This is a genomic window from Sphingomonas sp. Leaf34 (genome assembly GCF_001421805.1).
Lineage (GTDB): Bacteria > Pseudomonadota > Alphaproteobacteria > Sphingomonadales > Sphingomonadaceae > Sphingomonas.
The window spans coordinates 344767-402437 of record NZ_LMLC01000004.1; the positions used below are offsets into that span (position 1 = coordinate 344767).

Here is a 57671-nt window from a genome sequence, read left to right on the forward strand (position 1 = left end):
GACAATGCGACCCCGGTCGCCGGCAATACGCTGGGCGGGCCCGGCGACGTCGTGAGTTATACCGTGAAATTCCCCAAGCGGGTCCTGTTCGGGTTCGTGGGGAGCGCAATCGGCTATGGGGCGGGAGTGATCCCGTTGTCGGCCGCGACGGTGGTCCGCAACGAAGCCGTCGTGACGAGTGCGTCGTGAGGCGCGCGCCGCTGTTGACAGCGCTGCTGCGTACGCTCCTGCGCACGCGGCGCGCCGTCGCGATGCTCGAATTCGCGCTGGCGCTTCCGCTTTTCCTGGGTTTCATGCTGACCGCGATCGAGTTCGGCAACTACATCATGGCCAATAACCGCGTGCAGCGTCTTGCCGCGATGAGCGCGGATCTCGTCGCGCAGAGCGGTACCGGCGATATCGGTATCGGCGAGGCCCAGATCTACGACCTGTTCAGCGCAGTCGACTTGACCGCGCGACCCTATGATCTGCGCAATGACGGGCGGATCGTCATCACCGGGGTACGCGGTACCGACACCGACAAGAACGGCACGACCGAGAACCAGATACTGTGGCAACGCTTCGACGGCGGTTATGTCGTCGCGCCACAGGTGGGCTGCAACAAGACTATCGCCACCGCGTCGCTGCCCGCTGGTCGGCAGTTGCCGCTCGGTGAGATCTTGTTTCACGTTCAGGTCAGCTATCGCTATCGGCCGATCATGACGGATATCCCGTTCCGCATGCTCTCGCTGCCGGTCAATTTTACGCGTATCGCGATGTTCCGCGCGCGCAACAAGGATTTCCAGTCGCCGACGCCCGACGAGCGGTTTCCACCCAAGGACAAATGCACGACCGCAAGCGGGCTTTGAGCGATCGTCCGGCCACTGTGCGTACCGGGCGGGCGGGGAGGCGACCGGCCTAGCCTTCCGAACCGTCATCACGTTTCACCGCTACCCCGGTGCGGCTCGTCGCATCGCGGGTTGCCGTCGGGCGTCGTTCAGCCTCCCCCGCCCACAACGCCGCCACGACCGCGCGCAGGGGATTTTTCGACGATGACGACCGATCGCGGGGCGCTGGCCGCCCTGCTCGCCACCATGACCGTGCTGACGTCGGCGATCCCGGCGATGGCGCAGACCGAAAAGACCGCGCCGGTCCGCGGGCTGGAGGGGCTTGCCAATCCTGCCCCGCAGACCACGACGATCCCGATCCCCGACACGCCCAAGATCGCGCTGCCGACCGAGACGCCGGTACCCCGCCGGGCGGCCCGTCCGCGCGCGAAGGACGAGTCCGCCCCGGAAAAGACCACCGCCGACCGTCCCGCCGCACGCGACGAGCAGCAGACCCGGCAAACCCGTCCCTCGACGACGGCGACCCGCTCGTCGGCTACCGAGCCTGCGCCGGTGACGACGCGTACGCCCGAGACGGTATCGCCGCCGCCAGCACAAGATGTGACGCCAGCCGACACGCAAGCGGTAGCTCCCCAGCCGGTCGCCCCGCAACCGTCCCCGCAACCCGCAGCCGAGCAACCCGCACCGGCTCCGACCCCCGTCACGCCGGCCCAATCGACGGTCTCCGCACCGGAGATGGGCAGGGCGATGCCGCTCTGGCTCTCGCTCGTGGCGATCGTCGTGGTGCTGGGGGCGCTCTGGGCACTTCGCCGCACGCCACGCGGACGCAGGCAGGACCGGATCGAGGCCGAACCCGTCGTCGAGCCGATCGCGCCACCGGCCCCGCAGCCTGTTGCGCCCGCTCCCGTCGTCGCGCCGGTCGAGCCCGTGAGCACTCCGGTCGCTCCCGCCGCTGCGCTGCCTGCCGTCGCGGTCGCAGCACCGCAGTTCCTCGAACCCCGTGCAAAGACGCCGGCGGCTGCACCGCGTGCGCGCCTGACCTGCGATCTCCGCCCCTTGCGTGCGGGTCTCAACATGCTCAGCGCGACCGTCGAGTGCGAGCTCATCGTCACCAACACCGGCACCGTGCCCGCCACCGCGATCCGCACCGGCGTGGCGCTCCTGACCGCGCACGCAGGCCAGGACGCTGATCTTGCCCAGTTCAACGCAAGCCCGGTCAGCCGTCCGGCCGCGCCGCCATTCGCACTGGCGCCGGGCGAGACGCGCAAGATCCGCACGGTCGTCGCGATCGCACGAGAGGCGATCCAGACGATGACCGCCGCCAACCGGCCGATGTTCGTCCCCGTCGTCGCCACCAACATCCTCTACGCCACCGCGGGCGACGACGCGCAGACCGCGCGTGCGTGGGTCATCGGCATCGAACGCGTCGACTCCGCCAAGCTCGCGCCGTTCTGGCTGGATGGTCCCGCCAAGATGCACACGAGCGTCGCGGCACGCCCCCACGCGGCGACCTTTGACCGCTAGGCGTTGGCGGCCGCGCTCTTCGGGGCGCGGCGGAGCGAGGGTACACCGTTAGGCCGCACCAGCATGTAGGTTCAAAGGGTCGGTCGGCGCTCCTGCGGACCCCGCCGGGATCGCCTTACGTGTCAGCCGCCCATTCACGCTGAGAGTACGACACATACGAAAAAGGGCGACCCCATCGCTGGGGCCGCCCTTTTTTTAGCTGCGGCCAGCGGGGGCAAAGCCCCTGCTTCGTCGGTCGGCATGAATGCCGCCGGCCGGCCTTGTGGGGAGTGCGCTTTAGCGTGGCTAAAGCGTCTCTCCCGCTGCGGCTTACTTGACCTCGACGGTCGCGCCAGCTGCTTCGAGCTGTGCCTTGATCTTGGCGGCTTCGTCCTTCGACACGCCTTCCTTGACGGCCTTGGGAGCCGACTCGACCAGCGTCTTGGCTTCGGTCAGGCCGAGCGACGTGATCGCGCGGACTTCCTTGATGACGTTGATCTTCTTGCCACCGTCGCCGGTCAGGATGACGTCGAATTCGGTCTGCTCTTCTGCTGCAGGAGCAGCTGCGCCGCCGCCTGCTGCCGGTGCTGCAACCGCTGCTGCGGCCGAAACGCCCCACTTCTCTTCGAGCAGCTTCGAAAGCTCAGCTGCTTCGAGAACGGTCAGTTCGCTCAGGCTCTCAACGAGTGCGTTCAGGTCTGCCATGATAAATCTCCATCTCGGGGCACATGCCCCATCAGTTCAAAAAGTAACGAAAGAGCCTGCAAGATCAGGCGGCTTCCTTCTCCGCGTAGGCGGAAAGCACGCGCGCGAGCTGCGCTGCCGGAGCCTGCGTGATCGTCGCCAGCTTCGTGGCGGGTGCCACGATGAGGCCAACGATCTTGGCACGCAGTTCGTCCAGCGAGGGCAGCGTTGCGAGCGCCTTCACACCGTCGACGTCGAGGGTCGTCGCGCCCATCGCCCCACCCACGATTTCGAACTTGTCGTTCGTCTTCGCGAATTCCACGACCACCTTGGCGGCCGCGACGGGATCGATGGAGCTGGCCAGACCGACCGGACCCGTGAGCATGTCGCCCAGCGAGCTGTAGTCGGTGCCGTCCATGGCGATCTTGGCAAGCTTGTTCTTCGAGACCTTGTAGGTCGCGCCGGCGTCGCGCATCTTGTTCCGCAGCACAGTAGACTGTGCGACGGTCAGGCCGAGGTTGCGCGTCACAACTACGACGCCGACCTCGGAGAAGGTGCGGTTCAGCTCGGCTACGGCCGCGGTCTTTTGATCACGATCCATGCCATTCTCCACGTTTTCAGGTTCACCATTTGCATGGTGGACCCGGTTACTAACCGGAGGCGCAGACAAGCCCGCGTCTCCGGGTGTCTCGTCGATGGGGCATGGGAGAGGGCAGGCGCACGAGGCACTCCGCAAAATCTCATTCCCCGTCTAGGTGGGAGATTAAGCGCCGGCAAACCCGGTGCACCCACTGTCTCGGACGGAGTTCGACGAGCAAGCCCGCCGAACGAAGCCGCGCCTTAGCGGAATTGGTGGGGGAGTCAAGGCCGCGCGGGGTCTACTCGGCTAGCCGGGCGGGCCCGGATCCGCAGCCCCGGCAGCCCGGATCCTTGGGCAGCCTGATCGTCCGGAACCGCAGCGCCAGCAGATCGATCAGCAGCAGCTTGCCCGCCTGATCGTCGCCGAACCGCGCGATCGCGCGCAGCACTTCGAGCGCGGCAAGGCTGCCGAGCACGCCCGTGACTGGCCCGAGGACGCCATCCTCGGCACAGCTCGTCTCTGCGCGCTCCGGGGCGTCGCCGACGAAACAGCGATAACACGGCTTGTCAGCTTCCCACCCGCGATAGGTGGCGAGCTGCCCTTCGAACTGACCGACCGCGGCGGACACCAGCGGGATGTGCAGCGCATGCGCCGCGTCCGCCACGCAGAACCGGGTCGCGAAATTGTCGCAGCCGTCGAGCACGACATCGGCCCCGGACAATAGTTCGGCGGCATTGGTGGGATCGATCCGGGCGCCGTGAGTCGTGACGGCGACGTGCGGGTTGATCCGCCGCGCGGCATCGGCCGCCGTCGCGACCTTGGCCGCGCCGGTATCGGCGGTCGTGAAGATCGTCTGCCGCTGAAGGTTCGAGGGCTCGACAGTGTCGTCGTCGATCAGGGTCAGCCGACCGATGCCCGCGGCCGCGAGATACTGGATCACGGGGGAGCCGATGCCGCCCGCACCGACCACCGCGACCGTCGCGGCCTTGAGCCGGGTCTGGCCGGTGCCGCCGAATTCCTTCAGGACGATATGGCGGGCATACCGGGTCAGTTCGTCATCGGACAGCGTCATGCCGGTCAATTGCCCGTCCATGCAAAGGTCATGCTGGTGCGGTACCAGGTATCGCCCTGCGGATCGCCGAGGTCGAGCGAATCGCGTGGCGTCCCGACAAGCACGCCGGCGGCATATTGCTCCACGGTCGGGCAATCGATCGCGCGCGGCGTGACCCGGCGCAACCGGCCCTGCGGCGTCGCGAGCACCGCGAGATCCAGCGTCAGCGTCCAGCCGCTTTCAGTCCGGACCGCCTTGTCGCATCGTCCGGCAAGCACCTCGCCGTGGACATAGGTTGACGTATTCGCCTGCGTCGTCGCGGACCGGCGCATGCGCAGGACGGGCAGCCCGCTCCAGTCCTGCGGGGCCAGCGGGACGCCGGTCGACGGGCCGCCAGAGGACGGAAGGCTCGGGACCGTCGTCGGCGCGGGGATGGGCGGTGTCGTCTGGGCGGTCGTCGCGACAACCTGGAGCAGGGCGAGCAGCGTGGCGATCATCGGCCGGTCGATCCGAAGCCGCCTGCGCCGCGGGCCGTGTCCTCGAGCGCGTCGACTTCACCGACCGACGCGCGCAGCACGATCGCGGGGACGAGCTGCGCGATACGGTCGCCGCGCGCGATCGCGAACGGCGCGTCGCCGAGATTGGCGAGGATCACCTTCACTTCGCCGCGATAGTCGCTGTCGATCGTGCCGGGGGTGTTGAGGCAGGTGACGCCGTGCTTGAGCGCGAGGCCGGAGCGGGGACGGACCTGGACTTCGTGACCCGCGGGAATCGCGATCGCAAAGCCGGTCGCGATCGCGGCGCGCGTGCCGGGGGCTAGCGTCAGCGCTTCGGCGGAAACGACGTCCATGCCCGCGGCGCCATCGGTGGCATAGGCAGGCAAAGGCAGGCCTTCGCCATGCGGCAGGCGTTTGAGTTCGATATGAATCATGGCGCGGCTTCTAGCGCATCGGCGATGCGCTCCGCCAGTCGGGTGGCGACCGCGTTCTTGGGCAGCCGCTCCCAGCTTTCGACGCCGGTTTCGGTCACGAGGTTGACACTGTTGTCCGCGCCGCCCATCACGTCGCCCGACACGTCGTTGGCGACGATCCAGTCGGCGGTCTTGCGCACGCGCTTGGCAACCGCGTGTTCGATGACGCGCTGGGTCTCGGCGGCGAAGCCGATCAGCAGGCGGGGACGGTGCGGGCTGCGCGCCAATGTCGCGAGAATATCGGGGTTTTCCGCCAGCGTCAGGATGGGCGTGGCCTCGCCCTTCTTGATCTTCTGCGGCACCGAATCGACGTGCCAGTCCGCGACCGCGGCGACCATGACCGCGGCATCGGCGGGCAGCGCATGGTCCACCGCGTCCGCCATCTCGCGTGCGGTCTCCACGTCGATCCGGTCGACCGCGGGCGGGGTGGGCAGCGTCACGGGGCCCGCAACCAGAGTCACGCGTGCGCCGAGCCGTGCCAGCGCTGCGGCGATCGCGAAGCCCTGTTTGCCCGACGAACGGTTGGCGATGTAGCGAACCGGGTCGATCGGCTCGTGCGTCGGTCCTGCCGTGACGAGGATATGGCGGCCCGCCAGCCGTTTCGGCGCGGCAGGGGCGAGCATCGCCTCGATCGCGGCGACGATCGCGGGCGGCTCGGGCAGGCGACCGGGGCCGTATTCGCCGCAGGCCATCATCCCCTCGTCGGGCAGCATCACCGTCACGCCGTCGGCGCGCAACTGGGCGACGTTGCGGACCGTCGCGGCATGACTCCACATCCGCACGTTCATCGCCGGCGCGACGAGGACGGGCTTGTCCGTCGCGAGCAGCAGCGTCGTCGCAAGGTCGTTGGCGAGCCCGGCCGTCATACGCGCCATCAGGTCCGCGGTCGCGGGTGCGACGACGATCAGATCCGCCTCGCGGCTGAGCTGGATATGCCCCATCTCGGCCTCGTCCTTAAGATCCCACAGCGTCGTATAGACCTTGTCTTCGCTGAGCGCGGCGAGCGTCATCGGCGTGACGAAATGCTGCGCGGAGTCGGTCATCACGCATCGCACCGCATGACCGCGAGTCTTCAGCAGGCGGATCAGCTCGGCGGCCTTATAGGCAGCGATCCCGCCACCGACGATCAGGAGAATGCGCGTCATGATAGCGTCCCTAGCGGATAATCCGCGTCACGGTAATGCGCCGGCTGTCTTGCGCGGCGTGGACCAGATCGCGCAGGCCGTCGGGAACGAAGACTAGCCCGGTCAGCAACAACGGTGTCGCCAGCAGCGCCCAATGCTGGGTATCCTCGCGTGAGAACACAGCGATCAGCAACGCAGTCAGGACAATCGTCGCAAGCGCCCGAGGAGCGAGCGGATCGCGCCACGTCGCCCAGCCGAACAGCGCCATCCCGATGATCGGCGCGGCAAGCCACCCCGGCATCCAGGCAAGCGCAGGTACAGATGTCGCCGCCGACACGAACGCGCCAAGGCCTAGCCATCCGGTCCAATCGAACAGCCTCGCGTCGAGCGGTCTGACGACCTGCGCCACCGCCTGCGCGTGGACCGCAAGCACGATCACGATGACGAACAATACGGCCGCCCAGCCGAGTGCTTCGCGGCGCCGTTGTTCGACCAACGCGAACGCCAGCATGACGATCGGATAGAGCATAGCGACTGCGCAGATCACCGCGGCCGCCAGCCCCAGGGCGACGGTATCGAGCGGGCGATCGTACCGCCTCACCCCGAGTGACAGCGCAATCGCGAGCCCCGCCCCCAGCTCGGGCAATGGTGCGAACGAGGGCCTCAGCAGCGGTGCCAGGCTGACGAACAGCAGCAGCGCAACCATCGCCCGCGCGCCGCGTGCCTTCAGCGCGGGCTGGACCCGCGCATACCACTTAAACGCCACCGCAGCGGTCAGCAGACAGAGTATCGCCATCGCCACGATATCGGGCAGCGCCGCCTGGATCACCACGGGCGTCGGCAACGCGAACGCGGCGAATGGCGCAAGCGGATAGCCTCCTGCACGCAGCGCCTCCGCCGTTACCGCGTAGTAATTGCCGCCGTGACGAACGCCTTCGACGATCGCGGCGTAGAAGGCGGTATCGGCCTGATCGGGCGACGCGGATAGCCCAGCGATCGTGATTGCTACCATCACCGCGAGAAGCAGCGCCAACGCCGCTAGGACGCCACGAGCGGCCGGTTGGGTCATGTTGGCGAACCGCGACGGCGTTGCCAACCAGATCGGGATCAGCGCGCGCCGCATCGGTTCGGCCAACGCAATAGGCAGGCGCGGCGCAGCGTCACGTCAGACCGAACCAAGTTCCCGCGATGCCGACGAGCGCGGCGACCACCGCCACTACCGCATAGCGCCAGCCGCCGCCGATCCGAATTACTTCGATCTCGCGCAACGGTGGAGTGGGCGGGGCACCGCCCGGGGCAGGATAATGCGCCTCGATCCGGCGGACCAGTTCGGGCAGCCGGGTCAGCGTTTGGAGATCGGCGATCAGCCGGTCGGCGATGATCGCCTCGGGGCCGAGTTCGCCGCGAATCCAGTCACGCACGAACGGTTCCGCGGCTTCCCAGAGGTTAATGTCGGGGTTGAGGCTGGTCGCGACGCCCTCGACCATCACCATCGTCTTCTGCAGCAGCAGCAGATGCGGCTGCGTCACCATGTCGAAATCGCGCGTGATCGAGAACAGGCTGTCGAGCATCATGCCGATCGACATGTCCTTGACTGGCAACCCGCGCATCGGCTCACCGACCGCGCGCAGCGCGGTAGCGAATTCGGCGACGTCGTGATGCGCGGGCACATAGCCCGCCTCGAAATGGATTTCGGCGACACGCTTATAATTGCCCGTGATCAGGCCGTAGAGGATCTCCGCGAGCCAGACGCGTGCGCGCCGGTCGATCCGACCCATGATGCCGAAATCGATCGCGGCGATGCGGTTGCCGGGCAGCGCAAACAGGTTTCCCTGATGCATGTCGGCGTGGAAGAAGCCGTCGGCGATCGCCTGGCGCAGGAACGCGCGGACCAGCGTCTGCGCGAGGCCGGGCAGGTCGTAGCCGGCCTCGACGAGCGCCGGGCGGTTCGACAGCTTGATGCCGTCGATCCACTCGATCGTCATGACCTTGGCGGTCGAGCGCGCCCAGTCGATCGCGGGGATGACGAAATCGGGCTCGGCGGTCATGCCCTCGGCGAGCTCGGACGCGGAGGCGGCTTCGCGGCGGAAGTTGAGTTCGCGCAGCGTCCAGCGCTTGAACGTCTCGATCGTCAGCCGGGGGCGCAGCCGCATCGCCTCGGGGCTGAGCGCCTCGAGCTGGGCGGCGGCCCAGCTATAGGTGTCGATCGCGCGCGCGAAATCATCCTCGACGCCGGGGCGGAGGACCTTGACCGCGACCTGGCGTCCGTCGGTGGTAACCGCGCGGTGGACCTGCGCGATCGACGCGGCGCCGACCGGGATCGGTTCGATGCGCGAGAACAAGGTCTCCAGCGGCTTGCCGAAGCTTGCGAGCATCGCCGCCTCGATCGTCGCGTAGGGGACGGGGGAGAGCTGGTCCTGCAGCCGCAGCAGGTCGTGCGCCGCGTCCTCGCCGACGAGATCGGGGCGCGTGGCGAGCGTCTGACCGAGCTTGATCGCAGCGGGGCCGATCGCCTGGAACGCATCGGCATAGCGCGGCACGGCAGGCACGCGCGCGCCGAACCGGGCGATCCGCGCAAGCCGACGGACGGGCGCCGGCGTGTTAGGATCGCGCTCGATCCCGCGCAGCGCGCCGTGGCGAGCGAGGATGCGGCCCCATTTTAGGAGCCGCCAGACGTGGGTGGTCGAGGCGGTCACAGGCTGGGCGCACCCGAACGATAGATTGGTTCACGCGAGGGCGCGAAGCCTGTCCTGAGCTGCGCCGAAGGGGCGCGAAGAGAGGTTAGAATGGGTTCGCGCGGAGGCGCGGAGGCGCGGAGGGGGTGCGCCTCGCCGCGGCTGCTGCTTTTCATCGCCGACGAAGGGTGAGTAATGCGCTGTCGCGCGGACGCCAACCTTGCTCTCCGCGTCTCCGCGTCTCCGCGTGAACCCCTCTTCGCGTCTTCGCGCCTTCGCGTGATCACTAAATCTTCCAGCCCGAGTGGATCGCGACCAGACCGCCCAATAGCGGCTCGACCTTGGTCTGCACGAAGCCCGCATCCGCGATCATGCCCTTGAACTTGGGCATGTCCGGGAAGCGGCGGATCGACTCGATCAGATAGCGATAGCTGTCGGCGTCCTGCGCGAGCAGCTGGCCGAGCTTCGGGACCATCTTGTGCGAATAGGCGTCATAGACCTCGGCAAAACCCGGCCACACCGTCGTCGAGAATTCGAGACAGTAGAATCGCCCACCACGCCGCAGGACGCGGTGCGCCTCACGCAGCGCCTTGGGGATGTCGGTCACGTTCCGGATCCCGAACGCGATCGTGTACGCATCGAAGAACCGGTCGGGGAAGGACAGTGTCTCGGCGTTCGCTTCGGTCCACACCAAGCCGTCGAGACCGCGCTTCTGCGCGCGCTCCATGCCGACTTCGAGCATCTGCGGGTTGATGTCGGCGACCGTGATCGACGCGCCCGACGGCTCCATGCGGAACGCGATGTCGCCCGTGCCGCCCGCCATGTCGAGAATCTGCTCGCCCTCGCGCGGTTTCACGCGGCGCACGAAGCGATCCTTCCACAGCCGGTGCATGCCACCCGACATCGCATCGTTCATAAGGTCGTATTTGCCCGCGACGTTGGAGAAGACACCGCCGACGCGCGCGGTCTTCTCGGTGGCGGGGATGTCTTCGTAGCCGAAGGAGACGGTGTCTGGTGCCGGAGCGATGGGGACGTTCATGCCCTGCGCTCTAGCCGCGCCTTGTGGCGCGAGCAAATGCAACCTAGCTGCAAACCGTGCCAGAGTTACCAGAAGTCGAAACCACCGTGCGCGGGCTGGAGCCTGTACTGATAGGCCAGCGCCTGACCTCAGTCGAACCGCGCCGCGCCGACCTGCGCAAGGCGATCCCGGTCGACCTGCGCCAGCGGATGACCGGGGCGACCGTCACCGCGCTCGGGCGGCGCGCGAAATACGGGCTGATCGACACCGATCGCGGTGATACGCTCATCTTCCACCTCGGCATGTCGGGGCGCTGGCGAGTCGATCCGAGCGAGCTGCTGCCGCACGATCATCTGCTGATCGGCACGGAGGCGGGGCGGGTCGTCGCGCTCAACGATCCGCGGCGATTCGGCTTCCTCGATCTCTGGGCGACCGATGACATCGCCCGGTATCCCCCGTTCCTCATCATGGGACCGGAGCCGCTCGGGCCCGGGCTGACCGGAGCGTATCTGCTCGAAGCGCTCGAAGGGCGCGGCGCGTCGATCAAGGCGATGCTGCTCGACCAGCGAATCGTCGCCGGGCTCGGCAACATTTATGTGTGCGAGGCGCTGCACATGGCAAAGATCGCACCGAGCAGGGCGGCAGGGCGGATCTCGCTGTTTCGACTCGAGCGACTCGTCGAGGCGATTCGCACGGTGCTGACCGCCGCGATCCTGGCTGGCGGCTCGTCGCTGCGCGATTACGTGCGCCCCGACGGCGAACTCGGCTATTTCTCGAAGCAATGGCGCGTCTATGGTCGCGAAGGCGAAGCGTGCGACTGCGGCGCTACGGTCAAGCGGTGCACGGAGGGTGGGCGCTCGACCTTCTGGTGCCCGCGTTGCCAGAAAGGCTGAGCGAAGTCGGTTGACGATTCGGCTCGGAGTGGCTAGGGCCGCGGCTTCGAGAGGGCGTAGGAGCAATCCGGCGCCCCTTTTTATTCATTCGAACATCCAGAGGGCTTCATGGCGAACACGCCGCAGGCGAAAAAGCGTATCCGTCGCAACGACCGTCGCGCGGAAGTGAACGGCAACCGAGTCGGCCGTATCCGTACCTTCATCAAGAAGGTCGAGGCGGCACTCGCGTCGGGCGACAAGGGCGCAGCGACGACCGCACTGGCCGCGGCACAGCCTGAGCTTCAGCGTGGCGTCGCCAAGGGCGTGCTGCACAAGAACACCGCGAGCCGCAAGTTCGCGCGTCTGACCAAGGCCGTCACTGGGCTCGCATAAGCGAGCGTCCAGGGTATAGGCATCGTCGAAGCGGATCACCCGCCGGGCATCCCCGGCGGGTTTTTTGCGTCTGCGAACATAACCCAGGATAAGCTGTCGGAATCCGAGGATTCCCCGCGATTCGAGTGGTGCACAATTCCGTCATGACAAGATCAAATTCGCAAAAAATACGTAAACACAGCGACTTATAAAAATATCGACGCATTTCCGCGGGTTGATCAAGTCAACCCGCTTTATTTCGAAAATGTGACGTATCCAGGCCTTGCTCGGATCGCCGATCGCTTCATAACGGGGGCACAGCGACGGTGGTTTCCACCGCTGCATCATACAAACAGGGCGAAGATGCCGGATGACCCTTGGGGTCGTCGGGGGGACCATTTTCTGTCGGAATTATATCACCAGCGCGATGCGTCGCGCGGGGTCGAGGAAGTGTGCGCGTGACGAAGTGGCAAGGATCTGTGACGCACGCGACCGAGGCCGAGAAGGCCTGGGTCCGCGTTCGGACGTCCTTGCGCGAGTCTGCTGGCACACGGCTGTTCGAGCAGTGGCTCAAGCCGATCGAACTCATCCGGGGTGAGGATCGCGACACGATCCGCCTCGCGCTACCCTCGGCGTTCATGACGAACTGGGTCCGCAATCACTATGCGGACCGACTCGCGCTCGAATTCAAGCAGATCCTGCCGAACGTCCGTACGGTGCAGATCGAGACCCGCGCACCAGGCCGCGCGCCTGTCGTGCTGGCGATCGAAACCATGCCCGTACCGGACCTGACCGTATCGACCCCCGTACCTGCCCCGATACCTGCAGGCGCCGTCGCGGCGCCGGCGGTGGAGCCTGCACCGCCGCCCGTCCAGACATCGATGAAGTTCGGTGTTGACCCATCACTAAAGCCCGCGCCTGCGGTCGTCGCGGCACCCGTGCCGGTTGGTGTACCTGCCGAGCGTCCGCCGCTCGACCCGCGGTATACGTTCGCGCGATTCGTCGTCGATCCATCGAACAAGGTGGCGTTCAACGCGGCCAAGGTGCTCGCCGAGCCCGGCCCGGTGCGGTTTAGCCCGCTATTTCTTCATAGCGGCACGGGGCAGGGCAAGACCCACCTCATGCACGCGATCGGCCATGCGTTCCTCGAGCATAATCCGCACGCAATCGTGCTGTGCATGTCCGCTGAGCGCTTCATGTATGATTTCGTCGCGTCGATGCGCGCGCGCGATACGCATGCGTTCAAGCAGCGGCTGCGCGGCGCCGACCTGCTGCTGATCGACGATCTCCAGTTCATCGCCGGCAAGGACGCGACGCAGGAAGAATTCTTCCACACGGTCAACGAGATCATGGCTGCGGGCAAGCGGCTGGTGATCTCCGCCGATCGCTGCCCGCAGGCGCTCGAGGGCGTCGAGGCGCGGATCGTCAGCCGCATGTCGGTGGGGCTCGTCGCGGACATCAAGGCGCCCGACCTCGTGCTGCGCCGGACGATCCTCGACCGCAAGCTGGTCGACCTGCCCGATATGCGCGTGCCGACCGACGTGCTCGACCTGCTCGCCAGCCGCATCCATGCGAACATCCGCGAACTGGAAGGCGCGCTCAACCGGGTCGTCGCCTATGCGCAGCTGACCGGGGACACGATCGATCTCGACTTTGCGGTCGCCACGCTCGGCGAGGTTTTGCGGGGCGCGCAGAAGCGCGTGACGATCGACGAGATCCAGAAGCTGGTGTCGGCGCATTTCGAGCTGAAGCCGCTCGACCTGATTTCGGCGCGGCGCGCGCGGGCGGTCGCGCGGCCGCGCCAGATCGCGATGTATCTGGCCAAGCGCCTGACGACGCGGTCGCTGCCCGAGATCGGGCGGAAATTCGGCGGGCGCGATCACTCGACGGTGATCCACGCGGTGCGCAAGATCGAGGAACTGCGCGATTCGGATCGCGATATCGACGCTGCCGTGCGCGTGCTGATGCGCGAGCTGGAAGGCTAGGGCGAGCCTTCTCTAGTTCTCCCGCGAAGGCGGGAGCCCAGTCTGGGCCCCCGCCTTCGCGGGGGTCCATGATCGAACGCCGTCAAAAATAGCGACCGTCATCCCAGCGAAAGCTGGGATCTTCTCGTGTGGCGGATGTCGCGTGCAACGAGAAATACCCCAGCTTTCGCTGGGGTGAAGGTCATTTGTCGAAAGGTCGGCTAGAGTTGCCGGGCGAACCCGGCCGGGCCTCAGACTTGCAACCCCATCGCGTCTTGCGTCTGCTTGAGCACCGGCGCCGCGAGCGCGCGCGCCTTCTCGGCGCCGGCCTGCAACACCGCGGTCACCGCGCTGCGATCGTCGAGGAGGCGCACCATCTCGTCACGGATCGGGCCGAGCTTGGCCACCGCCAGATCGGCCAGCGCTGGCTTGAACGCACCGAAGCCCTTGCCGCCATATTCGCCCAGCACGCTCGCCACGTCGGTATCCGCCAGCGCGGCGTAGATCGTCAGCAGGTTGCGCGCCTCGGCGCGGTCGCCGAGTTCGTCCGCGGTCGCGGGCAACAGGTCCGGATCGGTCTTCGCCTTGCGGAACTTGTCGGCGATCGTGTCGTCGCTGTCGATCAGCTTGACCACCGATTGCTCGGAGGGGTTGGACTTCGACATCTTCGCCGACGCATCGCGCAACGACATGATCCGCGGCGCGGCCTTGCTGATCAGCGGGGCGGGGAGCGTGAACAGGTCGACGCCGTAATCGCCATTGAACTTGGTTGCGATGTCGCGCGCGAGTTCGAGATGCTGCTTCTGGTCCTCGCCGACGGGCACGTGCGTCGCGTTGTAGAGCAGAACGTCGGCGGCCATCAGCACGGGGTAATCATACAGCCCGACGCTCGCGCCCTCGCGGTTCTTGCCCGCCTTGTCCTTGAACTGAGTCATGCGGTTCAGCCAGCCGACCCGCGCGACGGTGTTGAGCAGCCATGCCATCTCGCTGTGCGCGGGCACGCGCGCCTGGTTGAAAAGGATCGACTTGGCCGGATCGATGCCCGCCGCAATCATCGTCGCGGCGACCTCGATCGTGTGCGACGACAAGTCGGCCGGGGCGATCCATTCGGTCGGCGCGTGCAAGTCGGCGATGAAGAACATCGACTCCCCGCCCTGCGCCGCGACGTCGTCCTGCAGCGTCACCCACTGCTTCACCGCCCCCAGGTAATTGCCGAGATGGAGATTACCGGTGGGCTTGATGCCGGAGACGACGCGCATAGTGAAACCTATCTAGAACGACGCAGAAGCGTGGAGATGTCGCCCAGCCGGAACGCGCCGGTGAGCAATGTCGCGATCGCATAGACGACGCCGCCGGTCGCGACCAGCACCAGCATCGCCCCCCAGCGCTCGACGCTGCTGCCCGTCACGAACGGCTGGAACAGGTCGTTGAGGAAATACATCACGCCGCCCATGATGAGCGCCGCGACCACCAGCCGCCATGTCCGCCGGACCAGCCGCGCGTCGGGAGTGAAGTGCCCGCGGCGGACGAGCGTGCGATACAGCATCGCGACGTTGACCGTGCTCGCGATCGCAGTGGCGAGCGGCGGGCCCATATGGCCGAGCGGCTTGATGAAGGCGAGGTTGAGGACGAGGTTCACGACCATCGACATCGTTGCGTACCGCACCGGCGTCTTCGTGTCGGAGCGCGCATAATAGCCCGGCGTCAGCACCTTCACGAGAATGTACGACGGCAGCCCGATCGAGAAAGCGGCAAGCGCCTGCGCGGTCAGCACGCTGTCGTCGAGCGCGAACTTGCCGTGCTGGAACAGCGCGCCGACGATCGGCACGCCGCACACGATCAGCGCGACGGTGGCCGGCAGCGTCAGAAACAGCGCGAGCTCCATGCCGCGATTCTGCGTCGCCATCGCCTCCGCCTCCTCGCCGCGGCCGAGCTGGCGCGAGATGGTCGGGAGCAGGACGGTGCCGAGCCCGATCCCGATCAGACCGAGCGGCAACTGGTTCAGCCGGTCGGCGAAATAAATGTACGACACCGAGCCCGCAGGGAGGAGCGCTGCGGCGAGCGCGGTCGAGACGACGAGGTTGATCTGGACCGCGCCCGCGCCGGCGGCGGCGGGCCAGATGAGCGACATCAGTTTCTTCACGTCGGGGTTGAGCTGCGGGCGCTTGAGGCGGAGCGAGACGCCCGACTTACGGCAGGCCCAGATCAACCAGCCGAGTTGCAGCGCGCCCGACACGGTGACCGCGATAGCCTGGTTGCGCGCGGTCAGCAGCGGCTGGTGATCGTGGAACAGCAGCAGAGCGGCGATCAGCGTCGCGTTCAGCAGGATCGGCGCCGCGGCGTTGATCCAGAATTTGTGCAGCGAATTGAGGATGCCCCCGAGCAGCGAGACAAGGCTGATCAGCAGCAGATAGGGCAGGGTGATCCGCGACAGGTGGACGACATAGTCGAACCGCTCTGCGCTCGCGCCGTTGAACCCGAAGGTCAGGAGCCATGTGACGGGCCAGGCCGCAATTTCGAGCAGCACGGTCATGCCGATCAGCACCGGCAGCAGTACCGACAGCGCGTCCTCGGCAAAGGCGATGCCGTCGGGCAGGCCACCGCCATTCTTGTCGCCCACCTTCCGATTGAACATCGGAATGAACGCGGCGGCAAACGCGCCCTCGGCGAAGAGCGCGCGGAACATGTTGGGGAGGCGGAACGCGATCAGGAACGCGTCCGACGCGAACCCGGCACCGACGAACCGCGCAAACAGCGAATCGCGTACCAACCCCAGGACACGGCTGGCGAGCGTCAGCCCGCCGACCGATCCCAGCGCCTTGGTCAGGTTCATTTAAATTGCGCTCCGCCCCCGGTCGATCAGGCCTGGCCGAAATCGCCGACGTTCGGCTGAATGCCCTGCTGTTCGGACTGAGTCAGGTACAACTGGCCGAAATCGATCGGCTCGAGCAGCAGCGGCGGGAAGCCGCCGTCACGCACCGCATCCGACAGCACGCGGCGGGCGAACGGGAACAGCAGGCGCGGGGCCTCGCCCAGCAGGAACGGCTGGACATGCTCGGCGGGGATGTTGCGCAGCCCGAAGAGGCCTGCGTACGACAGGTCGACGATGAACGCGACCTGGCCCTCGGTCTCGGCGCGGACGTCGATCTTCAGCACGACCTCGTGCACCTCGTCGCCGACCTGCGCCGCGCCGATGTTGAACTGCACGTCGATCGCCGGCGGGGTCTGGTTCTGGTAGACCGCAGGTGCGTTCGGGTTCTCGAACGACAGATCCTTGACATATTGCGAGATCAGCCCGGCTGCGGGGATCGTGTCCTCGCCGTTGGCGAACGCCTGGTCGCCCATCTGGCCGGGCGCGGTCACGCCATTGTCCTGATCATCCATTCGTCGTGTCCTTGCGAAGAAGCGTGAAATAGGGACCGAAGCGGCACGCTTGCGCGTTCATATCGGTCAGGCGGCTGCGAGTAGCAGTGCCGACCGGGTGTTTCAACGGGCCCGGGTTTGAATAAGCGCAGCTTTGGCCTATGTTAGTCCGAAGATCGGAGGCACGGTTGTTTTACGTAGTTCTTCTCGCGATGGTTGCAGGCTTCTTGGCGATGCGACTGTATAGCGTGCTCGGCAAGCGGACAGGGCATGAACAGCCCTTGCCGCGCACGGCCGAGGACCGCCCTGCGCTCGCCGCCGTTCCGCGAACGGTCGATGCGACGCCCGAGCCCCGCGAGGTCGTCAGCCGGAATATCGAGCCGCGCGCCGAAGCGGGCCTGCGCGCGATCGTTGCCGCCGAATCCGGGTTCGACGTCAACCAGTTCCTCGAGGGCGCGCAAGGCGCCTATCGGATGGTGCTCGAGGCGTTCTGGAAGGGTGACGAGGACGAACTCGGCTATCTCGCCGAGGACGACGTCCGTACCGCGTTTGCCGAGGCGATTGCGGCGCGTGTTGCCGCAGGCGAAGTGCTCGACAATCGTCTCGTCTCGATCGAACGCGCGGTGATCGCCGATGCGAGTGTATCGGGCCGCGATGCGCGGATCACGGTACGCTTCGACGCGGATATCGCGGCGGTCACGCGCGACGGCGAGGGCAATGTCCTGGCCGGGTCGCTGACCGATGCGGTCGAGACGCACGACGTCTGGACCTTCGCACGGACGCTCAAGAGCAGCGATCCGAACTGGAAGCTCGCCGACACCGACGAGGCGTGATCGTGCAGTTCAGAGGGCGCGCGCTCGGGGGCCTGGGTCTCTCGTTGCTGGTCAGCGCGTGCGTCGGTGGCGTCGAGCCGCCACGATCGGGACCCGCGCCCGTCGATCGCGGCGGTACTACCGACAGCAATTCTCCTCGCGAACCGGTTCGCGTCCATCCCTCCCGCGATACGGGCGCTTCGCCCAATATTCGCGGAATCCAGATGCCGGCGCGGATCGTCGGCGCGGTGCCGATGCTCCCTGTTCCGGTGATCGCGCCGACTGCGCCGGTCAATGCAGCCGCCGCGGGCGTGGTCGCTGGCCCGGCGATCGCGAGCTTGCCGATCGACGAGACGCAGGCGCAGTCGGCGCTGTCCGCCTTCGTGACCAGTTGCCCGTCGCTGGTCCGGCGCTCCGATACGTCGGGTCTCACGCGTGGCGCCGATTGGCAGCCCGCCTGTACCGCGGCGGCTTCGGTCCCCCGCGGCGGCGCGCGCGTCTTTTTCAACCAATGGTTCGAGGCGGCGCAGGTCGGCGACGGCAAGGCGTTCGCGACCGGCTATTACGAACCCGAGATAGCAGGATCGCTCGAGCGGCGTGACGGCTATGCGCCCATCTACGGCCGGCCGAACGACCTGATCGATGTAGATCTCGGCGCGTTCTCGACCAGCTTGAAGGGCAAGAAGGTCCGCGGTCGCGTCGATCGCAGCAATCTGGTGCCCTATTATGATCGTACCGCGATCGAGCAGGGCGCCATCGACGGTCGCGCGCCGATCCTCGCCTGGGCGCGCGATCCGGTCGAGCTGTTCTTCCTCCAGATCCAGGGATCGGGGCGGTTGCGCCTGCCGGACGGCGAGATCCTGCGGATCGGCTATGCGACGCAGAACGGTCGCGATTATACCGGCATCGGCGCGCTGATGAAATCGCGCGGCTTGCTGCAACCTGGGCAGACCTCGATGCAGGGCATCGTCGCGTGGTTGCATGCGCATCCGGCCGAAGGCCAGGCGATCATGCGCGAGAACAAGAGCTTTGTCTTCTTTCGCGAGTTGGAGGGCGCACCGCTGGGCGCGCTCGGCCTGCCCGTGACCGGTCAGGTGAGCGCTGCGGCCGACGTCAAGTTCGTGCCGCTCGGCGCGCCCGTGTTCCTCTCGCTCGATCGCCAGGACGCGAGCGGGATGTGGGTCGCACAGGATACCGGCGGCGCGATCAAGGGCAGCAACCGTTTCGATACGTTCTGGGGCGCGGGCCCCGCCGCGGAGTCGACCGCGGGCGGCATGGCCGGGCGCGGTACCGCGTTCCTGCTGCTGCCGATCGGTACCGTGCAGCGGCTCAACGGCCAGCGGTTCAACGGTCTAGCGAATGGGGCGCAAGATGGCGGGCCGACCGCTCAACCCTGACGAGGCGCAGCTCTGGGCGCGCGTGATGGCGAGCGTCCGGCCGATGCGCGTCGTCGCGGTTCGTATCCCGGACCGCGCGCCGCCGTTGCCGCCACCGCCAAAGCCGCTGATCGGGCCCAACGGGAAGATCATTCCGCCACCGCCCGCGCCGATGGGCCGGGTCAAGCCGATCGTCCGGACCGTCGTCACGCCGTTCGCAAGCCGACCCGGCGCAAGGCCGGCTGTCGCGCCGCGTCCGGTCGCCCGACCCATTACCGCGAACACGCTCGACGGCGGCTGGGACAAGCGGCTGACGCGAGGTGTGGTTAGCCCCGACAGTTCGATCGATCTGCACGGGCATACGCTGGCGTCGGCGCATGCGATGCTCGATGTCGGGCTTGGCCGGGCGATCGCGCGTGGTGATCGCGTGCTGCTGCTGGTGACGGGCAAGCCGCCACGGCCAGAGAGCGAGCGCCCGCATGCCCGCGGTGCGATCCGGTCGGCGGTGACGGACTGGCTGGCGGGCTCGCGTCACGCGGACTCGATCGCTGCCGTCCGCGGCGCGCATCCGCGGCACGGTGGGCAGGGGGCCTTGTACATCGTCCTGCGCCGCGGGCGGGAGTAGCGCGCGGCCAACCGACGCTAACGCAGCGCCCGTTCGATCACGTCTGCATAGATGTCTGCCAGCTTCCGCAGGTCCTCGACCGCGACCGCCTCGTCGACCTTGTGCATGGTCGCGTTGATCAGCCCGAACTCGACCACCGGGCACAGCCGCGACAGGAACCGAGCGTCGGAGGTGCCACCGGTAGTTGACAGCGCCGGCGTGATCCCGGTCGCCGCGAGGATCGCCTCCGACAGCAACGTTGAAAACGCGCCCGGCTCGGTCAGGAACGCCTCGCCCGAGACCTTGCCCGTCACCAGCGCGCCTGGCGCATGACGTTCGGCGATCTCGCGGATCCGCGCAATCAGGTCACCGCCGCCATGACGATCGTTGAACCGAATGCTGAGCCGCGCCGAGGCGTGTGCCGGGATAACGTTGTGCGCGGGGTTGCCGACCGTGATGTCGGTGACCTCGATGTTCGACGGCTGGAACCAGTCGGTCCCCTCGTCGAGCACGACGGTCTCGATCTCGGCAAGGACCGCGATCAGTCGCGGGATCGGGTTATCCGCCAGATGCGGGTAGGCGACATGCCCCTGGCGCCCCGGCACGTCGATCCAGATGTTGACCGAGCCACGTCGCCCGATCTTGACCATGTCGCCAAGCTGCGTGGTCGAGGTCGGCTCGCCGACTAAACACAATTCGGGTACGATCCCGCGCACAGCCATACGCTCCATCAACGCGACGGTACCATAGGTCGCCGGGCCCTCCTCGTCCCCGGTGATGATCAGCGACAGCGTGCCCGTGTCGGCATCGCTCCGGCTGGCGGCGGCGACGAAGGCTGCGACCGCGCCCTTCATGTCGACCGCACCACGTCCGTACAGCAGCCCGCCGCTGACCTCACCGGACCAGGGCGATCCGGTCCAGCCCTCACCGGGCGGCACGACGTCGACATGCCCGGCAAACGCCAGATGCCGCGTGCCGTCACCGCGCGTGGCGAGCAGATTCTCGACCGGGCCGTCCGGTGCCTCTCCGACCACGAACCGGTCGACCGCGAAGCCGATCGGCACGAGCGCCGCTTCCAGCACGTCGAAGACCGTTCCACGCGCGGGGGTGACACTGTCCGCGCGCAACAGCGCCTGGGTCAGGTGAACGGGGTCGATCACGCCGCGGTCGCGATCAGGCGGGTGTCGCGACCGGCTGCTCATATTGCTCGAGCACCCATTCCTCTTCCTGCGCGGACGCGATCCAGTCCTGCATGAAGGGATGTTCGAACATGGCCTGCATATAGCCGGCGGCAAAGCGCGCGATCGGCAGCTGGTAGGTGACGATCCGCGTGACGACCGGCGCGAACATGATGTCTGCGGCACCGAACTGCCCGAACAGGAAATCGCCGCCGCCGCCGAAGCGTGCGCGCGCCTGTGCCCAGATCTCCATGATCCGCTGCAATTCGGCGAGCACGTCGTCATCGGGCGTGCGCGCGGGGAACACCTGCCGCACGTTCATGCTGTGCTTGCGGCGCAGCGCGGCAAAGCTCGAATGCATCTCCGCCGCCATCGATCGCGCCATCGCGCGCGCGGCATTGTCCTCGGGCCAGAACCGCTCGCGCCCGACCTTGTCGGAGAGGTAGTCGACGATCGCTAAGCTGTCCCACACTACCGCGTCGCCGTCCCACAGGATCGGCACCTTGCCCGACGACGGTGCGAACTCGTCGCCCGCGCGGCGCTTTTCCCAATCGGCGTCGTACATCGGCACGACCACCTCCTCGAACGGCAGCCCCGCCTGCTTGCACGCGAGCCAGCCGCGCAGCGACCAAGAGGAATAAGCCTTGTTGCCGATGATCAGTTTCATGTGCGCGGTGCTAGGCCAGGGGGCGACAAGAGGCAATCGCCCCGCTCATATCTCCGCTGCACGGCGTGCACGGGTCAGAACAGCCCCGGCACGTCGCGCTGCGCGGTGCCCGGACGATCCGGGATCAGCAGGTCTTGCCGCGTGGTGGACGTGCGCAGCGAGCGGGCGCTCGCATCGCCCGTGATCGGCGTGCAGCTGCGCCCCGCGAGGAAGTTGAGCGCCTGCCGCGTGGAGGATTCGAGCGGATCGCCCAGCTGGTAGGCGATCTCGTCCGACGCCTGGCACGACGCCTCGACGGTGCTCACCAGCCCGTCATAATAATTGCCGTTGCGTGCCGCATTTTGCGTCGCCAGCGCCACCACGCGCAGGCGATCGTCGCATGCATCCTTGTCGAGCGCGATCTGGCCGACCGGCTTGCCATACGTGTTGGTGCCGATCAGCCCGGCATTGGTGTGCAAATACGGTGTGAACGCGTTGATCACCAGTTCGCTCGCCGATGCCGTGCCGCCGGTGCCGATGAACGCGATCCGTGTCGGCGCGATCGATTCGGCCTGGGGCGCGAAGAACCGGGTGGTGTTGTTCGATGCCTTCTCGGTACGGAACGTCACATAGTCGAAGACCTCTGACGTCGATCGCGCCCCGCCGAGCAGGTCGCCGAGATATTCCGCAGTCTCGATCAGCCCCCCGCCATTGTAGCGCAGATCGATAATCACGCGGGTGACGCCTTTCGCGCGGAAATCGGCGAAGGCGGTCTTCAGCGCTGGTTCGGCGGTCTTGATGAACGTCCGCAGATTGATGTAGCCGACGCTCTGGCCGCCATCCTGAATGATCTTCGCTCCGTAGCGGGTCGATATCGGCAGCAGCGAGAAATCGCTCTTGGTCACGGTGACGGTACGCGTGCCCGCCGCGTCGTTGATCTGCATCACGCGAGCGGTGCCGACCGTATCGGGGCCGAGCGCGGTGGTGAGCCCGGCCGTCCCCTCGGCGGCGATGATCGCGTTGACGGTGCGTAGATTCGCCGACGTCGTACCGATGGCCACAATCTCGGTACCGCGATCGATTCCCGCCGCGAGCCCGGGCGCGCCTTCGAACGCTTCCGCCGCGAACAGCCGGCGGCCGGTCTGGTCCAATGCGAACCGCAGTCCGAAGCCTGCGCTCGAGCCGGACGCGTAATAGGCGTCCTCTTCCTTGATCGAGGTAAGATAGGTGAAGAAGCGGTCCTTGCGCTGCGCCCGCGCGGTGGCGGTGAGTGCGTCGATATAGTCGTCGACCGTCGTGTAGGACGCGGGGCTCAGCGTGGCGGGCAGCGTATCCGGGAATAGGTACCATTCGCGCAACTGCGACGTGGCCCAGTCCTGACGCTCACGCAGAGAACAGCCCGTTGAAGCAGTTGGCGTCGGCGACGGGGTACTGCCGCCCGTCGATACATTGCTGCTGTCGCTTCCCCCGCAGCCCGACAGCATGGCGGCCATGGCCAGAATCGCCCCTGTACGCTTACGCATTTACGCACTCCCCTTTTGCGAGAAGCTACGAAGTTTGACGCACCGTGTCAGGTGCAAAACGCAGGTTGATACGATCAGGTTGCGTTTAGCGTGCGAACCCGCAACCGATGTCGTCCTAGCTAACCGCTTCGACGACGGCCGCGCGCAGTTCGGGGATGCCCATCCCGTATTCGCTCGACGTGACCAGGATGTCGGGATGCGCGGCGGGACGTTTGCGTGCCTCGATCGCGGTGCGTTCGGTCACTTCGACGAGTTCGGACGCCTTGATCTTGTCCGCCTTGGTCAGGACCATGCGATAGCTGACCGCGGCCTTGTCGAGCATCTCGAGGATCTCACGGTCGACGTCCTTGATCCCGTGGCGCGAATCGATCAGCACCAGCGCGCGCTTCAACACGTCACGCCCGCGCAGGAAGTCGTTGATCAGGAAACGCCATTTCTTGACGACATCCTTTGGCGCCTTGGCAAAGCCATAGCCGGGCATGTCAACGAGACGGAAGGCAAGTGGCGCGCCGACGTCGAAGAAGTTCAGCTCCTGCGTGCGCCCCGGCGTGTTCGACGTGCGCGCCATCGAGTTGCGCCCCGTCAGCGCGTTGAGCAGCGACGACTTGCCGACGTTCGACCGCCCTGCAAACGCCACTTCCGGCACGGTCGCGTCGGGCAGGAATTCGAGCGTTGGCGCGGACTTCAGGAAGCCGACATGCCCGGCAAACAGCTTGCGCGCATGTTCGAGCTGTTCTGCTGTGAACGGTGCATCGACCTGCTCCAGATCCGGTCCGAGATTGGGAACGTCGTTCACTTGGTCACCGGATCTTTCAGGCCCGGATGCCGGGCATAGAGCAATTTCTGCTGGAGAATCGTCAGGCAGTTCGACGTGATCCAGTACACCTGGAGACCGACCGCGAACGGCGCCATCACGAACATCAGCACCCATGGCAGCAGCGCGAAGACCTGCTTCTGCGTGTCGTCCATCGGTGTCGGGTTCAGCTTGAACTGGAAGTACATGCTGATGCCTAGGATGATCGGCACGACGCCGATCGCGATGAAGTGCGGCGGCGTGAAGGCGAGGAGGCCGAACAGGTTGAGCGGCGTCAGCGGATCGGGCGCGGACAGATCCTTAATCCACAGCACGAAATGCTGGTGACGCATTTCGATCGTCAGCATTAACACCTTGTACAGCGCGTACATGATCGGAATCTGAAGCAGCGTCGGGGCGCAACCGGCGAGCGGATTGACGCCCTCGGCCTTGTACAGCGCCATCGTCTCCTGCTGCAGGCGGACCTTGTCGTCCTTGTGCTTGGCCTGAAGGGCCTTCGCCTTCGGCTGGACCGCGCGCATCGCTGCCATCGACTTGAACTGGCGCTGCGCGATCGGGAACAGCAGCCCTCGGATCGTCACCGTTAGAAGGATGATCGCGACGCCGAAGTTGCCGATCATCCGGAACAGCCAATCGAGATAATAGAAGATCGGCTTCTCGACGATCCGGAACCAGCCCCAGTCGATCGCATAGTCCAGCTTCGCCACGCCCTGCTGATCGGTATAGCGATCAAGCAGGCGGACTTCCTTGGCGCCCGCGAAGAAGCGCGAGACCTGCGTGATCGCCTGCCCCGGTGCGATCTGCTTGGGCTGCAGCGCGTAGTCTGCCTGGTACGCTTTGTTCGCGCCGGCGCGGAACTGGCCGTCGAACGTCTGGCCCTGGTCGGGGATGATCGCCGTCAGCCAGTATTTGTCGGTGAAGCCGAGCCAGCCGCCGGTCGTCGTGAACTTCTGCGCGGCCTCGTCGATGTCCTTGTAGTTCGGACGGTAGTGCGCGCCGCCATTGTCGACCGACATCGGCCCGACATGGATCGTCATCGACGACGGATCCTTCGAGATGCCGACCCGGTTGACGAGACCATAGGTCGCGACGGGTACGGGGGCGGTGCCGGCGTTCAGGACGGTCTGACGGACCGTGAACATGTAATCCTGATCGACCGCGATCTGGATGCGGAAGCGCTGACCCGTCGCGTTGGTCGCGTCGAGCGTGACCGGCGTCGTCGGCGTCAGCGTGGTGGCGCCCGAGGGCGTCCAGACGGCGTCGGCAGCGGGCGGGGTCAGGCCCTGCGCACGCCAGCCGAAGCTCGCGAAATAGGCATCGGGTGCGCCGGCGGGCGACAGCAGCCGGATTGGCGGCGAGTTCTTCGCGACCGTCTCGTCATAGCCCTTGAGCACGAGATCATCGATCCGCGCGCCCTTGAGGTTGATCGATCCCGACACGCGCGGCGTCTCGATGCGGATGCGCGGCGTCTCGGCGATGACCGCGGCGCGATTGCGCACGGCGGCGGCACCGTCGGCGGCGGGATCGGCGGCAGGGTTCGCGACCGCCTTGGTCTTGCCGCCCTCGATCTTCGTGACCGGCGGATTCGCGGTCGGGAAGAACTTGCCCTGGATCAGCGGCCATCCGAACAGGATCAGCGCCGCGATCACAGCGAACAGCACGAAATTCTGCTTGTCGTCTTTCACAGGGCGGAGTCTTTCAATTTCTCAGGCTTCAGCTCTGGGACTGGGTCGGGTCCATACCCGCCCCACGGATGGCAGCGTGCGATACGCTTCGCCGCCAACCAGCCCCCCTTGAGCGCGCCATAGCGCCCAACGGCCTCGATTGCATAGGCGGAACACGAAGGATCGTAGCGACAGCTCGACGGCAGCACGAGCGAGGGCCCAAGCCGCCAGCCGCGCGCGATCAGAATGAGGAGGCGGGCTAGCATTTCGGCGCGGGCGTTCGTGCCCCCCATTGTGTCCCCGCGGAGGGTGGGGCCCAGCTTGGGCTCCCGCCTTCGCGGAAAAACGAGATGCGGGGCGAGGTCGCGTGTTGTGCACCACGCCATCCATACCCAGGCACCACCCCGGCGGAGGTCGGGGTCCAGTTGGGGCACGGTGCTAAAGGATGGCAGCGCGTTATCACGACCGCCTTTCCACCTGGGCGCCGGTCTTCGCCGGGGTCGTGCCGGAGGTTGGCTGCGGCGTCACCTTACGGAACGCCTTGCCCAGCTCGGTTCGCAACAGCGTGTAATCGCGCTCGATTCCGCCGCTGCGCCCGATCAAGACATGATCGGCCCCCACAACGCCGCGCTCCGCCAACAGCTCACGCGCCAACGCCCGCAACCGCCGTTTCATGCGGTTCCGGACGACGGCGTTGCCGATCTTCTTGGTGACGGTGAAGCCGATTCGCATCGTCTTGTCACCGTCGTCGCGGGGGCGCATGAGCAGGACGAACCCGGGCATCGGTGCGCGCTTCCCCGCATTCGCCGCGAGAAAATCGCGGCGTTTGTCGAGTATGGTTAGGCCGACAGCTTCTTGCGACCGCGCGCGCGGCGTGCATGGATCACTGCCCGGCCGCCGACCGTCGCCATCCGTGCGCGGAAGCCGTGACGGCGTGCGCGTACCAGGTTGCTCGGCTGAAAGGTCCGCTTCATTGGTCATTCCCTAGGTCATCAAATAGAAAACGGCCGCCACGGGGACGGCCTTGATGGGTGGGCGCTTACGGAAACGGGGCGGGTAAGTCAATTCGCACTGGCCTTGGCCGTAGCGCTTTTCGATGACTTCGACCGCTCATGGCGGCGCATCGCGCTTTGTCGCCGCATAATCCGATCGACGAAATGCCCGGCGCGCGGCCAACGTCGCTTTAACCGCGCCCATTTCAGCCGCGCGCCCTTCGAATTGCGCAGCACGAGGACCATCCCGCCCGCGAACAGAAATATCCCGGCAGGCCCGGGCAGCGGCGCGAGAATCGGTGCGCTGAGGATCAGAAGCACGCCCAGCACCAACTGGCCGATGCGTAGGATGGGAGAGCGGACGGCGTTCACGACAGGCATTTATGTCCGGTGTATTAGGCTGGCAAGACGGTGTTTGGCCACTTGTCCTTGCAGACAAGGCAAATCGGGTATGAATAAGGCGTGACGTCATAGTCGCAGGGGAGCGGGCATGGCGGCGATCGTGGCGACGGTGGCGTATCTCGGGCTGGAGGCCCGCGCGGTCGAGGTGCAAGTCCAACTGATTCCAGGACTTCCTGCGTTTAACGTGGTCGGATTGGCGGACAAGGCGGTCGGCGAAAGCCGCGAACGCGTGCGCGGCGCGATCGCCGGGATGGGGTTGTCGCTGCCGCCCAAACGCATCGCAGTGAACCTGTCGCCCGCCGACCTGCCGAAAGAAGGATCGCATTTCGATCTACCGATTGCACTCGCGCTCTTGGCCGCGATGGGCGTGGTCGATGCCGAGGCGCTGGCCGATTATGTGGTCGTCGGCGAACTCGGGCTCGACGCGCGGATCACCGCCTCGCCCGGCGTGCTGCTGGCAGCGCTGCATGCGTCCGAAGTAGGGAAGGGGCTTGTATGCCCTGCTACGCAAGGGTCGGAGGCAGCATGGGCGGGCGAGATCGAGGTCATCGCCGCACCTGACCTGCTGTCGCTACTGAATCACTTCAAGGGCCACGGGCTGCTCAGCCCGCCGACGCCGGGAATCGCGGAGTACGCCGATCAAGGGCCCGATCTTCGCCAGGTTAAAGGGCAGGAGACGGCCAAGCGTGCGCTCGAGATCGCTGCGGCGGGCGCGCACAACCTCTTGATGGTAGGCCCCCCAGGATCGGGCAAGTCGCTGATGGCGTCGTGCCTTCCCGGCATCCTGCCCCCGCTGGATCCCGCCGAGGCGCTTGAAGTGTCGATGGTCCAGTCGGTCGCGGGTACGCTGACCGGCGGGCGCCTGACGCGAACGCGGCCGTTCCGCGCCCCGCACCACTCCGCATCGATGGCCGCGCTCACCGGCGGCGGTGTGAACGTCTTGGGTCTCGTTGCACTAGCTTGAGTGCTGCTGCACAGGGCGGGGCTTCCTTGCACTAGCAGCGAGAGAAAGACATTATGCCCGGGTGCTCATATCACGTCCCTTGAACTCGCTGAGAAGGTTGCCCGGGCAGATCAGTCACTTCTTTGCCCCATTCGTCTAGGCCATGGCCCATACGGGTTGAGCCAGCGTCGGGTGAGGCGCTTTCATCGTGGCTTACTCGCATCGGGAACTTGCACGATGTTAGTTTCGAGCAGCTGGTTCAAGAATACTTCGGATACAGCGGGAGTTGGTCCGAAATTAATTTTACGAGCGATCTAAATCTTTTGCAGAATATCTGCAGATTAAGTCGCGTAGAGTTTAATAAAGTTCGTTCGATGACGTTTGATGGCGTTGTTCCATATGCATTTGGCGATAATGCAGGAGGTTTTGAGGATTACGTTCTAAGTCAGACAGTTTTATTGAAAAGCTGGAACGATCGGCCAAGACTGACACGAAATTCCCTTAAGTGGCGGCCTTGGGGTTTTGGAGATCGAGTTCGGGCCTGTCCTCGATGCGTAGGCGAGGATTGCACTATCGCCCTGCGTTTGGACTGGCTGGTTCCAGTTTCACTATCATGTGCCACGCATCAGTGCTTCCTTCAGGAATGCGTATTTTTACCTGGTCAGTATGTATTGTGGAATCAAACCTTTACAGGCAAGCCGACGCTCGAAATGGTTGAGTTAGATCGTATTTCGGGCAACGCTTTTCGCGAGGGGATAATACCCGATCAATTCATTACACCTACACGATGGTTCAGGACGCTCAGAACGTTAGTCGAAGAGCTAATCGCGCCGGGTTATGTCCATAAAGAAAAACGAAAGTTAATTGCTGAGCTTTGGCACGAATATGGAGACAGAATACTGCGTTTAACGGGAGGATCGTTTGAGCTATTACAGTGGATAGATCAGAGAGAAGTGTTGAAGGTGGCTTCTGTTGGAATAGCTCACCTAATTAATACATCATACCAAGAGGTTTTAGGGGTAGAATGGCCAATTAGATCCGCGGAAGTCAAAAAAGCAGCCCACTACCTAAAAGATGCCTTGGCAACACGAGTATGGAAAAATACTTTAGCAGATGGTGGCTATGACAGGGCGAAACGAGATTCCTCTTACGCTTCGCTACTAGGGAGCATTTTATACTGGCATCGCGACTCGCAAATGGAGCGCGCATGGATGATCGAAATCTATTTGCAATCGAAAGGGGTTTCAAGTTTCTCAGCTAACGATATTAGAATGTATAAAGGATAGATTAAATGTGCCCGTTTAGGGGTCATTTGAAGCCTCCGTTTGGTATTCTTAAAGCATTTTAAAAGAATGTGTCTCATGACAATGGGCTCAAAGCCTTCGCTTTAAGAAGCGTGTGGACCGCAAGTGCTGACGTCTGAAACGCCGGACAGGGTATACCCTAAATGACGCTTCGCTTTTGCGCTGTGCAACCAGGGTCCTTCTCCTGAAAGTACATGTTCATTGGCCCACCCTGGACGTACAAGCACCAAAGGTACGCTGGTAAGCTTCGCCGGCCTGCGGCTTCGTAGGGCAGTGGCTGCGGTAGCCCAAGCGTTTCAAGTGTCCTCGAAAGCACGAACTGAGTTGCGATAGGGAGGGGAGGCGCCGGCGGGGTTGTCTTAGGCGACGTAAAACACCCGTTTGTCGCGCATCTGCGATGGCGACAGGGTTTTCCGTCATCCCTAGTACCTAGCGACGACTTTTGGGACAAAGCCGTCGTAGCAAGTCCAGCCACATCGCGACGATCTACGGGAAAGGCTGTCTGGCGCTCGGCGCCTTTCGCGCGACGGCATGGTGATCGCTCCACCGCCGTCTAGAAAGGGATAGGCTATCGAAAGAGCCTGGGTGACATCGCCCAGCAAAACGATCGATTTCGCTACTGATTTCATCATGGTAGGCCGCTTGCATGACCGCATCCGATCGCGCCGAACAGAATCTGATCCTCCGCTGTCCGGAGCCGCTCAATGCGGAAACGCCCCCGGATAAACTGATCACGTCCTTCCTGACGCCGCAGGCGAACTTCTACATCCGCAGTCACGGACCAACGCCGGAACTGGCCGACGATCATCGTATAGCGCTGGACGGCTTAGTCGACCGCCCGCGCTCCTACACGGTTGCCGAACTTCAAACGGCATTTGCGACCCGGACAGTGACCGCGACCATGCAGTGCGCCGGCAATCGTCGGGCACATCTTCAAGACGTGGAAAAGACTTCGGGCGATCCCTGGGACGTGGGCGCGATTGGCAATGCGGCGTGGACCGGCGTCGCACTGTGCGACGTGCTCGCCGCAGCCGGCATCCAGGACGGCGCGTCGTTCGTCGGCACTACGGGGGCCGACAACGTGGATGTCGATGGTGAGACGGCACCGTTCGGTGCCTCGATCTCGATCGCCAAGGCGCTAGAGCCCGACGTGCTGATCGTCTGGGCCATGAATGGCGAGGCGCTGGCCCCCGAACATGGCGCACCGCTGCGGCTCGTCGTGCCGGGTTATGCGGGCGTTCGTAGCGCCAAGTGGCTGACGCGCATCGAGGTGCGCGATCGCCCGTCCGATGCGCCGATCCAGGCTAAGGACTACAAGCTCTTTCCGGCGTCGGTAGCGAAGGAGGACGCAGACTGGGATCGGGGTCTGACTATCGAGGAGATGCCGCTCAATGCTGCGATCTGCGCGCCGGTGGACGGCGCGCATGTCAGCGCCGGCGCGTGCGAAATCGCGGGTTATGCGGTCGCCTTCGGCCGAGCGGTCACCCGCGTCGAGGTCTCCGTCAATGGCGGCACCGACTGGCTGCAGGCGGAACTGACTGCAAAACCCGATGCGCCTTGGAGCTGGACGCAGTGGCACGTCACGGTCGATCTGTCTCCCGGACTCCACGTCCTGATCGTGCGCGCCGTTGACGGTGCCGGGCAGATGCAGCCCGAACGGCCCGAGCCGATCTGGAACTTCGCCGGCTATCTCTCGACTGCCTGGCATCGCATCGCCGTTACCGCTGGCTGATGGACGCGCCGCACGACGCCGATCGGGCCCATGCGAAGCTGGCGGAGAGCGCGAGCAAGCTGAAGGACAGCGCAGTCCAGCAGGTGGACAGCGCCGACCGTCGCACAGAGCTTGCCGCGGACCGCACAATCCTCGCCGGCGAACGCACCTATGCTGCCTGGGTGCGTACCGGACTGGCGGCGCTCGCTTCCGGTATCGGCGCGCGCGCGCTGCTCAAGGACGTCGTGTTCCCGTGGCTGGCGACGGCGACCGGGACCATGCTGATCTTGTTCAGCGCCTTTTGCTTCGCCGCTGCGGTGTGGCGAGAGATGGGCGCAGGCGCCCCGCCGCCACGACCGGACATCAAGCGCCTGCCAGCGACGTTGCTCCTAGTGATGAACGGGTTTCTCATGCTCGTGTCACTGGCCGCGCTCGTCGGCATCTGGACGGCACGCTCGTAGCAGCCATCCCTAGGTTTGCTGCGAACCGATCAGACCCCGCAGCGCATCCGCGGCTTTCGTGCGGTATCGCCCCCTTGTGACGAAGCCCGAAAACGACGTGGGCCAAAGCCGATCGGTCCCGCATGCAGCGTACCCGGGGTCGGTACATATAACGGGCTCAGATAGACGCTGCCGACTGGCCGGTCCGAGCATTTGCCCGACCAACATGCCCATTGACGGTTGGGGCAAACGTCTAATAGATCGACTTTGGCAATGGATTTCTGCCGGGCAATTTGGCCGAACCGCTCTGATAAGAGCTGATGATTCCTACTTGGCGCCTTCAGGCAGCAAGGAGGAATTGTGCGCGCTACCTTTCGCAATCTCGTCGGCACGCTGAACGTCGCGGCATTCATGCGCGATCGTCACGACCATGCGATCTCTGTCCTGCGCTGGGCGCTGATCTTGCTGCCCATGGCGGCACTCGTCGGGACGCTATGTGCGGCGTTCCTGCTGAGTCTCGATACCGTTACGCGACTGCGGTTTGCATCGCCTTGGCTGCTCTATCTGCTACCGGTGGGCGGGTTCGTTGTCGGATTCCTCTACCATGTCACCGGGCGCACAGTGGAAGGCGGCAACAATCTGATCGTCGAGCAGGTCCACGAGCCTGGCGGCGGGGTGCCTCTGCGGATGGCGCCGCTCATCTTCTTCGGCACAGTGGTGACGCATCTTTTCGGTGGCTCGGCCGGACGTGAGGGCACCGCCGTCCAATTGGGTGGAAGCCTTGCCAGCGGTTTCGGCCGCGCGCTCCGCCTCGATGCGGGCGGCACGCGCATCCTGTTGATGACGGGTATCGCAGCCGGGTTCGGCGCGGTCTTCGGCACGCCGATCGCAGGCGCGGTCTTCGCGCTCGAAGTGCTGGCGATCGGCCGCGTTGAATATTCCGCGCTAGTGCCTTGCCTCGTTGCAGCGCTAGTCGGCGATTGGACGTGCCTCGCCTGGGGTATCCATCACGGTGTCTACCCGATCGGTGCGTTGATACCGGTCGATGCGCTGCTCGTGACGAAGGCGGGTATTGCGGGGATCATATTCGGACTGGTCGGTTTGGCCTTCGCCGAAGCCAACCACGTGGTCGGGGGATGTCTGAAGCGGATCGTCCCCTATGGTCCGCTACGTCCAGTGATCGGCGGGGTCGTCGTTATCGCGCTCGTCTTCCTGTTCGGCACGCGCGACTATCTAGGCCTGGGTGTCCTGGCAGCGAGGCCCGAGAGCCTTACCATCGCCAGCTTCTTCGGACCAGACACGCATCCGTGGAGTTGGGCGATCAAGCTGCTGTTTACTGTCGTCACGCTCGGTGCGGGTTTCAAAGGCGGTGAAGTCACGCCGTTGTTCTTCATCGGCGCGGCGCTCGGTAACGCGCTGGCGCCTTTCTTGGACGTACCGACGGGCCTGTTCGCCGCGATCGGCTTTGTTGCGGTCTTTGCCGGGGCTGCCAATACCCCGCTCGCCTGCACCTTCATGGGGATTGAACTGTTTGGCGCCAGCTATGCGGTGCCGATCGCCGTCGCCTGTTTCGTGGCCTATCTCTGCTCGGGCCACAATGGCATCTACCTGTCGCAGCGCGTTGCGATACCCAAGGTGCCCGCGAACGGCCTCGCGCCCAATGCAACACTGCGCGAGACACGTACACGCCGCACAGCACTTCGCGCGCAGAACCGCGTGTCGTGAGTGATGGGCTTAGCCTGATCCCCCCGATACGTCGGGCGCAGCCTTCGGATCGGGGTCTTGCGCCTTGCCCTTCGCGGCGCCCGGCTGCTTTGCGCTCATGGCGGTCAGATAAGCGACGATCGCCGGCACGTCAGCCTGTGCAACAGGAGCCTTGTAGACCTCGCGCATCTTGGTGACCTCCGCGGTCCACTGATCGGAGGAGAGTGGCGGCTGGTTCAGCGCCATGCTCGCCGAATGACACGAGGTGCAGTTGGCGTTGATGACGTCGGCATGCGGGCCGGCGGGATATTGCCCTTCGTCGGTCGGGAGATCGACCGAGGTGGACGCCAGCGAGAAGCCGCGCGCCGAAACGCTTGGCGGCGGTGGTGCGGTCGGGGCGGCAGGCGGCGGGGCGATGCGGCTGTTCGGGGCACCGATCGCGAGTAGAAGAACGACGGTCGCGCCGACGAACCCGAACGACAGCGTGCCGATGGAAGGCGTTTTCATGGGGGAGCGCTCCTCAGCCGACGACGATGTTGGTGGTTTCGATGTTGCCGCGCATGAACCCGCCCGGGTTCCAGATCGGCGTCATCGGCTGCGCGATGCCGGCGGTGTTCCAGCAGCGCGACATCAGTCTGGTCGGGCCCGCATGGCTGAGCGGCACCTGCGCATCCCAGCGGCGGAAACTGTATTTGCCGTGATCGGGGCCAAGCGTCGTCTTGTACCAGCTCTTGCCGTTGTCGGTCGACACATCGACCTTGGCGACGCCGCAATCGCCGCCCATCGCGATGCCGCCCAGCGGGATTGACCGGTCAAACGCGATCACCTGCCCTTCGTCGAGGCTCGTGACCCAACTGCGCGGGATCATCTTGTTGATCGGGACGGCCGGGAAATCCTTCTGGCCAGGCCGCACGTTCGCGCCTGGAGTGTCAGGGATCTTGTACGCCTTGGCCATCCAGTAACCGTCGTCGGGCGCGGCAAGCACCTCGATGTCGTTCAGCATCTTGACCCAATAGGTCGAATACCAGCCGGGTACGATCAGCCGGACCGGGAAGCCGTTGAGGAGCGGCATCTGTTCACCGTTCATCCCGAAGGCGAGCATCACTTCGCCGTCGCGTGCGTGGTCGATCGACAGCGACTTGGCAAAATCCGGTCCACCCGCGACCACCGGCTGGTCGAGCGCACCGAACCGCACCGCGACCGCGCCCGGCTTCACGCCGGCGATATCGAGCACGTCGCGCAGGCGCACGCCGAGCCATTTGGCGTTGCCCATCGCCCCGTGACGCCACTGCGCACCGGCAACAGGGGGCTGGAACAGCGCACGCGAATTGCCCGAGCATTGGTTGATCGCCGCCAGCTCGACGCGTGGCAACTTCAGCAGTTGCGCGAGCGAGATCGACAGCGGCCGCGTGACCGCGCCGTGCACCTTGATCCGGAACGCCTCGACATCGATCGCGGTCGGAATGTCGGCCCAGTGCCAGCGGACGAAGAACTGGTCGTTCGGTGTGAAGACGTCGCCATTGAACACGCTCATCGGCGTTTCCAGCAGCGGCGGGTGGATCCGCTGGAGGATCATGCTGCCCTTGCCGGGGAACGCACTGGTTATCGGCCGTTCCGATGGGCCACCCGGAAGATGCAGGTCGACCATGCTCTGCGCCAGCGCGGGTGCGGCGATCAGCGCGCCGCTGCCGATCGCAGCCTCTGCGAGAAAGCGACGGCGGTTCGTCGCCTGCGCCAGTTTCATATCCAGGCTGTCCACCAGCATTCTCCCTTCGATGTCATGCTCTTATGCGCGATCCGTCCGACGGTCTGCCCGGTACGGGTCGATCGGATGGGCCGGTTCGATCCGGCAGGACGATCAGTTCGGCCCATCAATTGGCTTGGGCGATGCAGGGCGACACGAACAGGTTTCCGCGCCAGCCGCCTGCGACCGTCTTGGCGCCGACCAGCAGCCACATCGCTGCGAGCGCGATGGTGAGGATGGTGCCGACGATCCCGAAAAAGCCGAGCTGGAGCGTCGTGCCGAGCTTGAAGGTGGCGACAGTGTAGACGCCGAGCGGGAAGGTGTAGCCCCACCAGCCAAGGTTGAACGGGATACCCGCGCGCCAGTAGCGGATCGTGATCAGCGTCGCGAGCGCCAGCCACCACAGGCCGAAGCCCCAGAGCAACAGCCCGGCGATCGTGCCGATCCCCTGCGCTACCGCGCCGATCTGGCCGAGGCCGTTGGCGGCGAGGATCGCGGGCGCGTCGCTACCGAGCACCAGCATCCCGAGCGCACCGGTGCCGATCGGACCGAGCGCGAGCCAGCTCGAGGCGGCCATGCTCTCGTGCGGCAGCTTGTGGAGAGCCATCCGCAGGATCAGGATCGCGAGAATGCCGAACGCGACCGGCACCGAATAGGCCCACAGGACATAGGAGGTCGCCAGCACCACGAACTGATGATGGGCGTCCGCCAGATGCGGTGCGAGCAGGCCTCCGCTCGCGCCTGCGACCTCGGCCGCGACCACTGGCAGGAGCCACACCGCGGTCATGCCGTCGAGCGAATGTTCGTGCCGGGTAAACATGAGGTAGGGGATCGCTACACCGCAGGCGAGCGACATCGCGACGTCGATCCACCACAATGTCTCGGCGATCGGGATCACGCCGGCGCCGAACCGCGGCAGGCCGAACGCCAGGAACCCGTTGATGATCGTCGCGAGGCCCATCGGGATCGTACCGATGAACATCGATACGGTGTTGTGCCCGAAGATCCGCCGCGCCTCGTGCCCGAACATCGTCCAGCGCGCGGTGTAGAGCCCGGCGAACAGCGTGAAGAGCGCGATGTTGAAATACCACAATGCCTCGCCGACCGGGTGCAGCGACGTGCCGACGCCCGGCACCTGCGGTAAGGCCAGCGCCAGGATACCGGTGCCCATGGTCGCGGCGAACCAGTTGGGCGTGAACTGCCGGATCATCTCGCGCGGTGAGTCGAGCCGGCTGAGCGGCTTCAGGCCATCAAGAACGGGTTTCAGATCGGCGGTCACTTGCCAGTCTCCTTGATGAGATCGGTCAGCGCATCGGCCGCCCGGGTACGATAGCGCTCTTTGTGCCGCAGCGCGTAGAACGGACGCCGCGGCAGACCGAGCGGCAGATCGTGCAACGTTCCGGCCGCGATTGCAGGTGCGACGACATGCTGCGACAGGACCGCGACGCCTGCGCCAGCCTCGACCGCGCTACGTACCGCCTCGTTCGACGGCAGGGTCAGCGCGGTGGTGAGGTCCGACGGATCGACGCCGCGCTGGCGCAACACCTCCTCGAACGACGAGCGCGTGCCCGATCCCTGTTCGCGGACGATCCAGCGCGCGGCGCGGATCCAGTCCTCGTCGATCGTGTCGGCTGCGCGATCGCTTACCAGCACCATGCGGTCGTTCGCGACCGTCCAATGCGCGAGCGCGGGCTCGTCGATCACACCCTCGACGAAGCCGAGCTCGACCGCACCGTCGAGCACGCGCGCCGCGGCCCCCTCGGTGTTGTCGATCGCCAGTTCGATTGAGATCGCGGGGTAGCGCGCATGGAACGCCGCCAGCTGGCGGGGCAGCCAATAGCCTGCGATCGTCTGGCTTGCGACCAGCCGCAGTGTGCCGCGCTCCAGTCCTGCATATTCGGCCAGTGCAAGTTCCGCGCTGGCGGCACGGCCAAGCACTGCGCGCGCGTCGACCAGAAACATGCGGCCCGCTTCGGACAGTTCGATCCCGCGGCCGACCCGGTGGAACAGCGGCACGCCGTGCCGAGCTTCTAGCGCGGCGATGGCAGCGCTTGCGGCTGACTGCGTCACATTGAGCGCTTCGGCAGCGCGCGTCATGTGCTCGCGCTCTGCGACACCGACGAAAATCCTGAGTTGTTCGAGGGTCATGCCCGATCTCCTTGCCCCAATGATAGGGAAAGGAGATCAATCGCACCAACCAAAGATTACAGTCATTCCAATCAGATATACCGATCGTTCATTTCAGAATGTCGATAACCGCCTCACGTTCATCGACCAGTTCGGCAATCGTGCGATCGAGCATCGATCGCTGGAACGGATCGAGGGTCAGGCCTTCGATACGCGCATACCCACCGCTCATGCAGTGCACCGGCACGCCGCACACCAGTCCTTGCGGGATACCGTAGGAGCCATCTGACACCACGCCCATCGACACCCAATTATCGCCTGCGCCGTGCACCCAGTCGCGCAGATGGTCGATCGCTGCATTTGCGGCCGACGCGGCCGAGGACGCACCCCGTGCTTCGATGATCGCGGTTCCGCGCTGCGCAACGGTGGGGATCAGGGTTTCGCGGTACCAGGCCTCGTTTCCGATACGGTCGGCAAGCTTTTGGCCATCGAGTTCGGCATTCCCCCAGTCGGCAAACATCGTCGGCGAATGGTTTCCCCAGACGACGAGCTTTGTAATCGCATCGACACCTACACCCGCCTTGGCCGCAAGCTGTCCCTGCGCGCGGTTGTGATCGAGGCGGATCATCGACGTGATGTTTTCGGCAGGAAAACCCGGTGCGCTTTGCGCAAGAATCCAGGCATTTGTGTTGGCGGGATTGCCGACGACCAGGATCTTGGCGTCACGTTTGGCCACTGCGTCCAATGCTGCGCCCTGCGTCTTGAAGATCGCTGCGTTGGCAGCGAGCAAATCACGGCGCTCCATGCCCTTTGAGCGGGGACGAGACCCAACCAGCATGGCCGCATCGATGTCCTTGAAAGCCACCATCGGATCATCAGTAATGATCACACCTGCCAGTAGCGGGAACGCGCAATCCTCCAGTTCCATGACCACGCCGCGTACGGCGTCCATAGCCTGCGGCACGTCGAGCAGTTGAAGGATAACGGGCTGGTCCGGTCCGAACACGTCACCCTGCGCAACCCGGAAGAGCAGCGAATAGCAAATTTGTCCTGCGGCACCGCTGATCGCGATCCTGACGGGGGGCTTGGTCATTTCAGAAAGGGCTTTCCTTGGGAAATTACAGACGGTGTAAGACCGATCAACGCGCCGCCACGGCAAGCGCCGCATCGCGCCCGGATGGCACCAGATTGGCGAGACCTTTTCCTGATCGCACGGCACCAGGAACGTAGATCAGGCTTTGCGCATCCGTACTGATAGGGATTGTCGACACGGTGGTGTACGTCAGCGTGTCGATCCCAGCGACCTTGTTGGTTCCGGCCAGGCTGGCATAGATTCTCGTACCATCGCCCGACGGCCAAACCGCACTTGGAGCCGCTTGTAGCGGGACGGTTGCCACAGCCTCCAGGCTGTCGGTTCTATAGACCTTGATTGCAGGTTGATCGCCGCCAATGCTGACATAGGCAAAGGAATCGTCCGCGCGCTGGGCGAAGTTGACCGCGCCCGTTGCTGGACCAGTGTTTATCACTTCGCGTACCGCAAACGGCGGTTTGGCAGCAAAAACCGTGGTCGTGCCGCTCTCGCGGCGTGTTGCCCAAATCTGTTTGCCATCTGGCGAGACCGCGATTGCTCCCTCACCTGCACCGTTGCTGGCAACGTGTCCGACGACGCGCCGATGCTCGACGTCGACAACCAGGATGGACGGCCTTTCAGTAAGCGATACAAAGGCATAGCGTCCGTTTGGCGACAGGATGGTCGCGCCCGCTCCGCCACTTGCTGGTACGCGGGTGATCTCCCGCGCGGTCTTAGGATCCACGACCGCGATGGCATGTTCATCGCCGAGCGAAACCCAGAGTTCGTGCCCATTGGGCGTAAACGCGACGGCGGTAGGCGACGTCTGGAACACGGTCCGGCCTCGTTCCGTGTTCGTGGCCAGATCTACGAGCGTCACACTGTGCTGCGCTAATGCCGATACCGCCAGGGTCCGCCCGTCACGCGTTGCAGCCAGGTGCTGGACTTTGGGGCTGGAAAAGCTGGGCTCAGCTATCGCGCTTTTGGCGAGGTCGATCCGTCCCAGTTCGTTGCCCGCTGCAGGATCGATGACAACGATCTTCGTCGATGTAGGGTCAGACACATAGATCCGGTCATGATGGCTGAGGTCGATATCAGCCTTCGACCACGGTGCCTGAACCGCCTTGATATCGTAGGGAAAGTCGTCCGCCGCAGGTGCAGCCCAATAGGCCTGAGCGATCGCCGGGACTGGCGCTACGGAGGCCAACATCGCGGCAACCAAAACGATCGCAGCTTTCATCGTTTGATCCTTATCACGGACCCGGCGGGTGATCGTGCCGGTCCGATGCCGCTAGATCGACCGATATGTCCCTCGCGTCCAACGCATGGTCGCGATGATTTCAATACGAAAACGCGATTATAGATCGCCGACCGTTCCTGTTAAATGATTGGAATGACCGTGGTTATGCGTTGGACCGACCGCCCCGCCGCAATCATCTATCCTGTCACGCTCGGCATTCATCGAGACGCGCGGAGACTTCCTCATGGCAACACAGCCGATCTACGATCTCGCTACCGAGACACTCGTTGCTCCTAAGCCTGTGCGTCGACATCTCGCAATCGTGCCGGATGTAGGCAATTATGACGAGCTGGAAAGAACGGCTCCAGGCATCGCATCGCGCGGCGTCCATCCTGCCACGTTGGGCTTGCTCGTCGGCGTGTATGCAGCAATGTTGCTGACTTTCTGGACCTTCTTCGCACGTGATGCAGCTACGGCGCTCGTCCTGACGGTCGTGTCGGTCTTCATGATCCTGTATTTCGGTCTGATTGCTGGCGGCATCGTACTCAGCGATACTCCCGCCCCCGGCGAACCCCTCCGTTCGTTCTCGGAGTTCATCAAGGGCCCGGTCGATATCCTGACGGGCACGATCACAGGGCGCGAAGCGGCTATACAGATGCTCTTTCTCCCGGGCTGCATGGCCGTGCTAGCAACGACTATCGGCATCATCGCTCGCGTGTCGTAAATGGGATGACTAGGGGCATGACGATGAAATCACGCACGACCTTGCTGATCGCGATAGCCTTGTCCGGATCGACGGCCGCTATAGCGCAAACGGACAGCTTCGCGTCCGCTATGGATGCGGCGATGACGCGGATGCACGGCGCGATGATGACCGGTTATTCGAGCGATCCCGATCGCGACTTCGCAAGGATGATGATTCCCCATCATCAGGGCGCGATCGACATGGCCGAAGTCGAACTGCGCTATGGCAAAGACGAACGCCTGCGCCGGCTTGCGCAGGGAATCATCGTCGAACAACGACAGGAAATCGCGGTGATGCAGAGCATCCTATCCGAAGGCGGCGCGTTGCCGCCCCACACCGAACCGACCGCGACCGGTCACCCCCATCAAGGAGACCGTCCATGAAGCGTTTCACCTTAACCGCCTGTGCCGCCCTGTCTTTCTCGGCCCCGGCATTTGCGCAGCAGGTTCCGAACGCGAGCCCCGACATACCCGTCAGCGCGCAGGACCGGTTCTACACCTCGGACCAGTTCTCCAACACCGTGTCGGTGATCGATCCGTCGACCAACACGCTGCTCGGCGTCATCAAGCTCGGTGACCAGACCCCCGCCAATCTCAGCCCACTCTACAAGGGGCAGCTGCTCGTCCACGGCATGGGCTTCTCGCCCGACCGTAAGACGCTGGCGGTGATCTCCATCGGGTCGAACTCGGTGACGTTCATCGACACCGCGACCAACGCCGTGAAGCACACGACCTATGTCGGGCGCTCGCCGCACGAGGCGTTCTTCCGTCCCGATGGTCGCGAAGTGTGGGTCGCGGTGCGCGGCGAGGATTACATTCAGGTACTCGACGGCAAGACGTTCGCGCCAACGACGCGCATTCCCGTACCTAACGGCCCCGGCATGACGATCTTCTCGCCGAACGGGAAATACGGCTATGTCTGTTCGAGCTTCTCACCCGAGACCGTGGTGATCGACACCGCCTCGAAGAAGATCGTCGGTCGCGTCAAGCAGGCAAGCCCGTTCTGCCCCGACATCGCCGCGACGCCCGACGGCAAGCAGGTCTGGCTGACGCTGAAGGACGTCGGCAAGGTCATGGTGTTCGACGCCAAGCCACCCTTCGCAGTGCTGAAGACGTTCGACACCGGCGCGATCACCAACCACGTCAACATCGCCCGCACCAAGGCCGGCCAGTTCGCCTATGTGACGGTCGGCACCGAGAATGTCGTGAAGGTGTTCCGCACCACCGACTTCGTGCAGGTCGCGAGCATCCCGGTCGGCGCGCTGCCGCACGGTCTGTGGCCGTCGGGCGACGGCTCGCGGATCTATGTCGGGCTGGAGAACGCCGACGCTGTTGCGGCGATCGACACCGCCAGCAACACCGTCATCGCGACGATTCCGATCGGTCAGGGGCCGCAAGGCGTGGCCTATGTTCCCGGCGCGGTGCCGGTAGGCGAAGGCCGTGCAAACCTGATACCGCTCGCACAGGCCGGCATGAAGATCCAGCTGACCCTCGCCGGGACTGGCCGCAGCCAGGTCACGCTGTTCGATCAAGGCCAAGTCCAGATCCTGCAGGCGGCGGTTGCGGGCCTCAGCCCAAAGATGCCCTATGTCCTTGGGCTATCCTCCCGCGCTGATGGTGGCGGCGTGATCCAGCCTCTGGCAAAGTTCATGACCAATCCCGCGGGCGGCGCGATCGTCAACACGCTCGGACCGCTCCGCCAGATCGTCAGCGACGCGAAGGGCGACATGCGCCGGTACCTCGTCATTGCGTCAGGCGACCCGATGATGCCGAGCGCTGTCGTTCAGGTGCAGAAATGAGGGTTCAGGTGAACCCTGCGATCTCCTGTCCGTATCGAGTATCTTGGTCATGACGCCGGTATAGGTTGCCGCAGCGTCTTGAGACTGTCGGAAAACACATGATTGTCGTCAGGCCGCAAGTTAGGCGATCGGGGCTACCCCATTCTGCACGTGGTACATGCGACAAACCCTGTCGCTTTGTCCGGTTGTGCGGAAACCAGAATCCGGGGGTTTTCCGTCACTGATCAAAAAAGGGCGGGAAGTCACGCTCAGCGTCAATCGGGGTATACCGTGAGTGAACACACCGTGATGAACACTGTTCCTGTTCAATCAGGGTCATATTCATAGAGATTGAACACTCCGTGCAAGCGGTCTAGAACCTGACTGAACAGATGGGGGTCCAATGACATTTTTTGGTTACGCGCGCGTATCGACCTCCGAGCAGGATCTTGGGATACAGGAAACGGCGCTGCGGGCCGCTGGCTGCCAGACCATCCGATCGGAGAAGAAATCGGGCAGCGAGCGCGGCGCACGGACGGAATTGCAAGTCTTGCTCGACTTCCTTCGCAAAGGCGACACTCTGGTGGTGACCCGCATTGACCGGCTCGCTCGGTCGATGAAAGATCTGCAGGATATTGTGTATGAGCTGAAGGGCAGGGGGATCGCTCTTAAGGCGACCGAGCAACCGATCGATACAAGCACGGCAGCGGGAAAAGCGTTTCTTGATATGCTCGGCGTATTTGCAGAGTTCGAGACGAACCTCCGACGCGAACGGCAACTCGAAGGTATCGAGGCAGCGAAGGCACGGGGCGTCTACAAAGGCGGCAAGCCGCGTATTGATCCCGACGCGGTGCGTAAGTTGATCGCCGACGGTATGAAGCCCGCACACGTCGCTCGCCAACTCGGCATCTCTCGAGGCACCGTCTACAAGTTCGTCCCCAGGGTGGATACGGTAGCAGCTTCCGAGACGTAGGACCGCATATCCGCCTTTGGTGGAAACCGGACTGGCCGGTTTCGGTCGGTGACTCGCGGTAAGCGGCAGTTCGTTCAGGCGTCGATGCTCGCTCAAAGATCTCGACTTCGCGCTCGTCGCACCCCACCGTCCGAATTGTTCGCCGAGGCTTGGGGAGCCTGAAATGCCGTTTTTGACGATCCTAGGAACAGCCATAGTCACGGCCGCCGCCGCTCAAGGCGCTTTATGGTGGAAGGAGCGTTGGAGCGCCGGCACGGATTGTCCAGCTAATCGATCAAGGCCTTGCTGCGCTGTCGTTTGCTGACAGGATCCGCAAATCCAGTCGCCTGAAGCCGGCACCCAACCCGGAACCCGAATACACGGTTGAGCGCCATCTGACCGAAAGAAAGGCCGATCGTGCGGAAAAGCAAAAGCGCTACCTAGCGTCCCAGCAGTCATCGCACGAGGCGCTCATAGTATCCGGCTCAGCCGCCAATGGCGAAGTGCGGGTGCTCGATTGACACGTCTCGGCCCGTTTCCATGCCTAGTCTGCCTGCAATCTCTCGCCGTGGGGATGCGGCTCTGGGCCCGTGTCGGTCCGCGAGTGGTGTATGATATGGACCTGTCGAGGATTTAGCGGCCGATGCGTCTTTACAAATATATGAGTCTCGCCAGCCTGAGGGCGGTACTCGAGCACAACACGATCGGCTTTTCCCTGCCGGAGGACCTTAACGATCCGTTTGACTTTCCAACTGCGCCCGACGTGCTGGAAAATGGATTTTTCGCGCAACTCCATCCGATGGGTCAGGGTGGAAGCAGCCGCGATCGACAGAGAGCGACGAGTTCATCTACCAGCGGTGTCTGCGGCGGCAGGCCGTCGAGCACGGTCGCGAGGTCGTCCTTCGCCACCCTCAGTCGCCCCGTCGCGAGGGCGACCAGGAACTCGGCAGCAGCCTCGCCGCGGGGCGTGGTGGCGCTCTCCAGGATGCGGCGGAGCACCCGTGCCGCTTCCGCGCTCGTCTGCGCATTGTCCGTGTAATCGAGTTCGGACGGACGGGCGGCGCGCAGCAGGCTCGCCTGAATCACCGCGTCGTTGAACCGTCCGAAGTTCTCGGGGCTGAGTAGCGTGCGGTAGAACCATTCAGTCCTCAGCGTCTGCCTGTCGTTCCGGCCCTCGCCAGTCCTGAGACCCTGCAGGATGGAGGCGATCGTGAAGAACACGTCCGCCTGCGTGTTCGCCTTGTCGGGCAGGCCTTCCGGCCAGAACGCGAAGCCGCGCTGGATCTTGAGTGGATCGCCCGGCGCGTTGGTCAGGAACAACTCCTGCTCCAATCCGACCGAGGTTTGCCGAAGGCGCTCTCGGCGCTGCTCGATCTCCGCTGAGATCGGCACACTCCGGTTCGCCGTTTCGTCGAAGACGGCAAGTTCCCGGTCCCACGGGTTCGGTGCAGCCAAGCCGGGCAGGTTGATCTGATCGACGATGATCAGCGGGTGCTCGGCGGCGTTATGGGTCAGCGCGAGATTGCGCGTGAGGGTCTGGGTGCGCTCGGTGCTCTCGGTCACGACGAGCCCAGCGAAGTAGAGGAGCGGCGCCTCGGGGCACGACCTCAGCATCCGGCTGAGGTCCAGCAACTGACGGCCGCTTCCGACGACTGCGGACACGACGAGTATCGGATCGGTGAATGCGTCCTCGACCGCTGCACGGGCTTGCTCGAATTCCTCGCGCGTGAGGATGGGAGCGGCGCTGTCCGCGGCATCGAGCACCCGCTTAGCGAAAGGCGCTGACTCGGCGTTCGCCACGATGCAGTGCCCGAGCTTGGCCGGGATGCTTGCGGCCGCGAGGTACGCGAGCCTCTTCTCCGCGCTTTCAGACGTGGCGACCTTCTCCGCGTCGATCGCGAATTGACGGGTCGGTCGTCCGGCGTTGATCTGGAACGTGCCGGTGCCGGCGTGCCGGGCCATCGTGGCCGAGAGCGCCGCATGCTCTTTCGTCCGCTTGATGACGAGCGGCTCGGGTTGCGGGCCGGCGATGTCGAACTGATCCCCCTGGATCGGGATGGCGATCGATCCGTTGGCACACATCGAGCAGGGTGCACCGCTGTCGGCTTCCACCGTTCGGATGAAGCCGCCTGGGTTATTCTGCCGATCGAATGCTAGGTCAACCGCCGCGACCAGAGTCTCCGGCTTTTCGCCGAGAAAGAGCACGTGCACGATCCTGCGGCTGTCGAAGCCTCTCTGGACCAACCGCTTCGCGAGCTTGCCGCTCGAGGATGCGGATACGAGCGCGACCGCGCCGCCGGTGCGGAAGTGCGCGTAGGTGTCGACGCCGTCGTAGGACCTAAAGCTGTCGACCAGCACGGGCGGCAGTGCATCCTCAGACGCGCGCAGATCGTTGATCGCGGCGACGAGCGCGAAGAGCGATGGCGTGTCGACGTACACGACCGACGTGTCCTCGGGTATGTGTCGCAACGCGCACAGCGCGACGAACGTGATCTCCGACTGCCGCACGAGAATGTTGGACAGGCGGATGAAGCGGCCGGTGTGCCGACCCGACGGGTTGCGGAAGTGGTACGCGCTCGTGGACTCCACGAAGCCCTTGTGGTCCCGGAAGATCGATGTCGCACCGCGCCTGAGCAGGTCGGTCAGGGCCACGTCCGACACGTGCTCGCCGTCGTCGAGCGGCATGCGCCGGAATTCAAAGCCGTTGCCACCGAACGAGATGAGGGTGACCGGCGTTCGCTTCAGCAGCCTTTCCTGGAGCCGGCGGAAGGGGCCGGGCGCGGAGAAGGAGCGCACGATCTCGCCCGCCACGCTTTCCCGGCAGAGGATGACGAGTTCGTCCGGGACGAGGCGCGCGTCAATTTCCTTCTCGAGTTCGCCGACCATCGCGCCGACGTCGAGCTCGCGCGGACCGACGAACGCGACCAGCGTGTCGCGCGCCGCCGTTCCTACCATGCGGTCGAACCTATGGACGAAGAGGTACTTCACGGCTCGACGACGAGCGGAAGCAGGATCGTGAGGAGGGTGCCGGACGCGCGTGGGAAGGTCTCGCGTTCGGACGGCCAGGTGACGAACTCGGGAAGCGTACCGTAGGGCGTCCGGCGTTCGAGGCTCAGGTCGGCGTAGAGCGACTGGCGGCCTGTGCGCAGGCGCATGAAACCGCCGTGCTCCCGGAGGATGTCGACGACGTTCGGCAGCCCGAGACCCGAGCGCGAGGTCGTCTTGCCGGTGGCGTGCTTCTGGAAGCAGCGGCGGACCGCGTCGGCTTCCTCCACCGGCGTCAACTCCGCCAAGGGCCGCTTGGTGATCGCGGCGGCGAAGCCGGGGCCGCTGTCGATTACCGAGATCTCGATCAGCTGGAGGTCCTTGTTGGTCGCCCGCGGCGGCCGAAGTCTCGCGCAGTATGCCGCAAGCGGGGGCGACGTGCCGACGAACTCAGCGAGCTTGGCCTGAGGGATTGCGTGCCGCCTGGCCTGTACGCCGCGGATCGAACGACCAAGCCGGTCCCCCCGCTCGTCGACACGGGCATGGTCCTCGGTGTTGCGGAACAGCTCGTAGAGAGCCCCGCCGACCGCGTCGGTGAATGATGGTGGGATGGAGGACGATAGCTCCCTTGGAACTATGGTCCGGTCTATCTGACGCGCGACCTCGATGAAGGCGCTCGTTCCCTTCAGCGACGGCTGTCCCTCGAGGTCGAGGTCGTAGAGCAGACGGGGCGCCGCGCGGTCGAGGTGATCGACGCACAGCACCTCATATTGGGGCCCGCGCGATGCCTCGCGCGGCCGTTCGCTCTGAATCACGTCGAGGCGCGCCAGCGCTTGCGCGCGCAGTGCCTCCGAGATGACTGCGCCGTCGACCGCGCTCGCCCGGTCGCACAACAGCGCCGCGGCGATGCCGAAGAACTGCCGGGTAAGGGTCGTCATCTGCCCATCCGGGTCTTCGGCATTCGGCACGTATGTCTGGAGCGCGGGGTGGCGGATCGACTGCGCCCATGTGATCAGCGCTTGGACCACTGCGGCCTCACCCCCAGCATGGTGGTGGTGCCCCTTCGTGGGGAGCCTGATGGGTCCGCTGGAGGCGTCGCGCGCCAGCCCGGAAAGCATCGCTTCCGCCGCCGAGACGGTCATGGCCTTTGTCACAAGCATTCTTCTCACGATAACGACAGCTCTTCCCGCTGTCGAAGGTCCATTGCTGCTTCTTTACACCACGCGCGCATCGTCGGGTGGCTCCGGTACGCCGGACGGCACGGACTAGAGCCGCCCCCCTGCTTACAGCTCTGGCCACGGGGCGCGGTAGGTAGCAGGTCGCGCATGGTTTCCCGTAAGAAATGGCGCCTGGGCGCCGAGCCGGCTATTCCCCTTTCATGACCGATATCGAAGCGGAAACAAAAAGCGAGCTGGTTGAGGATCTCAATCTGAATGGCCCGGACCAAGCCGGGCCCCGTCCGATCGCGCGCAAGCTGCAGCGGATCGACCCGCCGAAAGATGTCGAGGTCGTGCTTCACCAAAGCGAAGTGATGGCGCTCGAGGGCCCTCTCGTAATCGTCGGCGATCCCGGGGCCGGCAAGTCGATTCTGATGGAGTCTTTCGAGGGTATCGACGGCGCGATCTTCATTCGAGCGACGCAGCTGGTGCGAATGGCCAACCCCGCAAAGAAGCTCGGCATGGTAACGCGGATCGTCATCGATGGCGTTGACGAAGTCGCGTCAAATGCAGAGGGCGGAGGCATCGAGGCGGTGCTGGCCAAATTGTCGGAACTCGACAATCCCGACTTCATACTGTCCTGCCGCGCGGCCGACTGGCGGGGCGCCGCCGATCGGATCCGGATCAAGGATGATTATGGACGCGACGCCACGATGCTGGAGCTCCAACCATTCGACAGAGACGACGCAGCGCGGTTTCTGGAGACACGCTTTCCCGAACTCGACGCCGAGCAGGTGCTCACCCATCTGATCGATCGGGGATTGCATGACATTTATGGCAATCCGCTGACGCTGCAATTGCTTGGCGAGGTGGCGCTCGATGGTGGCGCACTGCCAGCAACCCGCGGCGGGCTTCTCGCCCAGGCTTGCCCCAAACTTGTTCTGGAAGCCAATGATCGCCACAAGGACAGGCCGCATGCCGGCTGCGACCCGGAAGAGCTGATGCTCTCGACCGGCGCCGCAGCCGCAGCCTTCCTGCTGTGCGACAAGCTCGGCGTGTTCAGCGGTGCGGTGGGAGACCTCCCATCCGCGTATTTTTCACGCCCAAGCATGCGTTCGCTGCCCTTTGCGACCGAGTTCGATGAGGCCATCAAGACAAGGCTGTTCAAGGGCGAAGGTGAAAACCTCCTGGTCCCGGTCCACCGCGTCGTAGCCGAGTATCTTGCCGCCAAGTGGCTCGCGCGGTGCGTGTCCTCGGGACAGTCCGCCAGGCGGGTCGTTGCCTTGCTGCGTCAGGGTGGATCGGTGCCGACGTCGCTGCGCGCGGTGAACGCCTGGCTCGCCGGTTTCTCGCCCGAGCTCGGCATGACCTGCGTGAGCGATGATCCGTACGGTGTCCTTCGCTATGGCGATGTCGACGGCCTGCCGCTGCCGACGGCTCGCGCGCTGCTGCGCGCACTCGCCGCGCTGTCGCATGAGGACCCCTTTTTCCGGGCAGAAGATTGGTCGCGCCAGTCAGCGCGGGGCCTCGCCCGGGTCGAATTGAAGGACGAATTGCTCGCGCTCCTGAACGCGCCTGGCGAACACCATATGCTTGGTGCCCTGCTGATCGAGGCGATGCAGGGTACCGAACTCGGCACGCTTCTCCAGAGCGAATTGCGCGCGATGCTTCTCGATCCGAAGCGATCGTACCATCAGCGCGGGACGACCCTTGCGATCCTGAACGAACGCGGCGCCGTGACCGACTGGCCGGTCCTCCTAAAGGCCCTCGCCGAACTCGGTGACAGCGGTTCTCTGCGGAATGCGGCAAATGCCGCTGTCAGCATGGCCGTCCGGGATATCACGCCGGAATTGGCGGTGCCGATCCTGTTGTGCAACCTGGGCCTGACACTGAGTCCGGCCAGCAAGGCGACGCGAAAATCTCATCAGTCGCTGTATCCCAGCAAACACCTTCTCGAACTGCCCTCAGCGCAGTTGGAGAAATGGCTCGATGTCATCGCAGAGTACGGCACGATGGTGCGTCGCCATGACCACCAGCGCATGGCGCTGGTCGATTTCGCACTCTCCATTCTTGCCAGACGCCTCGAATATGCGCCGGCGCCTTCGGCAGAGCAGCTCGGGCGTTGGACGAGCTGGTTGCGCGGGCAACGCGGTTATGACGACAAGGCCCCGAAGAAAATCAGGGATTTCTTCGCCGGCGAATCAACACTGCGACAGGCCGTTCAGGCCGAGATCCTGCTTGCTGTCAGCGCTAAGGAGCTGCGGAAGCTTTCATTTCGGGTTGGTGACGTTCCCCTCGGTCTCTACCCCGATGAAGAGGATTGCGCAGTCCTTTTGCGGGCCTGGCGCCACCGGGAAAATATTGCCACTCCGGACACCGAAATCTGGGACACACTCCTCTGGATGGGGCGGCGACGCGGAGGGCTGTCACCGTCTCTCCGCGCGGCAGCGGAAGAGACCGCAGGCGACGATCCGCTGCGTCTCGATGTCATCGAGCGCTATTCCAGGCCGATCGAAGATACGCGAGATCCGAAGGATGCGGCGTGGGAGGCCGAGCGGGATGCCGAGCGCGAGGCAGCGTTTGCTGACCACCGCGCATGGATCACCGACAATCTTCAACATGTCGACGCGGGATCCGCCGTACTCGCAGAGGCCGCCGACGCCTACCGCGGCCTCGACTACTATGTGAATGATCTACCAGGTGGTGCCGAAGAGAAGATGGCAGGATTCCTGACCCCGGCGCTTGCCGAGCGCGTGCTGTCGGGCTTTGCCGCAAGCCTGAGGCGCGCGGACCTCCCGACGGCGCGCCAGATCGCCGAAGCCCACGCAAAGGGCAAAAGCTACCCAATCGAAACGGTGCTGATCGCCGGGGTGTCCGAGATGCTGAGAACCGGTCAGCCGCTTTCGGACCTTCCCCGCCAGAATATCGACAGCGTCTTCATGGCTTGGCGGCGCGATCCAGCGTCTAACACCGAAGACTCGCTCGGCATTGAGGACGCTTTGGTCAATCTGTGTCTGGGCACGCCAGAGGATCAGGAGCAATTCTACCGCACAAGCATCGAACCGGACCTCGAGGCCAATGCTCGCCACGTCTACGACCTTTACTATCTGACTCACCTGCTGCCGATGGTACCGCTCGCCGCGCAGCTATGTCGCGAATGGCTATCCCGCTTTCCCATGATGCCTGCGACCATCATGAGCGGACTTGTTCCATCAGTGCTCGCCGGTGATCTCGCTGATATCCGCCAGACGGTTGTCCAATGTCGCGCCCAAACCTGCGCCGATATCGATGCCCTATTCCTGTGGCTGGCGTTGGATTTCATGGCCGACTTTGCTGACCGCGAGACCGACCTACGCGCTGCGGCCGCCGACCGCCCCGAGTTTCTGTGGAACCTGCGTTCAGTGATCCAGACGCCAACAGGTTCTCGATTGTCGACGCTTTCAGCCGAACAGCTCGGATACATCGTGAGCGCCTTCGCGCCCACCTGGCGCTACCTCGAGCGGCCCGAGGGCGTGTCGCATGGGGACACTAACCCCTGGCAAGCCACCGATTTCCTCAAAGAATGCATCGCCGCCCTATCGGCGTTGCCCACAGCGGCCGCAGGTAAAATGCTAGCATCGCTGATGGAGGCGAGCGATTACGGCTACCTGGACGACCTTAAGCATGCTGCCGCCCAGCAGCGTCGTGTCCAAGCCGATCACGACTACACCGCCGCCACGCTCGACCAGCTCAAGGCGGCTGCAACGGGAACCCCTCCTAAGTCGCTCGACGACCTGCGCGCGTTTTTCGCGGACCGGCTGGGCGAACTGAACGCAAAGCTCGCCGGCGACAATCTCGACAGCTGGGTGGTCTATTGGGACCGCGACCGTCCGCACGAGGAAAATTACTGTCGAAACCGGCTGATCGGCCAACTCTCGAACGAATTGCCGGATGCGATCAGCTTTGCGCCGGAGGAGCAGATGCCGGGCACGACCCGAGCGGACATCGCCTTGCGCCTCGATAAGATGGCCCTGCCGGTCGAGATCAAGGGGCAGTGGCATACGCAGGTATGGGCCGCGGCCTCCGAGCAACTCGACGCTCAATATACGATCGACTGGCGAGCAGAAGGTCGTGGCGTCTACATCGTGCTGTGGTTCGGCGACGTGCCCGGTTACAATCTGCCGGCGCATCCCGAGGACGGCACTGCGCCGCTCACGCCCGAGCAGCTGCGCGAGATGCTGGTAGCGCGTGTGCCGATGGAGCGGCGCCCCTTCATCGACGTCTATGTCATCGACGTTGCAGGGACGCCGCAAGGGCGCGAGCGACTCGCCGTAGGTCGCCAACGTAAGCGAAAAGCCGCGGCGACTGGCAAAGCGAAAAAAGCTCGCGGCAAGTCCGCAACCCGCCCATCGGATGCTAGCTAAGGCACGCGGATCGTCAGCGTCGAGCGCATGTCGCGGGCTTTTACCAAATACCATCTGGATGACGGACGCGCACTGCACCGGTTCAAGATGGAAGAACCGCACGCGACGCCGCATGACCACCCCTGGAGTTTCGACACCGAGATTCTCGATGGCGGATATGTTGAAGAGGTGTTCCACCTGGATCCAAACGGCGGTTGGCACAGCGAACTGGTTCACCGTCTCCCTGGCGAAACCTACCATGTCGACGCTGCGCACATTCACCGCGTCGTGGAGCTGCCGACGGGTGAGTGCTGGACGCTCGTCCGCGCAGGTCCCCACACACGCGAGACCCGGTTCTGGCGTTTCGGAGACGCGGTTCAGTCCCGGGCCTGGCATGAGCGCCAATGGACGCGCTTAGGATAAGGCATCACGGCTAGAGTCGATCCACCGCAATATTCATGACGGCGTCGGCCGGGGAAGGGCATCGAGCGCTGCCGATACCTGCAGGCGCAGATCGTCGTCCCGGGTGATCTCCAGCATCGCACTGAGGCTGCTGCGGGCGCCGGCCACATCACCTGCGACCAGCTGAAGTCTGGCGCGCTCCCACCAACCATGGGCATGCGTAGGTGCCACGATCGTCATACGCTCGTACAGGACCAGCGCGCGTGCGGGATCCCCGGCCTGCTCGGCACGGGTCGCCTGGTTGAGCAGCAGGCGGACGAGCGCCGACCGGTTCGACAGGGGAAGCATCCCGTCGGAAAACCGGGCCTGGCCCGTCATCTGCTCCAACAAGGCTTCCACCTGTTCAGGGGCGACGATGTGACCATCGTTGAAGGGATCGATGATCAGCGCATCCGACGCGTCGCCAAGGCGGACCAGGACGTGGCCGGGGGTATTGAGCGGCATCGCCGACCATCCGAGGCGTCGTGCCATCGCCACATAGATAATCGAAAGACTGATCGGCAGGCCGAGCCGTCGATCGACGACGGCGATCAAATCCGCATTCTGCGGATCGTCGTAGTGCACCCGGTCGCCAGAGAACCCAAACTCTTCGCCCATCACGCTGCTCAGGGCTTGAGCCTGAGCAGCGCTGCTCACTGCGTCGCCGTCAGCAGCGCGCAGGGCTATTTCTATGTCGGTCAGCTCGTCGATATATTCATCGAGATCGACACCGGGGTGATCGAGCGCTGCGAGTTCCAGGGCGGCCAGATCAAGCTCGATCTCTGTGTCTTCCATCAGCCCGAGATGAAGAATGCTATTGGTCATGAGCCGTTAGATGGGAGGCTGCTTCGACGGTTTCTATGGCGACGCCAGGATACGGCGCGCCTGATCCATGACCAGTTTATGATACGTGAGCAGCGACTGTGCGGCACAGCCGGTTCCGTCCCTGATCACGATCCTGGACCCTGCCGACATCGATACCTGGCTGCGTGGAACCTACGACGATATCGTTGGCCTGCAGAAACCCTACGACCCTGCCAAAATGACCGTCCGGGGGCCTGTCTTCCCAACACGCAGCAAGGAACGGTAGCATTCGGCTATCCTTGGCATTCGAAAATGACCGCGCCGAACGATCCATTGTGTCCGCTGCGTGTTGTAAGACGGTGACAGGGAGCCAAGACGATGACGCAAGAGGACGAACGCTGGATGCACGAAGCGATCGCAATCGCCCGATCGAAGGGTTCCGACCCCTCGACCTCACCGCTGGGGTGCGTGATCGTACTCGATGGCAAGGTTATCGCGGGCGAGCGCAATCAGACCAAGGAATTGCCGGACGCAACCGCGCATGCCGAGATGATGGCGATCAGACGGGCGTGTGAAAGCACCGGGGAATTGGAGCTGCGCGGTGCGACGCTCTACTCCACGCTGCAGCCCTGCGGCATGTGCACGATGGCGTCGATCTGGTCGAAGGTCGGGCGCGTTGTTTACGGGGCGGGCCGCGATGATGTCCACGAGATGTATTTCGAAGCACAGCACGTCGACACGCTGACGTTCATCGGCGACGCCTACCGCGACGATATCGTCATTGAGGGAGGCTGCCTTCGCGACGACTGCGCCAAGCTCTATTATGGTCCGGACGCAGAGCTGCCAGTCGACGAGCAGGCAAATCTATAGCGTGCTGCGGCTGCGCGTCCGTTCGGCGCTGAACGAATGACGGTATGTCGCCAGGTCTTTCCAACGCGGCGCGAAGAACGATAAACCGATGGCAGCTTTCGGTCCCGCCTGTTCGGCCGCCCCCCCCGAAGGATGAGCACCATGAATGACGCACAATGGGTTCTCGCTCGCACACGGTCAGACGAGCAACATGCGTGGCTTGCTGGTTTTGATGGAAATAGTCCGGTATGGGTGGCGAGTGTCGATAACGCCGTAATCTACCAACGCGAGGGTGCAGAAGCGGCAAGGCTGCGATGCACTGACCAGCCCGATCACGACGACGTTCTCTATGCCGTCTGCCATCTGAAGGCTGACGACACGACTCCTCCTTCTGCTGGCGACTGCCCTCTAAAAGACTGTCGATAAGTACAGAACGATGGCTGAATCAGGTTCCGTGTAGATACCTGTCCACCACCGTTGTATACTCAAACGGGATTGAACTCCGATCTCCTCGAAGGGCCCAGGAACGCCACATGCCTGCTTCCGCGCAGAGTGCGACGAACTTGTACGGCCAACCATCCAGTAACTGCGCAACAATTGCCATCATCCTATGCCTTTCGCTACTCGACAAAAACTCCGGAGCCGAGATAATACCTTCAAAAGTTGGCTCACTGGGATCCCCGCCATTGTGTCTGCATACGGTTTCTCTCAACCGCTGAGCTCGAGGGTTGGCAGTCACAATCGAGAGGATCTGTCGAACTAGGTTGAAGAAGGCAAGTGGGTAGATATTACTGAATGCTTCGGGCGGGTGGGCGCGACCGGCAAGAATTTCACGAAAGTTATGTTCGAGTTGAAGCGCTTTTGAGTCCGCGATCACGTGAGGGTAAGAGCGTCGATCACTTCCGCAAACGTGGCAACACGGATCAAGTCCTTGGTGAGGCACTGCAGGAGAACCGCAGTCGATGCAGCGGTCGGCAAGCACAATTCCATGTTTTGAACACGTGCTTACTATGGCGAGGCGCCAATTTTTCCGGTAATACGCCTGTCTATCAGTGCTGAGGCAAATTGCGCACCATTGCTGACCTCCTCGGCGCCGAGTTCGGTGATAAATTCCGAGAGGCAAAATCCAACGAGAAGCATTAGTTATTCGAATGCGTTCATATAAGATGCCCTCTAGTGAATAGAGGGTCGTAGCCCAGGCTTCATTTTCGCCTGTTCCAGTTAGTCTGGCTAAGTCATTTACGACATCGCGCGGTGCCATTGCATCGAGATCTCGGTTCCAAAGCTGTCTTCCTGGCCAAATCAAGTGAGAAAAAGTCTGCAATTTTGGAGAGTTACCGTGGGCAACACGTAACAGCCATGACGATAATAATTCGTCGACTTGTGGTTTGGGCCGCCATGGCAAAAGCGGTTTCAATAGTTAATCTCGATACCCCAACGAAAGCTCGGCCGCCCGTCGGCGATCCCCTGGCGGAATCCAGCGCAATCCGTCGATAACGGAGGCATCGATCCGCTCGGCTCCGTTCTGTATCGCTTCTGCAGCCGCTGCATTAACCAGGCGGACAATCTCCCCTATCGTTCCTCCAGACAAGGCAAGCACCCGGCTCATAATATCGGGTTGTGACAGTTCAGACGCGTGTTGTAGCGGTAAAGTCGACTCTAAAGTGTTCAGTAGAGCTCGAGTTCCGTTCTCTGAGGTCCATTTAGGAAGCGGCCAATGCTCAAAACGGTTTGCAAGCTGCTCGTCTGATTGCAGTGCGCGAACCGCAGTTATGAGGCCGCAGCCAACGAGGTGTATTTGCTTTTCATTCGAGACGTAACGAAGTACATTTAAGAATGCGCGTTGCTGTTCAACTCGACCGGAATGGATATTATGTAATTCATCAATAACTAGGACCTTTAAACCTACCGATTCAACTAAACGTAGTGCTTGGCTCTGTAGTTGGCTCAAAATAGCCGTTCTACGGACTGGTGCGTTTAGACGATCTAGGATAGAGGTGTAGAACTGTCGAGGATCAGGTGTCGGCGGCATTTGAACATATAATACTTTTGCGGTGATGGCCTCGGCAGAGGGGTCGTCGTCGGGGGGATGTAGCCCGATAAAACGATTAACGAGCATTGTCTTGCCGTTGTTAGTGGGTCCCGAGATAAGAATACTCGCGGGACGGTGCGACCTTTTGCTTATTAATAATTCTTCTAACCGATCTGAAATGCGTTTGGCGGTGCCATAGGCGACGAAGGGTTGAGCCTTCAGCGCTTCCAGCCTGACCTCCGGAGATGCCCCAATTATAGCGTGAATTTTTGGTGTGAGGCGGCGCAGAGGAGCGTTCACTCGAGTATCTCGAAAACGTCATCTTCGTCTGGCGCTGCAGCTTCCGTATATCTCCAAGGAGCCTGTGGAAGAGGCGACTGGGGGAGCATCGTGTCACTGGGAGCGTTCGAGTTGCCCGCATCGTTCCGCGCTCTCCGTTCTACGGCAAGTCGAGAACGTCGCGCTTGTGATTTATTGCCTGCCGCTGTGTTCGCGATCTGGCGCTGGGCTTCTACTGCTGCGAACAATGCCGTTTCGTCATAGTCCGCTCGTCCCTCCGCCCGTATTGCTCTGCGGCCGGCCTCAAGTTCCCACAATGACAATGAAGGCCGCGAGATCTCTTTCGTTCCGATGCGGTAATAACGGTTCTCGTCTGGGGCTAACAACCAGATCGCTGAAACGTCGCGCGGGTCACGCCTGACCAAAAAATCCCGGTGTTTTCCATCCATTAGGTAGCGGCGCAAAATATCGTCCATATAATGGACGCCGCCCCACCGAATACCTCTTTGCGTAAGCCTTCGGCGTTCCATTGGCAAAAAATCGATGAGTAATCGTTGGGGGTCCTGAATTTCTGTCGGGACACCCCGTCCGCGCTCACTCTTGTCACCGAATATACCCTGCATCCACTTGGTATTCGGAGTCAGGCCATGGTGCTTGTGAGGCGTGCAATGATATTGGCCCGCAAAAAAGGTAGCGAACATTAACTCCAGCTCGGGGAGCGTCATCGCTGCATCTCGATCTGGATCCCTGTCTCCTCGCTCGATGATCGATGAACCGGTTGCCCCAGGCAATGTCTTAACTGACGACATCGCTGTCCTCATCATTCTCTCAATAATACCCCCAAAGTGTGGCATGCCTCCAGGCCTGAAATTGATTTGCATGCCCCAGGCGTCGCATCCGCGCTGAACAGCTTCTGAGTGAAAGTCGGAACCGTTATCGACATAAATTTCGTCTGGCCTACCATACATTGGCCATGGAAACTGCAAACCAATCTTACCTGACCAATCGTCCTTGGGTAGGATGGAATGGACTAGACACAATCCGACGGACGTTGCCGAAGGGGCTTCAAGCGATAGGTGGAATCCTAGGACGGATCTAGAAAACTCGTCGAGGGCGATCGTGATGAACGGTCTTTGAAGAGGGAGTCTGTTCTTTTCGTCGACGACAATGAGATCAACCTTCGTGTGATCAATTTGAACCCGTTGAAGCGGAGCGTTTGTGACAGGTGTTGCGCCCGACACCGGACGGAACCGCTCGCCAGCCTTCTTTCTGCCCTCTCGTGCTGCGACTATTTCAATTTCTGGAATGCGGGCAAGCCGTCGGCGAATTGAGTCGGTGCTTGGAAGCTTTAAACCTTCCAACGTACAAATACGTCGAATTTCGCGCACAGTTTGAACAATGGTCGGCCGCATACGGCTGAGATGATGTGTCTCAAACACCCGAACGATGATCGCTTCGACCTTCGGATCGAGAAAACTTCGTCCGCGGGTGCCTCGTCTCTTTGGAGGCAAAAGGTCGCGAAGCCGTCGGGTGCTGCGATACCGCTTTATGATGGTCCAGACAGTCCTTGTAGAGCAACCGATCTGCTTAGCCGCGTCGCTGACGTCCGCGACCGAGCATCGGTCACGTGCTACAAGCGGCTCGATGATGCCCCTGCGAATCACCGCAGTTGCGATCTCGGTATCGGTTAACTCTGCGCCGTCCACCCCAGAGTTTGAGGCTAAGATAGCACCTAGATCTTCGGAATCGGCGGCATGGATTGGCATGTTGCGGAACATCTAACGTAAGCCGCCGGAGCGCAAGGCTGACGCAGTGCAACGAAACGTGCGGTATAGTGCAGCGGAATGTGCGTCATTGATCAGCCGTGACTGTCGCTTGGTGCAACGAAAGGGAAGCTTTCCACAGGCGGTCTCAAGGTAAAACCGGGCGAAGTGAGCCTCGCGCATCTTGGCGTCCTCTTCCTCGACGAACT

53 protein-coding genes, 2 pseudogenes and 1 riboswitch (2 of these 56 only partly in view) are annotated in these 57671 nt (G+C 63.7%); of the genes and pseudogenes, 22 read left to right on the forward strand and 33 right to left on the reverse strand.

All coding sequences use genetic code 11. The features are described 5' to 3' along the window. The 3 genes from ASF00_RS13055 to ASF00_RS19055 form a co-directional block, all read left to right on the forward strand. Positions 1–189, forward strand: the 3' portion of a protein-coding gene (locus tag ASF00_RS13055) for a TadE family protein (RefSeq protein WP_055879763.1). It extends 399 nt beyond the left edge of the window; only the last 189 of its 588 coding nucleotides appear in the window; its start codon lies off the left edge, out of view; its stop codon occupies positions 187–189. Positions 190–203: 14 nt separating this feature from the next. Continuing rightward, positions 204–848: a TadE/TadG family type IV pilus assembly protein gene (locus ASF00_RS13060; RefSeq protein ID WP_235525801.1), complete on the forward strand. Its 645-nt coding sequence runs from the start codon at positions 204–206 to the stop codon at positions 846–848. A gap of 183 nt (positions 849–1031) precedes the next feature. Beyond that, the gene (locus ASF00_RS19055; RefSeq protein ID WP_235525802.1) at positions 1032–2351 is read left to right on the forward strand and encodes a hypothetical protein; all 1320 of its coding nucleotides are present in this window, start codon (positions 1032–1034) and stop codon (positions 2349–2351) included. A gap of 309 nt (positions 2352–2660) precedes the next feature. Here the strand turns inward: ASF00_RS19055 and rplL are convergent, their stop codons facing one another. The 9 genes from rplL to ASF00_RS13110 form a co-directional block, all read right to left on the reverse strand. After that, positions 2661–3035 carry a 50S ribosomal protein L7/L12 gene (gene rplL / locus ASF00_RS13070; RefSeq protein WP_031392842.1) on the reverse strand — a complete coding sequence of 125 codons (375 nt, stop codon included), beginning with the start codon at positions 3033–3035 and terminating at the stop codon, positions 2661–2663. Positions 3036–3099: 64 nt separating this feature from the next. Next, on the reverse strand, positions 3100–3615 hold the full coding sequence (gene rplJ, locus ASF00_RS13075; RefSeq protein WP_055879768.1) for a 50S ribosomal protein L10: 516 nt from the start codon (positions 3613–3615) through the stop codon (positions 3100–3102). 277 nt (positions 3616–3892) lie between these two features. Next, positions 3893–4666, reverse strand: a complete 774-nt coding sequence (locus tag ASF00_RS13080) for a HesA/MoeB/ThiF family protein (RefSeq protein WP_055880524.1) — start codon at positions 4664–4666, stop codon at positions 3893–3895. A gap of 5 nt (positions 4667–4671) precedes the next feature. Then, positions 4672–5142, reverse strand: coding sequence for a hypothetical protein (locus ASF00_RS13085; protein WP_055879772.1), 471 nt, complete (start codon positions 5140–5142; stop codon positions 4672–4674). After that, positions 5139–5576: a dUTP diphosphatase gene (gene dut, locus ASF00_RS13090; RefSeq protein ID WP_055879776.1), complete on the reverse strand. Its 438-nt coding sequence runs from the start codon at positions 5574–5576 to the stop codon at positions 5139–5141. The genes ASF00_RS13085 and dut overlap by 4 nt, the downstream gene beginning before the upstream one ends. Next, complete coding sequence (coaBC, locus tag ASF00_RS13095) at positions 5573–6760, reverse strand: bifunctional phosphopantothenoylcysteine decarboxylase/phosphopantothenate--cysteine ligase CoaBC (RefSeq protein ID WP_055879779.1); 1188 nt, start codon at positions 6758–6760, stop codon at positions 5573–5575. Before coaBC ends, dut begins: the two co-directional genes overlap by 4 nt. 10 nt (positions 6761–6770) lie before the next feature. Continuing rightward, a complete protein-coding gene (locus ASF00_RS13100) occupies positions 6771–7874 on the reverse strand; it encodes a hypothetical protein (RefSeq protein WP_055879782.1) in 1104 nt (367 codons plus the stop codon). A gap of 25 nt (positions 7875–7899) precedes the next feature. After that, a complete protein-coding gene (gene ubiB, locus ASF00_RS13105) occupies positions 7900–9435 on the reverse strand; it encodes a 2-polyprenylphenol 6-hydroxylase (protein WP_055879785.1) in 1536 nt (511 codons plus the stop codon). A gap of 265 nt (positions 9436–9700) precedes the next feature. Continuing rightward, the gene (locus ASF00_RS13110) at positions 9701–10453 is read right to left on the reverse strand and encodes a class I SAM-dependent methyltransferase (protein WP_055879786.1); all 753 of its coding nucleotides are present in this window, start codon (positions 10451–10453) and stop codon (positions 9701–9703) included. 56 nt (positions 10454–10509) lie between these two features. Between ASF00_RS13110 and mutM the strand changes: the two genes are divergently transcribed. From mutM to dnaA, 3 genes are all read left to right on the forward strand, one after another. Continuing rightward, positions 10510–11325, forward strand: a complete 816-nt coding sequence (gene mutM / locus ASF00_RS13115; protein ID WP_055879789.1) for a bifunctional DNA-formamidopyrimidine glycosylase/DNA-(apurinic or apyrimidinic site) lyase — start codon at positions 10510–10512, stop codon at positions 11323–11325. Between the two features lie 108 nt (positions 11326–11433). After that, on the forward strand, positions 11434–11697 hold the full coding sequence (gene rpsT, locus ASF00_RS13120; RefSeq protein ID WP_031394736.1) for a 30S ribosomal protein S20: 264 nt from the start codon (positions 11434–11436) through the stop codon (positions 11695–11697). Between the two features lie 437 nt (positions 11698–12134). Then, positions 12135–13661, forward strand: a complete 1527-nt coding sequence (dnaA, locus tag ASF00_RS13125) for a chromosomal replication initiator protein DnaA (protein WP_055879790.1) — start codon at positions 12135–12137, stop codon at positions 13659–13661. Positions 13662–13891: 230 nt separating this feature from the next. Here dnaA and trpS read toward each other — a convergent pair whose 3' ends face one another. The 3 genes from trpS to secB are packed head-to-tail and all read right to left on the reverse strand — an operon-like array spanning position 13892 to position 17024. Beyond that, positions 13892–14899: a tryptophan--tRNA ligase gene (gene trpS, locus ASF00_RS13130; protein WP_055879793.1), complete on the reverse strand. Its 1008-nt coding sequence runs from the start codon at positions 14897–14899 to the stop codon at positions 13892–13894. Positions 14900–14907: 8 nt separating this feature from the next. After that, positions 14908–16473: a murein biosynthesis integral membrane protein MurJ gene (gene murJ, locus ASF00_RS13135; RefSeq protein WP_055879797.1), complete on the reverse strand. Its 1566-nt coding sequence runs from the start codon at positions 16471–16473 to the stop codon at positions 14908–14910. A gap of 26 nt (positions 16474–16499) precedes the next feature. Beyond that, the gene (secB, locus tag ASF00_RS13140) at positions 16500–17024 is read right to left on the reverse strand and encodes a protein-export chaperone SecB (protein WP_055879801.1); all 525 of its coding nucleotides are present in this window, start codon (positions 17022–17024) and stop codon (positions 16500–16502) included. A gap of 212 nt (positions 17025–17236) precedes the next feature. Here secB and ASF00_RS13145 point away from each other — a divergent pair, with 212 nt between their 5' ends. Genes ASF00_RS13145 through ASF00_RS13155 form a run of 3 tightly spaced genes read left to right on the forward strand, consistent with a single transcriptional unit; the run spans position 17237 to position 19816 of the window. Beyond that, positions 17237–17836, forward strand: coding sequence for a Tim44/TimA family putative adaptor protein (locus tag ASF00_RS13145; RefSeq protein WP_443024414.1), 600 nt, complete (start codon positions 17237–17239; stop codon positions 17834–17836). Then, complete coding sequence (gene mltA / locus ASF00_RS13150) at positions 17833–19212, forward strand: murein transglycosylase A (RefSeq protein WP_082463420.1); 1380 nt, start codon at positions 17833–17835, stop codon at positions 19210–19212. Before ASF00_RS13145 ends, mltA begins: the two co-directional genes overlap by 4 nt. After that, a complete protein-coding gene (locus ASF00_RS13155; RefSeq protein WP_055880530.1) occupies positions 19187–19816 on the forward strand; it encodes a Smr/MutS family protein in 630 nt (209 codons plus the stop codon). Before mltA ends, ASF00_RS13155 begins: the two co-directional genes overlap by 26 nt. A 17-nt stretch (positions 19817–19833) precedes the next feature. On the opposite strand, the gene dapE is transcribed toward ASF00_RS13155, so the two are convergent. From dapE to ASF00_RS13200, 9 genes are all read right to left on the reverse strand, one after another. After that, entirely contained in the window at positions 19834–20997 is a 1164-nt protein-coding gene (gene dapE, locus ASF00_RS13160; RefSeq protein ID WP_082463421.1) for a succinyl-diaminopimelate desuccinylase, read from the reverse strand. After that, positions 20969–21640 carry a glutathione S-transferase gene (locus ASF00_RS13165; RefSeq protein WP_055879810.1) on the reverse strand — a complete coding sequence of 224 codons (672 nt, stop codon included), beginning with the start codon at positions 21638–21640 and terminating at the stop codon, positions 20969–20971. Before ASF00_RS13165 ends, dapE begins: the two co-directional genes overlap by 29 nt. Positions 21641–21714: 74 nt before the next feature. Then, positions 21715–23142, reverse strand: a complete 1428-nt coding sequence (locus ASF00_RS13170; RefSeq protein ID WP_082463422.1) for a S41 family peptidase — start codon at positions 23140–23142, stop codon at positions 21715–21717. Between the two features lie 115 nt (positions 23143–23257). Next, positions 23258–23908, reverse strand: coding sequence for a ribosome biogenesis GTP-binding protein YihA/YsxC (yihA, locus tag ASF00_RS13175; protein ID WP_055880540.1), 651 nt, complete (start codon positions 23906–23908; stop codon positions 23258–23260). A gap of 26 nt (positions 23909–23934) precedes the next feature. Continuing rightward, positions 23935–25641 (reverse strand): membrane protein insertase YidC, encoded by a 1707-nt coding sequence (yidC, locus tag ASF00_RS13180; RefSeq protein ID WP_055879814.1) that lies wholly within the window; start codon positions 25639–25641, stop codon positions 23935–23937. Beyond that, positions 25638–25886, reverse strand: coding sequence for a membrane protein insertion efficiency factor YidD (gene yidD, locus ASF00_RS13185; protein WP_055880543.1), 249 nt, complete (start codon positions 25884–25886; stop codon positions 25638–25640). Before yidD ends, yidC begins: the two co-directional genes overlap by 4 nt. A gap of 193 nt (positions 25887–26079) precedes the next feature. Continuing rightward, positions 26080–26403 carry a ribonuclease P protein component gene (gene rnpA / locus ASF00_RS13190; RefSeq protein ID WP_055879817.1) on the reverse strand — a complete coding sequence of 108 codons (324 nt, stop codon included), beginning with the start codon at positions 26401–26403 and terminating at the stop codon, positions 26080–26082. A gap of 56 nt (positions 26404–26459) precedes the next feature. Beyond that, positions 26460–26594: a 50S ribosomal protein L34 gene (gene rpmH, locus ASF00_RS13195; RefSeq protein WP_031393806.1), complete on the reverse strand. Its 135-nt coding sequence runs from the start codon at positions 26592–26594 to the stop codon at positions 26460–26462. Between the two features lie 87 nt (positions 26595–26681). Further along, complete coding sequence (locus ASF00_RS13200; RefSeq protein WP_235525803.1) at positions 26682–26984, reverse strand: hypothetical protein; 303 nt, start codon at positions 26982–26984, stop codon at positions 26682–26684. A gap of 118 nt (positions 26985–27102) precedes the next feature. On the opposite strand from ASF00_RS13200, the pseudogene ASF00_RS13205 reads away from it, so the two are divergent. The 5 genes and pseudogenes from ASF00_RS13205 to ASF00_RS13220 form a co-directional block, all read left to right on the forward strand. Next, a pseudogene (locus ASF00_RS13205) lies at positions 27103–27975 on the forward strand (YifB family Mg chelatase-like AAA ATPase); the annotation flags it as partial. 125 nt (positions 27976–28100) lie between these two features. Further along, on the forward strand, positions 28101–29243 hold the full coding sequence (locus ASF00_RS18060; RefSeq protein ID WP_082463424.1) for a TniQ family protein: 1143 nt from the start codon (positions 28101–28103) through the stop codon (positions 29241–29243). A gap of 664 nt (positions 29244–29907) precedes the next feature. Beyond that, positions 29908–30993, forward strand: coding sequence for a sulfite oxidase (locus tag ASF00_RS13210; protein ID WP_031392894.1), 1086 nt, complete (start codon positions 29908–29910; stop codon positions 30991–30993). Continuing rightward, a complete protein-coding gene (locus ASF00_RS13215) occupies positions 30993–31433 on the forward strand; it encodes a YidH family protein (RefSeq protein ID WP_051916165.1) in 441 nt (146 codons plus the stop codon). The genes ASF00_RS13210 and ASF00_RS13215 overlap by 1 nt, the downstream gene beginning before the upstream one ends. Positions 31434–31672: 239 nt before the next feature. After that, positions 31673–31749: riboswitch (Fluoride riboswitch) on the forward strand. A gap of 23 nt (positions 31750–31772) precedes the next feature. Then, positions 31773–33137 carry a voltage-gated chloride channel family protein gene (locus ASF00_RS13220; RefSeq protein ID WP_055879823.1) on the forward strand — a complete coding sequence of 455 codons (1365 nt, stop codon included), beginning with the start codon at positions 31773–31775 and terminating at the stop codon, positions 33135–33137. A gap of 9 nt (positions 33138–33146) precedes the next feature. Here ASF00_RS13220 and ASF00_RS13225 read toward each other — a convergent pair whose 3' ends face one another. The 6 genes from ASF00_RS13225 to ASF00_RS13250 all read right to left on the reverse strand — a co-directional run bounded on the left by ASF00_RS13225 (position 33147) and on the right by ASF00_RS13250 (position 39296). Continuing rightward, positions 33147–33623 (reverse strand): hypothetical protein, encoded by a 477-nt coding sequence (locus ASF00_RS13225; RefSeq protein WP_031392891.1) that lies wholly within the window; start codon positions 33621–33623, stop codon positions 33147–33149. A 13-nt stretch (positions 33624–33636) separates the two neighbouring features. Beyond that, complete coding sequence (locus ASF00_RS13230; protein ID WP_200910541.1) at positions 33637–34881, reverse strand: molybdopterin-dependent oxidoreductase; 1245 nt, start codon at positions 34879–34881, stop codon at positions 33637–33639. Positions 34882–34987: 106 nt separating this feature from the next. Further along, positions 34988–36139: a TDT family transporter gene (locus ASF00_RS13235; protein WP_031392889.1), complete on the reverse strand. Its 1152-nt coding sequence runs from the start codon at positions 36137–36139 to the stop codon at positions 34988–34990. After that, positions 36136–37008 (reverse strand): LysR family transcriptional regulator, encoded by an 873-nt coding sequence (locus ASF00_RS13240; protein ID WP_031392888.1) that lies wholly within the window; start codon positions 37006–37008, stop codon positions 36136–36138. The genes ASF00_RS13235 and ASF00_RS13240 overlap by 4 nt, the downstream gene beginning before the upstream one ends. Before the next feature lie 88 nt (positions 37009–37096). Next, positions 37097–38080 carry a malate dehydrogenase gene (locus tag ASF00_RS13245; RefSeq protein WP_031392887.1) on the reverse strand — a complete coding sequence of 328 codons (984 nt, stop codon included), beginning with the start codon at positions 38078–38080 and terminating at the stop codon, positions 37097–37099. Positions 38081–38126: 46 nt separating this feature from the next. Next, complete coding sequence (locus ASF00_RS13250; protein WP_055879827.1) at positions 38127–39296, reverse strand: YncE family protein; 1170 nt, start codon at positions 39294–39296, stop codon at positions 38127–38129. Between the two features lie 244 nt (positions 39297–39540). On the opposite strand from ASF00_RS13250, the gene ASF00_RS13255 reads away from it, so the two are divergent. From ASF00_RS13255 to ASF00_RS13270, 4 genes are all read left to right on the forward strand, one after another. Beyond that, positions 39541–40020 carry a hypothetical protein gene (locus tag ASF00_RS13255; RefSeq protein WP_156348345.1) on the forward strand — a complete coding sequence of 160 codons (480 nt, stop codon included), beginning with the start codon at positions 39541–39543 and terminating at the stop codon, positions 40018–40020. 23 nt (positions 40021–40043) lie between these two features. Then, positions 40044–40424, forward strand: a complete 381-nt coding sequence (copM, locus tag ASF00_RS19060; protein WP_268795101.1) for a CopM family metallochaperone — start codon at positions 40044–40046, stop codon at positions 40422–40424. Further along, positions 40421–41839 (forward strand): YncE family protein, encoded by a 1419-nt coding sequence (locus ASF00_RS13265; protein ID WP_055879837.1) that lies wholly within the window; start codon positions 40421–40423, stop codon positions 41837–41839. The genes copM and ASF00_RS13265 overlap by 4 nt, the downstream gene beginning before the upstream one ends. A gap of 382 nt (positions 41840–42221) precedes the next feature. Next, the gene (locus ASF00_RS13270; RefSeq protein WP_055879840.1) at positions 42222–42791 is read left to right on the forward strand and encodes a recombinase family protein; all 570 of its coding nucleotides are present in this window, start codon (positions 42222–42224) and stop codon (positions 42789–42791) included. A 783-nt stretch (positions 42792–43574) separates the two neighbouring features. Here ASF00_RS13270 and ASF00_RS13275 read toward each other — a convergent pair. Continuing rightward, positions 43575–45758: a hypothetical protein gene (locus tag ASF00_RS13275; protein ID WP_055879844.1), complete on the reverse strand. Its 2184-nt coding sequence runs from the start codon at positions 45756–45758 to the stop codon at positions 43575–43577. Continuing rightward, positions 45755–46897 (reverse strand): ATP-binding protein, encoded by a 1143-nt coding sequence (locus ASF00_RS13280; protein ID WP_156348346.1) that lies wholly within the window; start codon positions 46895–46897, stop codon positions 45755–45757. The genes ASF00_RS13275 and ASF00_RS13280 overlap by 4 nt, the downstream gene beginning before the upstream one ends. Before the next feature lie 236 nt (positions 46898–47133). On the opposite strand from ASF00_RS13280, the gene ASF00_RS13285 reads away from it, so the two are divergent. Then, on the forward strand, positions 47134–51315 hold the full coding sequence (locus ASF00_RS13285; RefSeq protein ID WP_055879852.1) for a hypothetical protein: 4182 nt from the start codon (positions 47134–47136) through the stop codon (positions 51313–51315). Positions 51316–51342: 27 nt separating this feature from the next. Continuing rightward, complete coding sequence (locus tag ASF00_RS13290) at positions 51343–51717, forward strand: hypothetical protein (RefSeq protein ID WP_055879855.1); 375 nt, start codon at positions 51343–51345, stop codon at positions 51715–51717. A gap of 33 nt (positions 51718–51750) precedes the next feature. Here ASF00_RS13290 and ASF00_RS13295 read toward each other — a convergent pair whose 3' ends face one another. After that, positions 51751–52560 carry a SirB1 family protein gene (locus ASF00_RS13295; RefSeq protein WP_055879859.1) on the reverse strand — a complete coding sequence of 270 codons (810 nt, stop codon included), beginning with the start codon at positions 52558–52560 and terminating at the stop codon, positions 51751–51753. Between the two features lie 357 nt (positions 52561–52917). On the opposite strand from ASF00_RS13295, the gene ASF00_RS13300 reads away from it, so the two are divergent. Continuing rightward, entirely contained in the window at positions 52918–53409 is a 492-nt protein-coding gene (locus ASF00_RS13300; RefSeq protein WP_055879861.1) for a nucleoside deaminase, read from the forward strand. A 424-nt stretch (positions 53410–53833) separates the two neighbouring features. Here ASF00_RS13300 and ASF00_RS19340 read toward each other — a convergent pair whose 3' ends face one another. From ASF00_RS19340 to ASF00_RS18080, 3 genes are read right to left on the reverse strand one after another with little or no spacing between them, the layout of a single operon-like run. Beyond that, positions 53834–54805, reverse strand: a complete 972-nt coding sequence (locus ASF00_RS19340; protein ID WP_082463425.1) for a TniQ family protein — start codon at positions 54803–54805, stop codon at positions 53834–53836. A gap of 3 nt (positions 54806–54808) precedes the next feature. After that, positions 54809–55720: a TniB family NTP-binding protein gene (locus ASF00_RS18075; protein ID WP_082463426.1), complete on the reverse strand. Its 912-nt coding sequence runs from the start codon at positions 55718–55720 to the stop codon at positions 54809–54811. Continuing rightward, complete coding sequence (locus tag ASF00_RS18080; RefSeq protein ID WP_082463427.1) at positions 55717–57477, reverse strand: Mu transposase C-terminal domain-containing protein; 1761 nt, start codon at positions 57475–57477, stop codon at positions 55717–55719. Before ASF00_RS18080 ends, ASF00_RS18075 begins: the two co-directional genes overlap by 4 nt. 117 nt (positions 57478–57594) lie before the next feature. On the opposite strand from ASF00_RS18080, the pseudogene ASF00_RS13305 reads away from it, so the two are divergent. Beyond that, a pseudogene (locus ASF00_RS13305) lies at positions 57595–57671 on the forward strand (ATP-binding protein); its annotated part runs 604 nt beyond the window's last position; the annotation flags it as partial.

Coding starts and splice junctions, on each gene's coding strand:
- ASF00_RS19055 (WP_235525802.1), top strand. CDS start 1,032: ATGACGACCGATCGCGGGGCGCTGGCCGCCCTGCTCGCCACCATGACC.
- rplL (WP_031392842.1), bottom strand. CDS start 3,035: ATGGCAGACCTGAACGCACTCGTTGAGAGCCTGAGCGAACTGACCGTT.
- rplJ (WP_055879768.1), bottom strand. CDS start 3,615: ATGGATCGTGATCAAAAGACCGCGGCCGTAGCCGAGCTGAACCGCACC.
- ASF00_RS13080 (WP_055880524.1), bottom strand. CDS start 4,666: ATGACGCTGTCCGATGACGAACTGACCCGGTATGCCCGCCATATCGTC.
- ASF00_RS13085 (WP_055879772.1), bottom strand. CDS start 5,142: ATGATCGCCACGCTGCTCGCCCTGCTCCAGGTTGTCGCGACGACCGCC.
- dut (WP_055879776.1), bottom strand. CDS start 5,576: ATGATTCATATCGAACTCAAACGCCTGCCGCATGGCGAAGGCCTGCCT.
- coaBC (WP_055879779.1), bottom strand. CDS start 6,760: ATGACGCGCATTCTCCTGATCGTCGGTGGCGGGATCGCTGCCTATAAG.
- ASF00_RS13110 (WP_055879786.1), bottom strand. CDS start 10,453: ATGAACGTCCCCATCGCTCCGGCACCAGACACCGTCTCCTTCGGCTAC.
- rpsT (WP_031394736.1), top strand. CDS start 11,434: ATGGCGAACACGCCGCAGGCGAAAAAGCGTATCCGTCGCAACGACCGT.
- trpS (WP_055879793.1), bottom strand. CDS start 14,899: ATGCGCGTCGTCTCCGGCATCAAGCCCACCGGTAATCTCCATCTCGGC.
- murJ (WP_055879797.1), bottom strand. CDS start 16,473: ATGAACCTGACCAAGGCGCTGGGATCGGTCGGCGGGCTGACGCTCGCC.
- secB (WP_055879801.1), bottom strand. CDS start 17,024: ATGGATGATCAGGACAATGGCGTGACCGCGCCCGGCCAGATGGGCGAC.
- ASF00_RS13145 (WP_443024414.1), top strand. CDS start 17,237: ATGCGACTGTATAGCGTGCTCGGCAAGCGGACAGGGCATGAACAGCCC.
- ASF00_RS13155 (WP_055880530.1), top strand. CDS start 19,187: ATGGCGGGCCGACCGCTCAACCCTGACGAGGCGCAGCTCTGGGCGCGC.
- dapE (WP_082463421.1), bottom strand. CDS start 20,997: ATGAGCAGCCGGTCGCGACACCCGCCTGATCGCGACCGCGGCGTGATC.
- ASF00_RS13165 (WP_055879810.1), bottom strand. CDS start 21,640: ATGAAACTGATCATCGGCAACAAGGCTTATTCCTCTTGGTCGCTGCGC.
- ASF00_RS13170 (WP_082463422.1), bottom strand. CDS start 23,142: ATGCGTAAGCGTACAGGGGCGATTCTGGCCATGGCCGCCATGCTGTCG.
- yidD (WP_055880543.1), bottom strand. CDS start 25,886: ATGCTAGCCCGCCTCCTCATTCTGATCGCGCGCGGCTGGCGGCTTGGG.
- rnpA (WP_055879817.1), bottom strand. CDS start 26,403: ATGCCCGGGTTCGTCCTGCTCATGCGCCCCCGCGACGACGGTGACAAG.
- rpmH (WP_031393806.1), bottom strand. CDS start 26,594: ATGAAGCGGACCTTTCAGCCGAGCAACCTGGTACGCGCACGCCGTCAC.
- ASF00_RS13210 (WP_031392894.1), top strand. CDS start 29,908: ATGACCGCATCCGATCGCGCCGAACAGAATCTGATCCTCCGCTGTCCG.
- ASF00_RS13215 (WP_051916165.1), top strand. CDS start 30,993: ATGGACGCGCCGCACGACGCCGATCGGGCCCATGCGAAGCTGGCGGAG.
- ASF00_RS13225 (WP_031392891.1), bottom strand. CDS start 33,623: ATGAAAACGCCTTCCATCGGCACGCTGTCGTTCGGGTTCGTCGGCGCG.
- ASF00_RS13230 (WP_200910541.1), bottom strand. CDS start 34,881: ATGCTGGTGGACAGCCTGGATATGAAACTGGCGCAGGCGACGAACCGC.
- ASF00_RS13240 (WP_031392888.1), bottom strand. CDS start 37,008: ATGACCCTCGAACAACTCAGGATTTTCGTCGGTGTCGCAGAGCGCGAG.
- ASF00_RS13245 (WP_031392887.1), bottom strand. CDS start 38,080: ATGACCAAGCCCCCCGTCAGGATCGCGATCAGCGGTGCCGCAGGACAA.
- ASF00_RS13250 (WP_055879827.1), bottom strand. CDS start 39,296: ATGAAAGCTGCGATCGTTTTGGTTGCCGCGATGTTGGCCTCCGTAGCG.
- ASF00_RS13255 (WP_156348345.1), top strand. CDS start 39,541: ATGGCAACACAGCCGATCTACGATCTCGCTACCGAGACACTCGTTGCT.
- copM (WP_268795101.1), top strand. CDS start 40,044: ATGAAATCACGCACGACCTTGCTGATCGCGATAGCCTTGTCCGGATCG.
- ASF00_RS13265 (WP_055879837.1), top strand. CDS start 40,421: ATGAAGCGTTTCACCTTAACCGCCTGTGCCGCCCTGTCTTTCTCGGCC.
- ASF00_RS13270 (WP_055879840.1), top strand. CDS start 42,222: ATGACATTTTTTGGTTACGCGCGCGTATCGACCTCCGAGCAGGATCTT.
- ASF00_RS13280 (WP_156348346.1), bottom strand. CDS start 46,897: ATGACCGTCTCGGCGGCGGAAGCGATGCTTTCCGGGCTGGCGCGCGAC.
- ASF00_RS13285 (WP_055879852.1), top strand. CDS start 47,134: ATGACCGATATCGAAGCGGAAACAAAAAGCGAGCTGGTTGAGGATCTC.
- ASF00_RS13290 (WP_055879855.1), top strand. CDS start 51,343: ATGTCGCGGGCTTTTACCAAATACCATCTGGATGACGGACGCGCACTG.
- ASF00_RS13295 (WP_055879859.1), bottom strand. CDS start 52,560: ATGACCAATAGCATTCTTCATCTCGGGCTGATGGAAGACACAGAGATC.
- ASF00_RS13300 (WP_055879861.1), top strand. CDS start 52,918: ATGACGCAAGAGGACGAACGCTGGATGCACGAAGCGATCGCAATCGCC.
- ASF00_RS18080 (WP_082463427.1), bottom strand. CDS start 57,477: ATGTTCCGCAACATGCCAATCCATGCCGCCGATTCCGAAGATCTAGGT.